At 64.8% G+C, this 55,619-nt stretch carries 57 protein-coding genes, 1 tRNA gene and 1 pseudogene (1 of these 59 running past the window's edge); 22 read left to right on the plus strand and 37 right to left on the minus strand.

Going from position 1 to position 55,619, the window contains the following annotated elements:
• Positions 1 to 181: 181 nt before the first annotated feature.
• The 4 genes from OEJ37_RS28065 (at position 182) to OEJ37_RS28080 (ending at position 3,990) form a co-directional block, all read left to right on the plus strand.
• A complete protein-coding gene (locus OEJ37_RS28065) occupies positions 182 to 1,399 on the plus strand; it encodes a DUF2863 family protein (protein ID WP_152856355.1) in 1,218 nt (405 codons plus the stop codon).
• A 212-nt stretch (positions 1,400 to 1,611) separates the two neighbouring features.
• The gene (locus OEJ37_RS28070; protein ID WP_263347687.1) at positions 1,612 to 2,448 is read left to right on the plus strand and encodes a response regulator transcription factor; all 837 of its coding nucleotides are present in this window, start codon (positions 1,612 to 1,614) and stop codon (positions 2,446 to 2,448) included.
• 74 nt (positions 2,449 to 2,522) lie between these two features.
• On the plus strand, positions 2,523 to 3,197 hold the full coding sequence (locus OEJ37_RS28075; RefSeq protein WP_152856357.1) for an energy-coupling factor ABC transporter permease: 675 nt from the start codon (positions 2,523 to 2,525) through the stop codon (positions 3,195 to 3,197).
• Positions 3,198 to 3,366: 169 nt separating this feature from the next.
• Positions 3,367 to 3,990: a BspC domain-containing protein gene (locus tag OEJ37_RS28080; protein WP_263347689.1), complete on the plus strand. Its 624-nt coding sequence runs from the start codon at positions 3,367 to 3,369 to the stop codon at positions 3,988 to 3,990.
• Positions 3,991 to 4,072: 82 nt separating this feature from the next.
• Here OEJ37_RS28080 and OEJ37_RS28085 read toward each other — a convergent pair whose 3' ends face one another.
• Both OEJ37_RS28085 and yaaA read right to left on the minus strand, forming a co-directional pair.
• Positions 4,073 to 5,227, minus strand: a complete 1,155-nt coding sequence (locus OEJ37_RS28085; RefSeq protein WP_175945006.1) for a carboxypeptidase family protein — start codon at positions 5,225 to 5,227, stop codon at positions 4,073 to 4,075.
• 235 nt (positions 5,228 to 5,462) lie between these two features.
• Positions 5,463 to 6,245 carry a peroxide stress protein YaaA gene (gene yaaA, locus OEJ37_RS28090; protein ID WP_175919333.1) on the minus strand — a complete coding sequence of 261 codons (783 nt, stop codon included), beginning with the start codon at positions 6,243 to 6,245 and terminating at the stop codon, positions 5,463 to 5,465.
• Positions 6,246 to 6,302: 57 nt separating this feature from the next.
• Here yaaA and OEJ37_RS28095 point away from each other — a divergent pair, with 57 nt between their 5' ends.
• Both OEJ37_RS28095 and OEJ37_RS28100 read left to right on the plus strand, forming a co-directional pair.
• Positions 6,303 to 6,800, plus strand: a complete 498-nt coding sequence (locus OEJ37_RS28095; RefSeq protein ID WP_175919332.1) for a putative toxin-antitoxin system toxin component, PIN family — start codon at positions 6,303 to 6,305, stop codon at positions 6,798 to 6,800.
• Positions 6,801 to 6,833: 33 nt separating this feature from the next.
• On the plus strand, positions 6,834 to 8,006 hold the full coding sequence (locus OEJ37_RS28100; RefSeq protein WP_174418243.1) for a pyridoxal phosphate-dependent aminotransferase: 1,173 nt from the start codon (positions 6,834 to 6,836) through the stop codon (positions 8,004 to 8,006).
• Positions 8,007 to 8,050: 44 nt separating this feature from the next.
• On the opposite strand, the gene OEJ37_RS28105 is transcribed toward OEJ37_RS28100, so the two are convergent.
• Complete coding sequence (locus OEJ37_RS28105; RefSeq protein WP_175919331.1) at positions 8,051 to 8,707, minus strand: glutathione S-transferase; 657 nt, start codon at positions 8,705 to 8,707, stop codon at positions 8,051 to 8,053.
• A 201-nt stretch (positions 8,708 to 8,908) separates the two neighbouring features.
• Here OEJ37_RS28105 and OEJ37_RS28110 point away from each other — a divergent pair, with 201 nt between their 5' ends.
• The 3 genes and pseudogenes from OEJ37_RS28110 (at position 8,909) to OEJ37_RS28120 (ending at position 10,868) form a co-directional block, all read left to right on the plus strand.
• On the plus strand, positions 8,909 to 9,700 hold the full coding sequence (locus tag OEJ37_RS28110) for an oxepin-CoA hydrolase, alternative type (RefSeq protein ID WP_263347695.1): 792 nt from the start codon (positions 8,909 to 8,911) through the stop codon (positions 9,698 to 9,700).
• Positions 9,701 to 9,733: 33 nt separating this feature from the next.
• Positions 9,734 to 9,964 (plus strand): annotated as a pseudogene (locus OEJ37_RS35165) (phosphotransferase family protein); the annotation flags it as partial.
• Positions 9,965 to 10,175: 211 nt separating this feature from the next.
• A complete protein-coding gene (locus OEJ37_RS28120; protein WP_174418240.1) occupies positions 10,176 to 10,868 on the plus strand; it encodes a glutathione binding-like protein in 693 nt (230 codons plus the stop codon).
• Positions 10,869 to 10,915: 47 nt separating this feature from the next.
• Here OEJ37_RS28120 and OEJ37_RS28125 read toward each other — a convergent pair whose 3' ends face one another.
• From OEJ37_RS28125 to OEJ37_RS28260, 28 genes are all read right to left on the minus strand, one after another.
• Complete coding sequence (locus OEJ37_RS28125; protein ID WP_152856366.1) at positions 10,916 to 11,392, minus strand: MaoC family dehydratase; 477 nt, start codon at positions 11,390 to 11,392, stop codon at positions 10,916 to 10,918.
• A complete protein-coding gene (locus OEJ37_RS28130) occupies positions 11,389 to 11,850 on the minus strand; it encodes a MaoC family dehydratase (RefSeq protein WP_174418239.1) in 462 nt (153 codons plus the stop codon). The genes OEJ37_RS28125 and OEJ37_RS28130 overlap by 4 nt, the downstream gene beginning before the upstream one ends.
• A gap of 38 nt (positions 11,851 to 11,888) precedes the next feature.
• Positions 11,889 to 13,022: an acyl-CoA dehydrogenase family protein gene (locus OEJ37_RS28135; protein WP_263347699.1), complete on the minus strand. Its 1,134-nt coding sequence runs from the start codon at positions 13,020 to 13,022 to the stop codon at positions 11,889 to 11,891.
• A gap of 25 nt (positions 13,023 to 13,047) precedes the next feature.
• Entirely contained in the window at positions 13,048 to 14,244 is a 1,197-nt protein-coding gene (locus OEJ37_RS28140; RefSeq protein WP_175919327.1) for an acyl-CoA dehydrogenase family protein, read from the minus strand.
• Between the two features lie 152 nt (positions 14,245 to 14,396).
• The gene (locus OEJ37_RS28145; protein ID WP_131947260.1) at positions 14,397 to 14,819 is read right to left on the minus strand and encodes a DUF1178 family protein; all 423 of its coding nucleotides are present in this window, start codon (positions 14,817 to 14,819) and stop codon (positions 14,397 to 14,399) included.
• Between the two features lie 136 nt (positions 14,820 to 14,955).
• Positions 14,956 to 15,546 (minus strand): NUDIX domain-containing protein, encoded by a 591-nt coding sequence (locus OEJ37_RS28150; protein WP_263347704.1) that lies wholly within the window; start codon positions 15,544 to 15,546, stop codon positions 14,956 to 14,958.
• Positions 15,547 to 15,582: 36 nt separating this feature from the next.
• Complete coding sequence (locus OEJ37_RS28155) at positions 15,583 to 15,879, minus strand: DUF2818 family protein (RefSeq protein ID WP_174418236.1); 297 nt, start codon at positions 15,877 to 15,879, stop codon at positions 15,583 to 15,585.
• On the minus strand, positions 15,879 to 17,333 hold the full coding sequence (gene nuoN / locus OEJ37_RS28160; RefSeq protein ID WP_174418254.1) for an NADH-quinone oxidoreductase subunit NuoN: 1,455 nt from the start codon (positions 17,331 to 17,333) through the stop codon (positions 15,879 to 15,881). Before nuoN ends, OEJ37_RS28155 begins: the two co-directional genes overlap by 1 nt.
• 39 nt (positions 17,334 to 17,372) lie before the next feature.
• Entirely contained in the window at positions 17,373 to 18,863 is a 1,491-nt protein-coding gene (locus OEJ37_RS28165; protein ID WP_175919326.1) for an NADH-quinone oxidoreductase subunit M, read from the minus strand.
• A gap of 18 nt (positions 18,864 to 18,881) precedes the next feature.
• The gene (nuoL, locus tag OEJ37_RS28170) at positions 18,882 to 20,936 is read right to left on the minus strand and encodes an NADH-quinone oxidoreductase subunit L (RefSeq protein ID WP_175919325.1); all 2,055 of its coding nucleotides are present in this window, start codon (positions 20,934 to 20,936) and stop codon (positions 18,882 to 18,884) included.
• 17 nt (positions 20,937 to 20,953) lie between these two features.
• Complete coding sequence (gene nuoK, locus OEJ37_RS28175) at positions 20,954 to 21,259, minus strand: NADH-quinone oxidoreductase subunit NuoK (RefSeq protein WP_004185739.1); 306 nt, start codon at positions 21,257 to 21,259, stop codon at positions 20,954 to 20,956.
• 17 nt (positions 21,260 to 21,276) lie between these two features.
• Positions 21,277 to 21,927 carry an NADH-quinone oxidoreductase subunit J gene (locus OEJ37_RS28180; protein WP_263347710.1) on the minus strand — a complete coding sequence of 217 codons (651 nt, stop codon included), beginning with the start codon at positions 21,925 to 21,927 and terminating at the stop codon, positions 21,277 to 21,279.
• A 103-nt stretch (positions 21,928 to 22,030) separates the two neighbouring features.
• On the minus strand, positions 22,031 to 22,519 hold the full coding sequence (nuoI, locus tag OEJ37_RS28185) for an NADH-quinone oxidoreductase subunit NuoI (protein WP_006478270.1): 489 nt from the start codon (positions 22,517 to 22,519) through the stop codon (positions 22,031 to 22,033).
• A gap of 12 nt (positions 22,520 to 22,531) precedes the next feature.
• Entirely contained in the window at positions 22,532 to 23,599 is a 1,068-nt protein-coding gene (nuoH, locus tag OEJ37_RS28190; protein WP_174418233.1) for an NADH-quinone oxidoreductase subunit NuoH, read from the minus strand.
• Complete coding sequence (gene nuoG, locus OEJ37_RS28195; protein WP_175919323.1) at positions 23,600 to 25,930, minus strand: NADH-quinone oxidoreductase subunit NuoG; 2,331 nt, start codon at positions 25,928 to 25,930, stop codon at positions 23,600 to 23,602.
• An 82-nt stretch (positions 25,931 to 26,012) separates the two neighbouring features.
• A complete protein-coding gene (nuoF, locus tag OEJ37_RS28200) occupies positions 26,013 to 27,323 on the minus strand; it encodes an NADH-quinone oxidoreductase subunit NuoF (protein ID WP_034184889.1) in 1,311 nt (436 codons plus the stop codon).
• Complete coding sequence (gene nuoE, locus OEJ37_RS28205; RefSeq protein WP_006756903.1) at positions 27,320 to 27,805, minus strand: NADH-quinone oxidoreductase subunit NuoE; 486 nt, start codon at positions 27,803 to 27,805, stop codon at positions 27,320 to 27,322. Before nuoE ends, nuoF begins: the two co-directional genes overlap by 4 nt.
• A gap of 172 nt (positions 27,806 to 27,977) precedes the next feature.
• Entirely contained in the window at positions 27,978 to 29,231 is a 1,254-nt protein-coding gene (locus OEJ37_RS28210) for an NADH-quinone oxidoreductase subunit D (RefSeq protein WP_175919322.1), read from the minus strand.
• Between the two features lie 9 nt (positions 29,232 to 29,240).
• Positions 29,241 to 29,843: an NADH-quinone oxidoreductase subunit C gene (locus OEJ37_RS28215; protein ID WP_263347712.1), complete on the minus strand. Its 603-nt coding sequence runs from the start codon at positions 29,841 to 29,843 to the stop codon at positions 29,241 to 29,243.
• 21 nt (positions 29,844 to 29,864) lie between these two features.
• Positions 29,865 to 30,344, minus strand: a complete 480-nt coding sequence (locus tag OEJ37_RS28220; protein WP_006398799.1) for a NuoB/complex I 20 kDa subunit family protein — start codon at positions 30,342 to 30,344, stop codon at positions 29,865 to 29,867.
• 62 nt (positions 30,345 to 30,406) lie between these two features.
• The gene (locus OEJ37_RS28225) at positions 30,407 to 30,766 is read right to left on the minus strand and encodes an NADH-quinone oxidoreductase subunit A (protein ID WP_006398798.1); all 360 of its coding nucleotides are present in this window, start codon (positions 30,764 to 30,766) and stop codon (positions 30,407 to 30,409) included.
• Positions 30,767 to 30,919: 153 nt separating this feature from the next.
• Positions 30,920 to 31,004: transfer RNA gene (locus tag OEJ37_RS28230), tRNA-Leu, on the minus strand.
• A gap of 111 nt (positions 31,005 to 31,115) precedes the next feature.
• Positions 31,116 to 31,493 carry a preprotein translocase subunit SecG gene (gene secG / locus OEJ37_RS28235; RefSeq protein WP_034184886.1) on the minus strand — a complete coding sequence of 126 codons (378 nt, stop codon included), beginning with the start codon at positions 31,491 to 31,493 and terminating at the stop codon, positions 31,116 to 31,118.
• A gap of 72 nt (positions 31,494 to 31,565) precedes the next feature.
• Positions 31,566 to 32,321, minus strand: coding sequence for a triose-phosphate isomerase (gene tpiA / locus OEJ37_RS28240; RefSeq protein WP_175944992.1), 756 nt, complete (start codon positions 32,319 to 32,321; stop codon positions 31,566 to 31,568).
• Between the two features lie 141 nt (positions 32,322 to 32,462).
• A complete protein-coding gene (locus OEJ37_RS28245; RefSeq protein ID WP_263347716.1) occupies positions 32,463 to 33,482 on the minus strand; it encodes an NAD(P)H-quinone oxidoreductase in 1,020 nt (339 codons plus the stop codon).
• 146 nt (positions 33,483 to 33,628) lie between these two features.
• Positions 33,629 to 35,776, minus strand: coding sequence for a polyribonucleotide nucleotidyltransferase (gene pnp, locus OEJ37_RS28250; RefSeq protein ID WP_263347719.1), 2,148 nt, complete (start codon positions 35,774 to 35,776; stop codon positions 33,629 to 33,631).
• Positions 35,777 to 36,067: 291 nt separating this feature from the next.
• Positions 36,068 to 36,337 (minus strand): 30S ribosomal protein S15, encoded by a 270-nt coding sequence (rpsO, locus tag OEJ37_RS28255; protein WP_006398792.1) that lies wholly within the window; start codon positions 36,335 to 36,337, stop codon positions 36,068 to 36,070.
• Between the two features lie 106 nt (positions 36,338 to 36,443).
• Positions 36,444 to 37,703: a branched-chain amino acid ABC transporter substrate-binding protein gene (locus tag OEJ37_RS28260; protein ID WP_263347720.1), complete on the minus strand. Its 1,260-nt coding sequence runs from the start codon at positions 37,701 to 37,703 to the stop codon at positions 36,444 to 36,446.
• Positions 37,704 to 37,872: 169 nt separating this feature from the next.
• Between OEJ37_RS28260 and OEJ37_RS28265 the strand changes: the two genes are divergently transcribed.
• From OEJ37_RS28265 to OEJ37_RS28275, 3 genes are all read left to right on the plus strand, one after another.
• Positions 37,873 to 38,385, plus strand: a complete 513-nt coding sequence (locus tag OEJ37_RS28265; protein ID WP_034184881.1) for a hypothetical protein — start codon at positions 37,873 to 37,875, stop codon at positions 38,383 to 38,385.
• Positions 38,386 to 38,765: 380 nt separating this feature from the next.
• Positions 38,766 to 39,407: a carbonic anhydrase gene (locus OEJ37_RS28270; protein WP_174418224.1), complete on the plus strand. Its 642-nt coding sequence runs from the start codon at positions 38,766 to 38,768 to the stop codon at positions 39,405 to 39,407.
• Between the two features lie 40 nt (positions 39,408 to 39,447).
• Positions 39,448 to 40,998, plus strand: a complete 1,551-nt coding sequence (locus OEJ37_RS28275) for a SulP family inorganic anion transporter (RefSeq protein ID WP_263347724.1) — start codon at positions 39,448 to 39,450, stop codon at positions 40,996 to 40,998.
• A 110-nt stretch (positions 40,999 to 41,108) separates the two neighbouring features.
• Here the strand turns inward: OEJ37_RS28275 and OEJ37_RS28280 are convergent, their stop codons facing one another.
• The 6 genes from OEJ37_RS28280 to OEJ37_RS28305 form a co-directional block, all read right to left on the minus strand.
• A complete protein-coding gene (locus OEJ37_RS28280; RefSeq protein ID WP_174418222.1) occupies positions 41,109 to 42,653 on the minus strand; it encodes a 2-isopropylmalate synthase in 1,545 nt (514 codons plus the stop codon).
• 313 nt (positions 42,654 to 42,966) lie between these two features.
• Positions 42,967 to 43,839: a CDP-diacylglycerol--serine O-phosphatidyltransferase gene (pssA, locus tag OEJ37_RS28285; protein WP_111016497.1), complete on the minus strand. Its 873-nt coding sequence runs from the start codon at positions 43,837 to 43,839 to the stop codon at positions 42,967 to 42,969.
• 16 nt (positions 43,840 to 43,855) lie between these two features.
• Positions 43,856 to 44,500 carry a phosphatidylserine decarboxylase gene (locus OEJ37_RS28290; protein ID WP_152856384.1) on the minus strand — a complete coding sequence of 215 codons (645 nt, stop codon included), beginning with the start codon at positions 44,498 to 44,500 and terminating at the stop codon, positions 43,856 to 43,858.
• A gap of 127 nt (positions 44,501 to 44,627) precedes the next feature.
• Positions 44,628 to 45,644 (minus strand): ketol-acid reductoisomerase, encoded by a 1,017-nt coding sequence (ilvC, locus tag OEJ37_RS28295; protein WP_047898620.1) that lies wholly within the window; start codon positions 45,642 to 45,644, stop codon positions 44,628 to 44,630.
• A 104-nt stretch (positions 45,645 to 45,748) separates the two neighbouring features.
• Positions 45,749 to 46,240: an acetolactate synthase small subunit gene (gene ilvN / locus OEJ37_RS28300; protein ID WP_006750445.1), complete on the minus strand. Its 492-nt coding sequence runs from the start codon at positions 46,238 to 46,240 to the stop codon at positions 45,749 to 45,751.
• 112 nt (positions 46,241 to 46,352) lie between these two features.
• Complete coding sequence (locus tag OEJ37_RS28305) at positions 46,353 to 48,116, minus strand: acetolactate synthase 3 catalytic subunit (RefSeq protein WP_105390977.1); 1,764 nt, start codon at positions 48,114 to 48,116, stop codon at positions 46,353 to 46,355.
• A gap of 355 nt (positions 48,117 to 48,471) precedes the next feature.
• Here OEJ37_RS28305 and OEJ37_RS28310 point away from each other — a divergent pair, with 355 nt between their 5' ends.
• The 10 genes from OEJ37_RS28310 to OEJ37_RS28355 form a co-directional block, all read left to right on the plus strand.
• Complete coding sequence (locus OEJ37_RS28310; RefSeq protein ID WP_174418221.1) at positions 48,472 to 49,035, plus strand: RNA polymerase sigma factor; 564 nt, start codon at positions 48,472 to 48,474, stop codon at positions 49,033 to 49,035.
• A complete protein-coding gene (locus tag OEJ37_RS28315; protein ID WP_174418220.1) occupies positions 49,032 to 49,457 on the plus strand; it encodes a DUF3619 family protein in 426 nt (141 codons plus the stop codon). The genes OEJ37_RS28310 and OEJ37_RS28315 overlap by 4 nt, the downstream gene beginning before the upstream one ends.
• 26 nt (positions 49,458 to 49,483) lie before the next feature.
• A complete protein-coding gene (locus tag OEJ37_RS28320) occupies positions 49,484 to 50,242 on the plus strand; it encodes a DUF3106 domain-containing protein (protein ID WP_174418219.1) in 759 nt (252 codons plus the stop codon).
• A gap of 6 nt (positions 50,243 to 50,248) precedes the next feature.
• On the plus strand, positions 50,249 to 50,755 hold the full coding sequence (locus tag OEJ37_RS28325; protein WP_174418218.1) for an RDD family protein: 507 nt from the start codon (positions 50,249 to 50,251) through the stop codon (positions 50,753 to 50,755).
• Between the two features lie 225 nt (positions 50,756 to 50,980).
• Complete coding sequence (locus tag OEJ37_RS28330) at positions 50,981 to 51,919, plus strand: UDP-2,3-diacylglucosamine diphosphatase (protein ID WP_174418217.1); 939 nt, start codon at positions 50,981 to 50,983, stop codon at positions 51,917 to 51,919.
• Between the two features lie 29 nt (positions 51,920 to 51,948).
• Positions 51,949 to 52,983 (plus strand): glycosyltransferase family 4 protein, encoded by a 1,035-nt coding sequence (locus tag OEJ37_RS28335; RefSeq protein ID WP_258281398.1) that lies wholly within the window; start codon positions 51,949 to 51,951, stop codon positions 52,981 to 52,983.
• The gene (locus tag OEJ37_RS28340; protein WP_174418215.1) at positions 52,980 to 53,516 is read left to right on the plus strand and encodes a diacylglycerol kinase; all 537 of its coding nucleotides are present in this window, start codon (positions 52,980 to 52,982) and stop codon (positions 53,514 to 53,516) included. The genes OEJ37_RS28335 and OEJ37_RS28340 overlap by 4 nt, the downstream gene beginning before the upstream one ends.
• A 206-nt stretch (positions 53,517 to 53,722) precedes the next feature.
• A complete protein-coding gene (locus OEJ37_RS28345) occupies positions 53,723 to 54,481 on the plus strand; it encodes a TetR/AcrR family transcriptional regulator (protein ID WP_152856389.1) in 759 nt (252 codons plus the stop codon).
• Positions 54,478 to 55,059 (plus strand): TIGR00730 family Rossman fold protein, encoded by a 582-nt coding sequence (locus tag OEJ37_RS28350; protein WP_152856390.1) that lies wholly within the window; start codon positions 54,478 to 54,480, stop codon positions 55,057 to 55,059. The genes OEJ37_RS28345 and OEJ37_RS28350 overlap by 4 nt, the downstream gene beginning before the upstream one ends.
• 22 nt (positions 55,060 to 55,081) lie before the next feature.
• Positions 55,082 to 55,619 carry the 5' portion of an SDR family oxidoreductase gene (locus tag OEJ37_RS28355; protein WP_174418214.1) on the plus strand. 224 nt of this gene lie beyond the right edge of the window, so only the first 538 of its 762 coding nucleotides appear in the window; it begins with the start codon at positions 55,082 to 55,084; the stop codon falls past the right edge of the window.

Raw genomic sequence — 55,619 nt, forward strand, 5'->3', positions numbered from 1 at the left:
GTTAGCGCGAAAGAGGCGTGATTCTATGCACCCCGCGTCGATCGCGCAAGGGGTTCGAAGAAACTTTTTTACAAATGCCGCAATTCGGCCGTCCGGCCATGCCAGGGCACAAGACCGCTTATGGTGCAAAGAACGGACTAGAATGTGAGGTTCTTCGCCCCTTTCTATATACGTCTTTAATATGCGCCAGCGAATCGCCAAACGCCTCCCCCCCGATGCCGACAAACTGGTCGGTCTGTCGCTTGCGCTCTTCGCCTCGGGCAGCCGCATCGAGGATCGCTTCTGGGAAGCGAAGCTCGACGCACTGCTCGCGAAGATTGTCCGCAACGGCAACCAGACCACGCTCGACGCAGCGCTCGACCATCTGCAGCAGAATCATCCCGACGCCTACGGCGCGCTCGCCGACATCGCCGAGACCCATAGCGAGTCGATGGTGATCGAGCACGACGGCCAGCCGTACGATGCGTTGCTGGTCGCCGTCCCGGTGCTCGCATGGACGCGCTACATGATTCCGTCGGGCCCGCTCAAGGGCGACGTGGCCGACGCGCTGCGAACGCACCTGCAGGCTCATGTCCTTGCGAACGGCACGCTCGTCGGGCTTGCCCCGTTCCTCTACAGCATCGACCAGTTGCCGCGGCATCACGTCGAGACCTACCGTCTTGCCCAGCAGCTCGCGCATGCGGCGATCGGCCAGCACACGCCCAAGCTCAGCTTCGGTGACCTGCCCGAAACCTCGCCGATCCTTGCCGACCCGCGCTTCCTGCTCGCCGTCGTCGCTGCACCCGCCGGCGCGCCGCTGTTCCGCTGGCAGGAAGAAGAAAGCGGCAGCCGGATCGAGCGCGGTCAGTGCCTCGAACAATGGACGGCCCAAGGCGGCCCGAATCTGTCGATCGCGCTGCCCGGATGCGAGTTCGAGTGCCTGCTTCCGGACGCGTACTACTCGGCCTGCCGAGATGCGGACGAACGCATTCGTCCGCACACGGTGCGAACCGCCATTCGTTATCTTTTCGACACACTTGGTACGGCACCGCAGGAGCTGCGCGCGGTGGTCGCCGGCTTCGGCGAACGTCGTATCGATGAATATCGTGTCGGCTTCACGCGGCGTGCGAGCAACGACGTGATCTACGGTGTCGTGTGGCCGCTCTACGGCCGTGAAAACGGCGATGTGTCGATCGACAGCGCGACGCTCGAAGGCGAGGCGCCAATCGAAGGACCGCTCGAGGAAATCGTGAGCCTGTTGAAGGAATGCGGCGTAACCGACGTCCGCCGGCACGCAGGCCGATTCGAACCCGAATACTGCGACGACTGCGGCGTGCCGCTTTACGCGGATCCGCTCGGCGAAATCGTCCACGCGGAAATGCCGGAAGACGCATCGCCCGCCCAGCCCCACTTCCACTAACCTCTCGCAGCAGGCCTGAACGGCCTGCCCACCCGAAGCCGCTCCCGGTTCCCGCCGGAGCGGCTTTTTTCTTGTCCGATATCCCGTCGCTCAAAATTTCAGACTTTTCCTAAGCCTTTCAGCCAAGCAGACATCGTGTAAGGTCTTTGTCATTATCAGGGCCAACGCATGCCCGACAGCAGATCAATGACTCACCCTTATGGAGGTTGAATATGCGATTCCTGGTGCTTAACTCAGACGCCGAACGGCGTGACGGACTGAAGGCCCTGTTGCGGCAGATCGACCGCCACGCCAGCATCAACGATGCACCCGACGGCTTCCAGGCGCGCCGGCTGCTGCGCACCCAGCGTTTCGACCTCGTCACGATCGACTGGCTGGACATCGGCCGGCTAAGCGAGCTTCAGGCACTCTGCAGCGCCTGCTCGCCGACGCCCGCGGCCGTGATGATCGACGAAGCATCGCCGGAAGCCATCCAGCGCTTCTTCAACTATGGCGTCGCCGGCGTGATCCCGCATTCCACACGGCCGCACCTGATCGTGCGCGCGCTCGAGATGGTGCTGCTGGGCGGGCACTACATCCCGCCGATCGCTCTCCGCCTGCTGCCCTCCGTGGCCGCGGCGCGCCACGAGGCCCATTTCCAGACACTCGCCGGATCGCTGCCTCGCCGCCCGCCCAGCGGCCTGTTGTCGCCGAGGCAAGCGCAGATCATGCGCTTCGTCCATATGGGCAGCACGAACAAGATGATTGCCCGCACGCTCGGCATCAGCGAAGGCACCGTGAAAATCCACCTTGCCAGCATCTTCCAGCAGCTTGGCGCCGTCAACCGCGCCGCCGCGGTCGCGATCTACAACGGCTGGCTGTCGCCGCACCTCGAAGTGCTGCTGGCGAACCGCAACCGCGCGCGCAAGCCTGCCATCGGCGAACACGGCCCGGTGCCGCTGCGCACGCAACGCAACGATCACCGATACCCGTTGCCGGCCACACATGCCGGCACGCAGGACCTGCCGCTCGCCGCCGAGCCGCGGGCACGGTTCCGGCGCGAGCCCTAACAAACAGTCTCGATATTGCGACGGTCGACATGTGCGGATTCCCACCTTTGATGCTCAACGAGTAATATGAACGCATGGGTTTTCTTTTCACACCGCTTCCGCTCTGGGTTGGCATCGGTGGCTGGATCGCCGCCGTGGCCCTGCTCACGCTCGCGATCTGGAATCGCCCCTTCGTGCGCCTCCAGGACGCCACGCTCCAGCACGTGTGGCTCGCGCTCGTCACCGCAATCGCGGTCCTCTGGGCCTCGAATGCGTGGCTCGAAGATGGCATCGTCATGCATCTGCTGGGCGCAACGCTGCTCGTCACGCTGTTCGACTGGACGCTCGCGCTGATAGCGATGGGCGCCGTCACCGCGGTTGCCGCAATCATCTTCGACGCGCCGTGGCAGGGCATTGGCCTGACCTATCTGATCTACGGCGCGCTGCCCGTCGCCGTGTCGGCGTTGCTGCAGCGCGCCGCGCTCGCATGGCTGCCGCACAACCTCGCGTCGTTCATCACCGGCCAGGGATTCCTGTCGCCGGCCATCGCGATCATCGCGGTCGCCGCAGCAGCAGCCGGCGTCCAGCTCGCCCTCGCGGATGGCGTGCCTGTCGTGATTCCTGCAGGCTATCTGTTGAACACTGCACTGCTCGCGCTCGGCGAAGCGTGGTTCACCGGCATGGCGACTGCGCTCATCGCCGTCTATCGCCCTGCGTGGGTCACGACCTTCGACGTCCGGCGCTATCGTCTCGGCGGCCCGCGCGCCTGAAACTCCTTCGGACCGGGGCACCGTCAGCACGTGCCGGCGGCATTTTCCGCAGCGCGGGAGAATAGGCCATCTACTGCCGCACAACTTTTTTACGCTAAGATTGAACTCCTGTTCTTGATCGGGCATCTATACGTGCCCGATGTCTCCTTAGCTCCTCACCAATAACCAGATGGACAGCTCACCTGCCTCGCTCCGGATTCTCCGGGCGCTCGGCAAGCTGGCAGCCTGTGTCGCGGGCCTGTCGCTTGCGCTTCCGACACCGGTATTCGCCGACCTGCTCGATCAGCGCTCCGAACTGATCAACAAATTCGTCAACGAAATGCATGCCGATCCGCTCGCGGCCGATTGTGCGGCGCACGGCAGCTTCATTGCGAGCACGTCGTCGGCCTTCGACCGCGTCGACTTCGCACCGAACGCATTCGACAGCGGCAACGCGACGATCACGCCGTGGAACGACTCGTTCGACCAGGGCAAGCAGCGCGTGAAGGTCGACAACATCGTCACGGTCGACGGACTCGGCGTCCACAGCGACGGCAGCGACCCGACGCCGCTGAAATTCCGTTGCGGCTACGTCGGCCAGCAAATGCTCGCGTTCAGCTGGAACGACCCCGTTCCGCCGCTGAAGCCGCGCGTCGAGCGCTCCACGTCTTCGACGAAGAAGTTCAAGGGCAAATCACACCGGGGTAATGCAAAGGCGAAGGCATCGGGCCGCACCGGCAAGAAGGCCGTCGCAACGAAGAAATCAGGCGGCCAGAAGAAAGCCGTGAAGAAGAAAACCGCGAAGAAGTCCTGATACGACGGAGCGGCAACGACAGAAGCAAAAAAGCCGGGGCATCTCAGGATGCCCCGGCTTTTTTCATGCGGCGACGATACGCTTACGCGAACGTGTCGACGTGCACCAGGATCGCGGCCAGCATCGCTGCGCCAAGCGCCGCGCTGCGCTCACCGTTCCAGCCGACACGCTCGTCGGGCAGGTTCGCGTTGTCCTTGAACGGCATCTCGAGCGTCAGCGACAGGCAGCCGAACTGATGGCCGATGTACTTCGACGCAAGCTTGAGCGCGTCCTCCTTGTACTTGCTCGCCGCATAACCATGCTCGGTCTGGAAGTCGGGGCTCGCGACCTTGAACGCGTCGATGAACGCGGTCTGCTCCTTCCCCTGCTGCTCGGTAAAGCTCGGCAGCATCTCCGACCCGGCAACGAACACGTACGGCAGATCCTCGTCGCCGTGAATGTCGAAGAACATGTCACAGCCAATCGCGTGGATCGCGTCGCGCACGGCAAGCACCTCGGGGCTGCGCTCGGCATCGGGCGTCATCCATTCGCGGTTCAGGTTCGCACCTGCCGCATTGGTGCGCAGGTTGCCATGCACGCTGCCGTCCGGGTTCATGTTCGGGACGATGTAGAACGTCGCGCGATCGTAGAGCTTGCGCGCGACCGGATCGCCGGCCCAGTCGCCCCATCCGGCCAGCCGCTTGACGAGGCCTTCGACGAACCACTCGGCCATCGTCTCGCCCGGATGCTGACGCGCGATGATCCACACCTTCTTCTTCGACGCGCCGTCGGTTTCCGGCGTGCCGAGCGTCAGCAGCGACATCGGGCGGCCTTCGACCGTGCGGCCGAGCTCGACGACGCTCGCCTGCGGCAACTGCTGGACCGCGCCGAGAAATGCCGCGTGACGCTCCTCCGAATACGGTTCGAAATACGCGTAATAGATGCTGTCGAACTCCGGCGTATGGTCGATGGTCATCGCCTTGCCGTCGAACGTCGTCGGCACGCGAAACCAGTCGACCCGGTCGTAGCTCGCCACCGCGCTGTAGTTGCGCCAGCCGGACGGATAGGCGCATTCGGCGGCATTCTCGAACGTCATCACGCACCGCTCGCCGCGCGCGCCCGTCAAGCGATAGTAAAACCATTGCGCGAATTCCGAGCGGCTGTCGCCGCGCACGCGCAGCCGAATCGCGTCGGGGCTGTCGCACGACACGACGTCGATTGCGCCCGCGTCGAAATTGCTGGTGATCGAAAGGGACATCTGTTTCTCCTGTGTCGACCTGAGTTAGTGCTTCAGCACTTACTCAGGTCCCATGCACCGCTGTCGACCTGAGTTAGTGCTTCAGCACTTACTCAGGTCCCATGCAACGCTGTCGACCCGAGTTAGTCCTTCAGCACTTACTCAGGTCCCATGCAACGCTGTCGGCCAGAACGGGCGATGTACCGCTTGCCCGGCCTCATGCATGCGCCGGCCATCTCGTGAACGGCCGGCATGGTCACTCGCCGACTCGCCGGCGATATACGTAAGTCGAATCGTTCGACGCTGCCGCGTCGAACGCATAGCCTTCCGTCGCGAACTCCTTCAGCGCCTTCGGCTCGGTAATACGGTTCTCGACGATAAAACGCGCCATCAGGCCGCGCGCGCGCTTCGCATGGAAGCTGATGATCTTGTAGCGGCCGCCCTTCCAGTCCTCGAATACCGGCGTGATGACGGGCGCGGCCAGCAGTTTCGGCTTGACCGACTTGAAGTATTCGGTGGACGCACAGTTGACCAGCACGCGGGCCGCGCCGCTGCGCGTCTCGAGCTGCTCGTTCAGCGCCCGCGTGATGCGGTCGCCCCAGAACGCGTACAGGTCCTTGCCGCGCGCGTTCGCGAAGCGCGTGCCCATCTCGAGCCGGTACGGCTGCAGCAGGTCGAGCGGGCGCAGCAGCCCGTACAGGCCCGACAGCACACGCACGTGCTGCTGCGCATAGTCGAGATCGGCGGACGACAGCGATTTCGCATCGAATCCTTCGTAGACGTCGCCGTTGAACGCCAGCACGGCCTGCTTCGCATTGGCCGGCGTAAAGGTCGGCGACCAGTCCGCGTAGCGCTGGAAGTTCAGGCGAGCGAGGGGATCGGAGATATCCATCAGCGTTGCGATGTCCTGCGGCGAAAGCTTGCGCAGGCCGTCGATCAGCTCGGACGCGTCGTCGACGAATGCAGGCTTCGTGTAAGACTGGACGTGCGCGGGCGTATCGTATTCGAGGGATTTGGCGGGAGAGAGAACGATTATCATAGAGGCTCGCTGGCACGCCGTGCCTTGCGGTCAGACGAAAACCACCGATTGTAACGAATGACCAGCTCCCTCGCCCCGCACGTCGCGCACCGCGTCGTGCTCGACTCGAACGTCTGGATCGACATCCTCGTATTCGACGACCCCGCTACGCGCCCGATCCGGGCCGCGCTCGAACGCGGCGCGCTTGCCGCCGTGATCGACGGCCGCTGCCTGACCGAACTCGAGTACGTGCTCGATTATCCGCAGTTCCAGGCGCGTGCGATCGACAAGGCCGCCGCGCTCGCGACCGTCGCCCGCCTCGCGAGCCTCGTCGAGCCGCCGCCCGTCGACGCCGACGCGCCTCCGCTGCCGAAGTGCAAGGACCGCGACGATCAGAAGTTTCTCGAACTCGCCCGTGCCGCGCAGGCCGATTGGCTCGTCTCGAAAGACCGTGCGCTACTGAAGCTCGCGAAGCGCACCGCACGCGACTTCGGTTTCCGGATCGCGCAACCCGCGCCGTTTGCCGAAGCCTGCGCGCTCGACGCCGCACCGACCACCGCTGCCACGCCGACCTAATGCACGCGGCGGCACCCGATTTCGACCGTATCGATGAACGCTCCTTCAGACATGCCAACGACTCCCGTTTTCCCCTCGCGCCTGCCGAACGTCGGCACGACGATCTTCACGGTCATGAGTGCGCTTGCCGCCGAAAAAGGCGCCGTGAACCTCGGCCAGGGCTTCCCGGATTTCGATTGCGATCCGCGCATCGTCGATGCGGTCGCGACCGCGATGCGCAACGGGCACAACCAGTATCCGCCGATGGCCGGCGTCGCACCGCTGCGTGACGCGATCGCCGACAAGATCGCGCACGTCTACGGCCGACGCTACGATCCGGCCACCGAGATCACGGTGACGGCCGGCGCGACGCAGGCGCTGCTGACGGCAATCCTGTGCGCGGTGCATCCGGGCGACGAAGTGATCGTCGTCGAACCGACCTATGACAGCTACCTGCCGTCGATCGAACTCGCAGGAGGCAAGCCGGTATTCGTCACGCTGGAGGCGCCCGACTACGCGATCCCGTTCGACCGTCTCGCAGCCGCGATCACGCCGAAAACGCGCATGGTCCTGATCAACACGCCGCATAACCCGACGGGCACCGTGTGGCGCGACGCGGACATGCGCAGGCTCGAGGACATCGTGCGCGGCACCAACGTGCTGATCCTGTCGGACGAGGTCTACGAGCACATGGTCTACGACGGCGCGCGCCACGAGAGCGTCGCGCGCTATCCGGAACTCGCCGCACGCAGCTTCATCGTGTCGAGCTTCGGCAAGACCTATCACGTGACGGGCTGGAAGGTCGGCTATGTCGCGGCGCCTGCCGCGCTGACCGCGGAATTCCGCAAGGTCCACCAGTTCAACGTATTCACGGTGAATACGCCGATGCAGATCGGGCTCGCCGATTACCTGCGCGACCCGGCACCGTACCTGACACTCGCCGGCTTCTACCAGAAGAAGCGTGACTTCTTCCGCGCAGGCCTCGAGCGCACGCGCTTCAAGCTGCTGCCGTGCACGGGCACGTACTTCCAGTGTGTCGATTACTCGGCGATCAGCGACCTGCCCGAAGCGGAATTCTCGAAATGGCTCACGTCGGAGATCGGCGTGGCCGCCATTCCGGTGTCGGCGTTCTATCACGAGCCGCACGAATCGGGGGTCGTACGTTTCTGCTTCGCGAAGCAGGAAAGCACGCTCGCATCCGCACTCGAACGGCTCGCCCGACTGTAAGTCCCGCGCGGGCGGCCGCGCGCCGCCCCGCCGAAGAATCACGCTTACGAACGCGCGCCGCTCGTCGCGTCGATATATGCCTTGCGTTCGGCCGCCACGCGCTGCGCGGCGGCACGCTCACCGACCTTCTTCGCGTGAGCCTTCCAGTCGATGCCTGCATCGAGCAGGAAGTCGCGTCCGAACACGGCCTTCGTCGCCATCCCGATGACCGGCAGATGGATCGATGCGGCGATGTCCGCGAGGCTGAACGACTCGCCGAGCACGTACGGCGAAAACTGCGCCATCTGCTTGAACGCATCGATCGCGCGCGGCAGGCGCTTCTCGACGTGCGCCTTCATCCCGTCGCTGACCTTGCCGCCGAAGAACGCTTCCGTATAGACCTCGCGCGCCATCCATTCGAGATACAGCTCGAGCGTCTCGACCAGCTCGCGCACCTTCGCCGCCGCGAACGGCCCCGCCGGGAAAATGGCTTTCTCGGGATAGCGCGCCGCCAGGTATTCGATGATCACCTGCGACTCGAACAGCGCGCCCTCTTCAGTCTTCAGGAACGGAATCTTGCCAAGCGGCGAATCGGCGAGCTGGGCCGGATCGCTGATCGGCAAACCGCACACCGACTCTTCGAACGGAATGTCGTGCTCGAGCAGGACGAACTTCACCTTGTTGTAATAGTTGGACAACGGAATACCGCACAGCTGTAGCATCGGAGTCTCCTTCCTTGCGAGAGCGCGGCCGCAACGATACCGGCCGCACCGGGATTCATCGCGCTGAAAAGCACGTTCGTGCTAGTCTAAAACAGTTTCACGTCCGTCACGACAACATTACATTCGCTGCGGCAGCAGCGCTGCCGGTCCGCGCGACGCGCGCGGTGCCGCAGCCTCGCCATCCGATGGAGACACGCTCGCATGAGTGCTGAACTGCTGGCCTCGCGGCCGCCCGAGAGCGATTCGACGCTCGTCCTCACGCTGTCCAATCCCGGCGCGCGCAACGCGCTGCATCCCGACATGTACGCGGCCGGCGTCGAAGCGCTCGCCACGGCCGAACGCGATCCCGGGATTCGCGCGGTCGTGCTGACCGGTGCCGACCGCTTCTTCTGCGCAGGCGGCAACCTGAACCGGCTGCTCGACAACCGCTCGAAGGATCCGTCCTACCAGGCCGACAGCATCGATCAGCTCGGCGCATGGGTGACGGCGATTCGAGAATCGACAAAGCCTGTGATCGCGGCGGTCGAAGGCGCGGCGGCCGGCGCGGGCTTCTCGCTCGCGCTTGCGTGCGACCTGATCGTCGCCGCGAACGATGCGAAATTCGTGATGTCGTACGCGCGCGTGGGCCTGACGCCCGACGGCGGCGGCTCGTGGTTCCTCGCGCGCGCGCTGCCGCGTGCGATCGCGGCCGAGATCCTGTTCGAGGGCAAGCCGGTCGCGGCCGAACGCCTGCATGCGCTCGGCGTGGTCAACCGGCTCGCCGTGTCCGGCGCAGCCCTGAACGACGCGCTTGCATGGGCCGATGCACTCGCCGGCATCTCGCCGAACGCACTCACGCGCATCAAGTCGCTGCTCGACGATGCAACGACGCAGCCGCTCGAACCGCATCTCGGCACCGAGCGCGATCATTTCGTCGCATCGCTGCATCATGCGGACGGGCTCGAAGGCATCACCGCCTTTCTCGAGAAACGCCAGCCCCGCTACAAGCCCTGAGCCGCGTCGGCCGATGACGGCGACAACGGCCGTCCGGCGACGATCGTGCACGGCGACTACCGGCTCGACAATCTGATCTTCCATCCGCACGAACCGCGCGTGCTCGCCGGGCTCGACTGAAAACTGTCGACGCTCGGCGATCCGTTCGCGGATTTCGTGTGCCACCGCATGACGCGGCACGTCGATCCGCAACAGTTCCGCGACATCACCTGGCTCGACTGGCGCACATTCGCCATCCCCGACGAGGTGCAGTACGTCGCGCGCCCGATGGTGGACCCGGCGTGGCAGTACGCGCAGAAGATATGCGCCAGGAAAAGCCTCGCGCAACGTCGGCGACGATCTCCCGTTCGCCCGCGCGTACGCATCTGCAGACACGTTTCCGTCGCCGGCAGCCCGCGTCGATCCATGCTCTAATGACCGCCTGTCGCGGCGCACTGCCGGCGCCGTTTTCGCGCATGCAACCAAGGAGTTGACGATGATCGACGTCTATAGCTGGGCGACCCCGAACGGCCACAAGGTGCACATCATGCTCGAGGAAACGGGCCTCGCCTATCGTGCACATCCGGTCGATATCGGTGCGGGCGACCAGTTCGAGCCCGAGTTCCTGAAGATCAGTCCGAACAACAAGATCCCTGCGATCGTCGATCCGGACGGCCCCGGCGGCAAGCCGATCTCGCTGTTCGAATCGGGCGCGATCCTGATCTACCTCGCGGAGAAAACCGGCAAGTTCCTGCCGGCCGATCCGGCCGCCCGCTATGCAACGCTCGAGTGGCTGATGTTCCAGATGGGCGGTGTCGGCCCGATGCTCGGGCAGGCACACCACTTCCGCCTGTACGCGCCGGAAAGGATCGAGTACGCGGTCAACCGCTATACGAACGAAGCGAAGCGCCTGTACAACGTGATGGAAAAGCGCCTCGGCGAATCCGAATATCTCGCGGGCGACGCGTACACGATCGCGGACATTGCGACGTTCCCGTGGACGCGCTCGTGGCAAAACCAGGGCATCCTGCTCGACGAGTTGCCGAACGTGAAGCGCTGGCACGAGGCAATCGCCGCACGACCGGCCGTACAGCGCGGCGTCGAAGTACTCGCGTCGATGCGCAAGCCGCTGCAGGACGACAAGGCGCGCGAGGTGCTGTTCGGCGCCACGCAATACGCGAAGCACTGACATGCACGTGACGGGCGGAGCGGCATCCGTACATGCCGCTCCGCGCCTCAGAAGTAATGCAGCGTGATGAATTCCGCCGCGCAAACGAGCAACGGCGCGTCGGGACGCTCGGCCTGGATCGACACCGACCAGGTCGCCTGCACGCCGCCCCGCGCGACCTCGGCGGTTTCCTTCACCGCGAACAGCGCGCGCACGCGCGCACCGACCGGCACCGGCTTCAGGAACCGCACGCGATTCAGTCCGTAGTTCACGCCCATCTTCTGCTCGAAGCGCATCGCGTCGGTCATCAGCGCGGGAATCAGAGACAGCGTCAGGAACCCATGCGCGATCGGCCCGCCGAACGGCGACTCGCGCCGCGCGCGTTCGGGATCGACATGAATCCATTGATGATCGCCGGTCGCGTCGGCGAAGCCGTCGACGCGATGCTGGTCGATCGTGATCCAGCCGCTCGCGAGCGGCTCCTCGCCGACACGCGCCTGCAACGCCTGCGCCGACGCGATCAACGGCAATGTCACGTCGGTCATGCGTTCGTGCCTCGCGGATCGCGCAACCCGAAAATCACCTTGCTATGCACGGTGATCACCGTCTCGCCGCTACCGTTGATGCCGATCCACTCCGTCGACACGATGCCGCGATCGGGCTTGCTCTCCGAGACGCGCTTGTCGTGAATTTTCTGGTGCATCGTGATCGTGTCGCCGGCGCGCACCGGCTTGAGCCAGCGGATCGAGTCGATGCCGGGCGAGCCCATGCTGGTCGAGTCCGGCCCGAGCTTCTTGATGAGCAGGCTCATGAACACCGAGCACGTGTGCCAGCCGCTCGCGACCAGTCCGCCGAACGGCGACGCCTTCGCGGCCTCCTCGTCGAGGTGGAACGGCTGCGGGTCGTAGCGCTGCGCGAACGCCTTGATATCGTCGGGCTCGAACGTGTAGCTGCCCACTTCGGTGGTGCTGCCGACAACCAGATCTTCGTAACTGATACCCACTTGTGTGTCCCCTTGTCTGACGCGCTCGCGCGCCGCCGTCATGCCGCGTCGGCCTGCGTGAAATCGGGCAGCGCCGCGATGCGGGCAAGATGATGATCGGTGTCGCCGAGCGTCGTCTCGATGATCGACAACCGCTTGAACAGGTGCGCGGCGGCCACCTCGTTGGTCACGCCCATGCCGCCGTGCAACTGGACAGCCTGCTGGCCGACGAAGCGCGCGGCCGCGCCGACGCGCGCCTTCGCGGCCGACACGGCCTTGCGTCGCGCATCGGCGTCGCCGCCCGCATAGCGCACCGCGGCCAGGTAGGTCAGCGAACGCGCCTGCTCGGCATGAATCAGCATGTCGACCATCCGGTGCTGCAGCGCCTGGAAACGCGCAATCGGCACGCCGAACTGCTCGCGCGTTTTCGTGTATTCGACCGTCGCGCGATTCAGTTCGTCGAGCGCGCCGACCGCTTCCGCGCACAGCAGGAACGTCGCGTAATCGGCAATCTGCTCGAGCGCCGCAGCGTCGCGCGCGCCGCCTGTCAGCATTCGGGCCGGCGTTTCGTCGAACGCGATCGTCGCGGCACGCTGGCCGTCGATGGTCCGGTAGTCGACCACCTTCGCGTTCGCCGCATCGCGTTCGACGACAAAGAGGCCGATGCCGCCGTCGTCGACACGCGCAGGCACGATCCACGCGTGCGCCTGTGCGCCGTGTTGAACGACCGACTTGGTGCCGGTCAGCCGATGCGTGCCGCCCTGCTCGCGTGCGTGCGTCTCGAGCTCGAACAGGTCATAACGCGCATGCGGTTCGTGGAATGCGACCGCCAAGCGCTTCTGCCCCTGCGCGACTGCCTCCAGTAATGCGGCGTCCTCGCCTGCGCCGGACCCGGCGATGCGCAAAGCCTCGACGCCGACCGCCGTTGCCCAATACGGCTCGATCACGAGCGCGCGGCCGAGTTCCTGCATCGCAACCAGCATGTCGACCGGGCTGCCGCCGAAACCGCCCTGCGCATCCGGCACGGGCAGCGCGGTCAGCCCCAGCTCGGCGAACGCGCTCCATTGCGTGTCCGACACGCCCGTGTCGCTGCGCACGATTGCCTGGCGCGCATCGAAGCCGTATTGCTCGCCGAGATAACGGCGCAGCGCGTCGGCGAACTGCTGCTGCTCATCGGTAAAGCTGAAATCCATGGTTGTCTCCGCTCCCGTTTCCCGATCACAGACCCAGAATCATCTGCGCGATGATGTTCTTCTGGATCTCGTTCGAACCGCCGTAGATCGACGTCTTCCGGTAATTGAAGTAGTACGCGGCGAGCGGCGCCGCATCGTCGTCGCCCGCGATGCTGTGCTCGCGTTCGCCATTGAGGAACGGTACGTCGAACGGCGCGGCGAGCGGGCCGATCGCGTCGAACATCAGCTCGGTGAGCGCCTGCTGCACTTCCGTGCCCTTGATCTTCAGCATCGACGCCTCGGGGCCCGGCCCCTTGCCGCTCGTCTCGCGGCTGACGACGCGCAGCACCGTCACCTCGAGCGCCATCAGCTCGACTTCGAGCGCCGCGACCTTGGCGGCGAACACGGGATCGGCGAGCAGCGGCTTGCCGTTCTTGCGCTGGTTCGACGCCACGCGCTTCAGGAACACGAGCTCGCGCTTCGACGCGCCGACTCGTGCGATGCCGGCGCGCTCATGGCCAAGTAGGTATTTCGCGTAGGTCCAGCCGCGGTTCTCGTCGCCAACGAGATTCTCGACCGGCACCTTCACGTCCTCGAAGAACACCTCGTTGACCTCGTGATCCTCGTCGAGCGTGATGATCGGCCGCACCGTGATGCCGGGCGTCTTCATGTCGATCAGCAGGAACGAGATGCCCTCCTGCTTCTTCGCGGCCGGATCGGTGCGCACGAGGCAGAACATCATGTCCGCGTACTGGCCGAGCGTCGTCCAGGTCTTCTGGCCATTGACGACGTAGTGGTCGCCCTGGCGTTCGGCGCGCGTGCGCAACGACGCGAGGTCGGACCCGGAACCCGGCTCCGAGTAACCCTGGCACCACCAGTCGGAGCCGTCGAGAATGCGCGGCAGATAGTGGCGTTTCTGCGCTTCGCTGCCGTATTTCATCAGCACCGGCGCGACCATCGACACGCCGAACGGCAGCACGGTCGGCGCGCCGATCCGCGCGCACTCCTCATCCCAGATGTGCCGCTGCGTCGCGTTCCAGCCCGGGCCGCCGTATTCGGTCGGCCACGCAGGCGCGGACCAGCCGCGCTGACCGAGAATCCGGTGCCAGCTCGCGAAATCCTCGCGGTCGAGTCGTTTGTGATCGAGTACTTTGGCGCGCAGTGCGTGAGGCAGGTTGGCCTCGAGCCAGGCGCGGACGTCGACGCGGAACGCGTCGTCGGCGGGGGAATAATCCAGATCCATGCGCAGTGTCTCCTGTCGACCAGAGTTAGCGCTTCAGCGCTTGCTCTGGTCCCATGCTTCGCGGTCGACCGGAGTTGGCGCTTCAGCGCCTGCTCAGGTCCCATGCAAGGCTCGCCGCGACCTTCCGGCCCGGCAAGGACCCACTGCGTACGTCATTGCAGTGGTTCTTTCAGCGCGGCAGGAATCGGCAGCGGCATCACGTCGATGCCTTCTTCGACCAAGGATTGCGCATCTTCCGGTGTCGTGACGCCACGGATGCTGCGTGCCGGCGCCTCGTTGTAATGGATGCGCCGCGCTTCCTCGGCGAAGCGCTCGCCCACGTTCTCGGTCTTCTCCAGCACCTCGCGCAGCGCGCGCAGCACCTGCGCCTGCAGCGCACGCGGATCGGCCGGCTGCGCCTGCGTCGCGCCCGACAGGTTCAGGCGCGGCGCCGACGGCAGACGGTTGACCTCGGTCGTCCCGCACACCGGACATTCGACCAGCTTGCGGGACAACTGCGCTTCGAATTCATCGGCGGAAGCGAACCAGCCTTCGAACCGATGACCGTGCGGGCACTGTAAATCGAGGACCTTCATGCTGAATCAGGGCGTGTGACGAGTGTAGCGCAAAAAGCGGTTTTGTGAACGATCGTGCTAAATCCCGATCGCGCGACGCGAAAACGCCGCGTCATTGGATTGTAACGCGGCGCCCCACCCGCCGCCGACGCCGCGCTCAGGGCGTCAGGACCGGCCCGAGCGACCAGGTGCCGGACAACACCTTGTCGAGCCACATCGTGCCGATGATCGTCTTCACGTCGGTGATCTGCCCGGTGCGCACCCATTCCTGCAGGTCGGCTTGCGTGGCAGTGAACGTTTCGAGGAATTCGCCTTCGTCGAGCTTGCGCTCGCCGGCCGTCAGCCCGCGCGCGAGATACAGGTCGATGAATTCGGTCGAATAGGAAATGATCGGGTGAATGCGGGCCAGGAACACGTATTCGCGCGCCGTGTACCCCGTTTCCTCGCGCAGTTCGCGCACCGCGCACGAAAGCGCGCCTTCGTCCGGATCGAGCTTGCCGGCCGGGAATTCGGCCATCACCTTGCCGATCGGGTAGCGATACTGGCTTTCCATCAGCACGCGGCCGTCGTCGAACAGCGGGATCACCATCACCGCGCCCGGGTGCTGGACGTATTCGCGCGTGGCCTTCTTGCCGTCCGGCAAACGGACGGTATCGCGCTTGAGCTTGAGGAACGAGCCGTCGAAAATCGCCTCGCTTTCGAGGCAGGTTTCGGTCAGTGCGGCATCGTGATTGGGTAGTTCGGCCATCGGCGGCTCCAAGATTGAGCGCGACGGCCGCAGCCGTCAGCGTCGTTTGACGAGATACTGGAACGTGAAGCCGGGAAACGCGAACACGATGAAAAGACTGAACGTGATCGCGTAAAACTGCCAGCCCTGTTCGAAGCGGTTGCCGGCGCGCGACTCAAGCCAGAAGCCGAGCGCGCCGACCACGAAATACAGCACGATCAGCTCGCCGATCCGCACCCACGCACTCTTCTTCGCCGTGCCGAACGGCACGACGGCGAAGAGGCGTTGGTTCAGGAACGGCAGGTTGGCGCACACGAGCGCCAACAGCACGATAAACCAGCCGGCTGCCGACATTACAGCGGCAGCGTGTGACGAATCGCCTGCAGGCAGGCCGTCAGCAGCGGGCTCGGGATCAGGCCGAGCACGACGACCGCGAGGCCGTTCAGCACGAGAATCGTGCGCTTGCAGAAATCGCCCGAGATCGGCGTCGAATCCTGCGGTGCATCGAAGTACATCAGCTTCACGATGCGCAGGTAGTAGAACGCGCCGAACAGCGACGTGATCACGGCCAGCACGGCCAGCCACGTGAGGCCCGCGTTGACGGTTGCCTCGAGCACGGCGAGCTTCGCGTAGAAGCCGACGGTCGGCGGGATGCCTGCCAGCGAGAACATCATGACCATCATCACGAACGCGAACACCGGGCTGCGCTTGTTGAGACCCTTGAAGTCGTCGATCGTTTCGGCTTCGAAATCGCGGCGCGCGAGCAGCATCACCACGCCGAACGAGCCGAGCGTCGTGATCAGGTAGACGATCGCGTAGAACATCGCCGAGCTGTATGCGTTCGCCGGTGCCGCCGCGTCGCCCTTCACGATGCCCGCGAGCAGGCCGAGCAGCACGAAGCCCATGTTCGAGATCGCCGAGTAGGCGAGCATCCGCTTGATGTTGCGCTGGACGATACCCGTGATGTTGCCGACGATCAGCGACAGCGCGGCGAGGATCACGAGCGCGGTCTGCCAGTTCTGTGCGAGCGGCAGCAGGCCCATCACCAGGAAACGCAGGCCCCACGCGAACGCGGCAACCTTCGGGCCGCCGCCGACGAACAGCGTCATCGCGGTCGGTGCGCCCTGGTAGACGTCCGGCACCCACATGTGGAACGGCACGGCGCCGAGCTTGAACGCGATACCGGCAACGATGAAGACCACGCCGAACATCAGCACGGCCGCGTCGGTGTTGCCGCCGACCGCCTTGTACACCTCGCCCAGCTCGAGCGAGCCGGTCGCACCGTAGAGCATCGAGATGCCGTACAGCACGAAGCCCGACGCAAGCGCGCCCAGCACGTAGTACTTCATCGCGGCTTCGCTCGACTGCGGGGCGTCGCGACGCAGCGCGATGACCGCGTACAGCGACAGCGACATCAGTTCGAGACCGAGGTACAGCGTCAGGAAGTTGTTGCCCGACACCATGACCAGCTGGCCGAGCAGCGAGAACATGCCGAGCAGGAACACGTCGCCGCGGAACATGTCGCGATCTTCGAGATACTTGCGCGAATAGACGAGCGAGACCGCGAAACCGAACGACACGACAGCCTTCATCATGCTCGCGAACGAGTCGACGACGACCATCTTCGAAAAGAAGTAGTACTGCTGCGGGTCGAGTGCCTGCACCGCGAACCACACGCCGGCGACGACCGACGATACGACCGCGATCAGATAGGTCAGCCGGCGGCCGGAAGCGCCGGTAAAGGTGTCGTTCAGCCATGCGACGACGATGGCGGCCATCACCAGCGCGTCAGGCAACAGGACATTCATAGGAGCGTTTTGCATGATCTTGAGTTCCTCCGCTCGCGATTACTGGGCCAGCGGCAGCTTGGACTGCGCGACATGGGAGAGGAGGTTTTCGACGGAAACGTGCATCACGTCGGTAAAGGGCTTCGGATACAGGCCCATCAGCATCGTGAACGCGGCAAGCACGGCCAGCATCAGGAATTCGCGACGGCCGATGTCCTTCAGCTTGGCGACGTGATCGTTCGCGACCGCGCCGAAGTACACGCGCTTGTACATCCACAGCGTGTATGCAGCGCCGAGGATCAGCGTGAATGCCGCGCCGAATGCGATCCAGAAGTTGTACTGGACGGCCGCGAGAATCACCATGAACTCGCCGACGAAACCCGACGTACCCGGCAGGCCGCAGTTGGCCATCGAGAACAGCATCGCGAATGCCGCGAACTTCGGCATCACGTTGACGACACCGCCGTAATCGGCGATCTGGCGCGAATGCACGCGGTCGTACAGCACGCCGATGCAGAGGAACATCGCGCCCGACACGAAGCCGTGCGAGATCATCTGGACGATCGCGCCTTCGACGCCGAGCTGGTTGAAGATGAAGAAGCCGAGCGTGACGAAGCCCATGTGCGCGATCGACGAATACGCGACCAGCTTCTTCATGTCGGCCTGCACCATCGCGACGAGGCCGATGTAGATCACCGCGATCAGCGACAGCGTGATCACGACGGGTGCCAGGAAGTGGCTCGCGTCAGGCGTGATCGGCAACGAGAAACGCAGGAAACCGTATGCGCCAAGCTTCAGCATGATCGCGGCCAGCACGACCGAACCGCCCGTCGGCGCTTCCACGTGCGCGTCCGGCAGCCAGGTGTGCACCGGCCACATCGGCACCTTCACCGCGAACGCAAGGAAGAATGCGATGAACAGCAGGATTTGAGGCGTCATCGCGATCTTCGCGTTCTGCCACGTCGCGAGGTCGAACGAGTGCGTTTCCGTGTACAGGTAGATCAGCGCGACCAGCATCAGCAGCGAGCCGGCCAGCGTGTACAGGAAGAACTTGAACGCCGCATACACGCGGTTCGGGCCGCCCCACACGCCGATGATGATGTACATCGGGATCAGGGTCGCCTCGAAGAACACGTAGAACAGCAGGCCATCGGCCGCCGAGAACACGCCGATCATGATCCCGGACAGGATCAGGAAGGCCGCGAGGTACTGCGCGACGTTCTCGGTGATCACTTCCCACGCGGCGATCACGACGATCACCGTGATCAGCGCGGTCAGCACGACGAACCACATCGAGATGCCGTCGACGCCGAGGTGATACGCGATGTCGAAGCGTTCGATCCAGGTCGACTTCTCGACGAACTGCAGCGCAGCCGTGCTCGAGTCGAAGCCCGTGATCAGCGGAATCGTGACCGCGAGGCCGAGCAGCGAGCCGATCAGCGCGACCCAGCGGGCCGTCCCCGGATTTTTGTCGTTACCCACCGCGAGCACGAGGAGGCCGAAAACGATCGGCAGCCAGATCGCGGTACTGAGAATCGGAAAAGCGTGCATTGTTCTTGTCCCCTCGCCTTATTTGCCGCCGAGCGTTACAAACAGGGTCAGGAGCCCCAGCATGCCGATGATCATGGCGAACGCGTAGTGATAGATGTAACCGGATTGGAGGAAGCGGATCACGCCGGCGAACCAGCCGATGAACCGGGCGCTGCCGTTGACGAGGCCGTCGATCACCACGACATCGCCCTCTTTCCACAGGCCGCGGCCGATCGCGACCGAGCCCTTGGCAAACACCACCTCGTTGATCTTGTCCATGTAGTACTTGTTGTCGAGCAGCGTGTAGATCGGGCCGAACGCGCGGCGGATCACGGCAGGCAGCTCAGGACGCTTCAGGTACAGGAACCACGCGACCACGACGCCGGCGATCGCGAGCCACAACGGCAGCGTCGTCAGCGAGTGCAGGCCCATCGCGGCCCAGCCGTGGAATTCCTTGCCCAGCTCTTCGAGGCCCGGGTGGTTTTCGCCGATGAAGATCACCTTGTCGAATGCCACGCCATGTTCGAAGAAGCTGCCGTACAGCATCGGGCCGATCGCGATCGCACCGACGATCACCGACGGAATCGCGAGCAGCACGAGCGGCAGCCACACGACCCACGGGGTCTCGTGCGGTTCGTGCGCGTGGTCGTCGTGACCATGGCCGTGGCCGTGATCGTCGTGACCGTGCGCGGCCGCCATGCCCATCGGCGATTCAGGATGCTTCGGGTTGCGGAAGCGCTCTTCGCCGTGGAACACGAGGAAGTACATGCGGAACGAGTACAGCGCCGTCACGAACACGCTCGCGACCACCGCGAAGTACGCGAAGCCCGAACCCGCGAGATGCGATTCCTTCACGGCCTCGATGATCGAATCCTTCGAGTAGAAGCCCGAGAAGAACGGCGTGCCGATCAGCGCCAGCGAGCCGATCAGCGACGTGATCCACGTGATCGGCATGTACTTGCGCAGGCCGCCCATGTTGCGGATGTCCTGGTCGTGATGCATGCCGATGATCACCGAGCCCGCGCCGAGGAACAGCAGCGCCTTGAAGAACGCGTGCGTCATCAGGTGGAACAACGCGACCGGGTACGCGGACACGCCGAGCGCGACCGTCATGTAGCCGAGCTGCGACAGCGTCGAATACGCGACCACGCGCTTGATGTCGTTCTGGATGATGCCGAGGAAGCCCATGAACAGCGCCGTGATCGCACCGATCACCGTGACGAACGACAGCGCGGTGTCCGACAGCTCGAACAGCGGCGACATGCGCGACACCATGAAGATGCCGGCCGTCACCATCGTCGCCGCGTGAATCAGCGCCGAGATCGGGGTCGGGCCTTCCATCGAGTCAGGCAGCCACACGTGCAGCGGGAACTGCGCCGACTTGCCCATCGCGCCGATGAACAGGCAGATGCAGGCAACGGTCAGCAGGCCCCAGTCGGTGCCCGGGAAGTGCAGGCTCGCGAGCTCCGCGCGCTTCGCGAACACTTCGCCGTAGTTCATCGAGCCGGCGAATGCGAGCAGCAGGCCGATGCCGAGCAGGAAGCCGAAGTCGCCCACGCGGTTCACGAGGAACGCCTTCATGTTCGCGTAGATCGCGCTCTCACGCGTGAAATAGAAGCCGATCAGCAGGTACGACACCAGACCCACCGCTTCCCAGCCGAAGAACAGCTGCAGGAAGTTGTTGCTCATCACGAGCATCAGCATCGAGAACGTGAACAGCGAGATGTACGAGAAGAAGCGCTGGTAGCCGTCCTCTTCCGCCATGTAGCCGATCGTGTAGATGTGCACCATCAGCGACACGAAGGTCACGACGACCATCATCATCGCGGTCATCGAATCGACCAGGAAGCCGACTTCGAGCTTCAGCGAGCCGACCCGCATCCATTCGTAGATGGTCGCGTTGAAGCTCGCGCCGCCCATCACGTCGGCGAAGACTTTCGCCGACAGGAGGAACGCGATCATCACGCCGAGGATCGTGATCCGGTGTGCGCCCTTGCGCCCGACTGCGTTCCCGAACAGCCCCGCAATCAGCGAGCCGGCCAGCGGAGCGAGCGGAATCGCCAGCAGCAGGTTTTCATTGAGTGTCGTTGACATAACAGCGTTGCCTGAAATTAACCTTTGAGCTGATCGAGATCCTCGACATTGATCGTGTCGAGCTTACGGAACAGGGTCACCAGAATCGCGAGACCGATCGCGGCTTCCGCTGCGGCGACCGTCAGCACGAAGAACACGAAGATCTGGCCGTGCACATCGCCGAGGTAATGCGAGAACGCGACGAAGTTGGTGTTCACCGCCAGCAGCATCAGTTCGATCGCCATCAGGATGATGATGATGTTGCGGCGGTTCAGGAAAATCCCGACGATCGCGATCGCAAAGAGGATCGCGCCGAGCACGAGGTAGTGAGCAAGAGTCAACATGGTTTCCTTTCCTCCGCTTAGCCGTTGGTGCTCGTACCGGCTTCGCTCTGCGCCGTTTCCGGCTGCGGCTTTTCCGCTTCCATCTTCACGAGGCGCACGCGGTCGTTGCGGCGCACCTTGACCTGATCCGACACGCGCTGGCGCTTGCTGTCCTTGCCCTTGCGCTCGGTCAGCCCGATCGCGGCAATGATCGCGACCAGCAGCACGAGGCCGGCGATTTCAAACGCGAAGATGTAGTCGGTATAGATCACCTTGCCGATCAGTCGCGTGTTCGACCAGTTGGCCATCTCGCCCGTCGCCATCGCGTGCACCGTGTGCGTGTCGCCGTAGCCGCGCCACAGGATCAGCGCGGTCTCGATCACGATGATCGCGCCGACCACGGTCGCCATCGGTACGAAGCGCTTGAAGTCGCGGCGCAGGTAGTCGATGTTGATGTCCAGCATCATCACGACGAACAGGAACAGCACCATCACGGCGCCCACGTAGACCAGCACCAGCAGGATCGCGAGGAACTCCGCTTCCAGCAGCATCCAGATCGCGGCGGCGTTGAAGAACGCCAGCACAAGGAAAAGCGCAGACGCCACCGGGTTGCGCGAAGTGATCGCCTTCAGCCCTGAAACCACCAGGAGCAGCGCGAAGATGTAGAACAGTACGGTCGTGAATTCCATGATTACCGGTTCATCGTTAGGCCATAGTCAGGCGCGGCTTGCGGGACGCCCGCACCCGTCGCGGCGGCTCGGCCCGTGCTTCGGGCCGGCACTGCAAACACAATCAACGATACGGCGCGTCGGCAGCCTTCGCCGCGGCGATGTCCTTCTCGTAGCGATCGCCCACCGCGAGCAGCATTTCCTTCGTGAAATACAGGTCGCCGCGCTTTTCGCCGTGGTACTCGAGAATCTGCGTCTCGACGATCGAATCGACCGGGCAGCTCTCTTCGCAGAAACCGCAGAAGATGCACTTCGTCAGGTCGATGTCGTAGCGCGTCGTGCGGCGCGTGTTGTCCGCGCGCGTTTCCGATTCGATCGTGATCGCCAAGGCGGGGCACACGGCCTCGCACAGCTTGCACGCGATGCAGCGCTCTTCGCCGTTCTCGTAGCGGCGCAGTGCGTGCAGCCCGCGAAAACGCGGCGAGATCGGGGTCTTCTCTTCCGGGAACTGCACGGTGAACTTGCGCTTGAACGTGTAACGCCCCGTCAGCGCGAGCCCTTTCAGCAGCTCGGTCAGGAAGAAGGTCTTAAAGAAGTGTTGGATTGCCGTCATGATTTCGTCCGATTACTTCACCCAGATGTTGAGCGGCGACATCATCCAGAAGCCGACCACGACCACCCAGATCACCGTGACGGGCAGGAACACCTTCCAGCCCAGACGCATGATCTGGTCGTAACGGTAGCGCGGGAACGTCGCGCGAACCCAGATGAACACCGACAGCAGTGCGAAGACCTTCAGCACCAGCCAGAAGATGCCCGGAATGAACGACAGGAACTCGAACGGTGCATCCCAGCCGCCGAGGAACAGCGTCGCAGCCAGCGCCGAGATCACGATCATGTTGATGTACTCGGCGAGGAAGAACAGCGCGAACGCCATGCCCGAGTAATCGATCATGTGACCGGCAACGATTTCCGACTCCCCTTCCACCACGTCGAATGGGTGACGGTTCGTTTCGGCGATGCCCGAGATGAAGTAGACGACGAACGCCGGCAGGAGCGGCAGCCAGTTCCACGACAGGAAGTTCACGCCGTGGCCCGCGAAGAAGCCGTGCTGCTGCGAGTTGACGATTTCCGACATGTTCAGGCTGCCGGCCGTCATCAGCACGAGCACCAGCGCGAAGCCCATCGAGATTTCGTACGACACCATCTGCGCCGCGGCGCGCATCGCGCCGAGGAACGCGTACTTCGAGTTCGACGCCCAACCCGCGAGGATCACTGCGTACACGCCGATCGACGAGATCGCCATCGCGTACAGCAGGCCCGCGTTGATGTTCGCGAGCACGGCCTGGGCCTGGAACGGGATCACGGCCCACACGGCGAACGCCGGCACGACGGTCATGACCGGCGCGATCAGGTACAGCCAGCGGCTGGCGGCGCTCGGCTGAATGACTTCCTTCAGCAGCAGCTTCAGCACGTCGGCGATCGGCTGCAGCAGGCCGCCGGGGCCGACGCGGTTCGGGCCGAGACGCACGTGCATCCAGCCGATCAGCTTGCGTTCCCACAGAATCAGGTACGCGACGCACAGCAGGATGACGACGGAGACGACGAGGATGCGCACGACTGCCCATACCGTCGGCCACGCGAAGCCGAGAAGCTGGGCTCCGCCCGCGTTGATCGTATCGAACAAGCTCATTTACGCCTTCTCCACCACCAGTTCACCGGACAGGCTGCCGAGCGCTGCGCCGGCAGGCGTCGCCGCCGACACGCGAACGACCGTCTCCGCAAGATTCGCGTCGCGCACGGCCGGCAACTGCACCGCACGCTCGCCCTGGCGCACGCGCACGGCGTCGCCTTCCTTCAAGCCCAGCTTGTCGAACAGCGCGGCCGGCAGGGCTGCGGCATTCGCCGCCTTCGCGGCGGCCGTCAGGTGCAGCGCACCTGCGCGGCGCACGAGCGCGTCGGCGTGATAGATCGGCACATCGGCCAGGCGCTCGAATCCGCCGTTCGCGGCATTCGCCGCGACGCGCGCCGGCGCGACCGACGTCTGGTTCGACAGGCGGCCCGCGACGCCTTCATCGCCGAGCGCCGCGAGACGCACTTCTTCCGCCGTCTCGTATTCGAAGTTCGGCAGGCCGAGCAGGCTGCCCAGCACGCGCAGCACCTTCCAGGCCGGACGCGTGTCGCCGAGCGGACGCACGACACCGTTGAAGCTCTGCACGGTGCCTTCCGCGTTGACGAACGTGCCGGCCGTTTCCGTGAACGGCGCAACCGGCAGCAGCACGTCGGCATAGTCGAGGCCGTGCTTGAACGGCGACATCACGACGACCATCTCCGCCTGGTTCAGCGCGGCAAGCGCCTGCGCCGGGTCAGCGGTGTCGAATTCCGGTTCGACGTTCAGCAGCACGTAGCCCTTGCGCGGCTGCGCGAACGCTTCGCGTGCGTTCAGGCCACCTTCGCCCGGCAGCGCGCCGACGACGTGCGCGCCGACCGTGTTCGCCGCTTCCGTCAGAAAGCCGAACGTGGCGCCGGTGTTGTCGGCGATCCACTGGGCGACCGCGTGCAGCTTCGCGAATTCCGGATGGCGGACCGCGACGTTGCCGAGCAGCACCGCGCGGCGCTCGCCGTTCGCGAGCGACTGCGCGACCGCCTGGGCGGCCGGCGATGCGGTGACGCCGGCGAGCGTGTCGGGCAGCGCGACGCCGCGCAGTTGCGCGACGGCCGCGGCGATGCCTGCCAGCTCGTCGAGCCATGCCGACGGCGCGGCGACGATGCGCTGCGCGGTCGGGATCAGTGCGTCGTCACCGGTCGCGTGCAGGAAGTGCAGCTTCGCGCCGTTCTTCGCGGCCTGGCGCAGGCGGGCGGCGAACAGCGGGTGGTCGCGGCGCAGGAACGAACCGACGACGAACGCGGCGTCCACGTTCGACAGGTCGGCGATCGGCATGCCGAGCCACGGCGCGCCCTGGACCGGCGCCGAGAAATCCTGCTGACGCAGACGGAAATCGACGTTCGGCGTCTTCAGTTCGTGTGCGAGCTGCTTCACGAGGAACAGCTCTTCAGCGGTGCTGTGCGCGCTCGCGAGCATCGCCAGCGCGTTCGCGCCGTGATCCGCGGCGATGCCCTTCAGGCCCTTCGCAACATATTCGAGCGCGGTCTGCCAGTCGGTTTCGATCCACTGGCCGCCCTGCTTCAGCATCGGCTTCGTCAGGCGCTCTTCGCTATTGAGGCCTTCGTACGAGAAGCGGTCCTTGTCCGAGATCCAGCATTCGTTGATCGCTTCGTTCTCGAACGGCAGCACGCGCATCACGCGGTTGTTCTTCACCTGCACGACGAGGTTCGCGCCGACGGAATCGTGCGGGCTCACCGACTTGCGGCGCGACAGTTCCCACGTACGGGCGCTGTAGCGGAACGGCTTGCTGGTCAGCGCGCCGACCGGGCACAGGTCGATCATGTTGCCCGACATCTCGGAGTCGACCGTCTTGCCGACGAACGTCGTGATTTCCGAGTGCTCGCCGCGGCCCAGCATGCCGAACTCCATCACGCCGGCGATTTCCTGGCCGAAGCGGACGCAGCGCGTGCAGTGGATGCAGCGCGACATTTCTTCCATCGAAATCAGCGGGCCCACGTTCTTGTGGAACACCACGCGCTTTTCTTCCGAGTAGCGCGACGACGACTTGCCGTAGCCGACCGCCAGATCCTGCAGCTGGCATTCGCCGCCCTGATCGCAGATCGGGCAATCGAGCGGGTGATTGATGAGGAGGAATTCCATCACCGACTGCTGCGCCTTCACAGCCTTGTCGGACTGCGTGCGGACGATCATGCCGGCCGACACGGGGGTCGCGCAGGCAGGCACGGCCTTCGGCATCTTCTCGACTTCGACGAGACACATCCGGCAGTTGGCCGCAACCGACAGCTTCTTGTGATAGCAGAAGTGAGGAATGTACGTATCCGCCTTGTGCGCAGCCTGGATCACCATGCTGCCTTCGGGCACCTCGACCTTCTTGCCGTCTATTTCAAGTTCAACCATGATGGTGAATGGTCCTTAACCTATTTCCGCCCGTTCGCGCCTTCGCCCGACCGTGCGCTCAAATTCCGCAACCGGGTTCGCTTCAGGCCGCAGCCGCGTGCGCGTGGCCGCCGACCATGCAGTGCTTGTGCTCGACGTGGTACGCGAATTCGTCCCAGTAGTGCTTGAGCATCCCGCGTACCGGCATCGCCGCCGCATCGCCGAGCGCACAGATCGTGCGGCCCATGATGTTCTCGGCAACCGAGTTCAGCAGGTCCAGATCTTCCTGGCGGCCTTCGCCGTGCTCGATACGGTTCACGACGCGATACAGCCAGCCGGTGCCTTCACGGCACGGCGTGCACTGGCCGCACGATTCCTCGTAGTAGAAGTACGACAGACGCAGCAGCGAGCGCACCATGCAGCGCGTCTCGTCCATCACGATCACCGCGCCGGAACCGAGCATCGAGCCCGCCTTCGCGATCGAATCGTAGTCGAGATCGGTCTGCATCATGATGTCGCCCGGGATCACCGGTGCCGACGAACCGCCCGGAATCACGGCCTTGATCTTCTTGCCGCCGCGCATCCCGCCGGCGAGCTCCATCAGCGTCGCGAACGGCGTGCCGAGCGGCACTTCGTAGTTGCCCGGACGCTCGACGTCGCCCGACACCGAGAAAATCTTCGTGCCGCCGTTGTTCGGCTTGCCGATCTCGAGATAATTCTGCGGCCCGATGGACAGCAGGAACGGCACCGCGGCGAACGTCTCGGTGTTGTTGATCGTGGTCGGCTTGCCGTACACGCCGAAGCTCGCCGGGAACGGCGGCTTGAAGCGCGGCTGGCCCTTCTTGCCTTCGAGCGACTCGAGCAGCGCCGTTTCCTCGCCGCAGATGTACGCGCCGTAACCGTGGTGCGCGTGCAGCTGGAACGAGAATTCGGAGCCCATGATGTGGTCGCCGAGGAAGCCTGCGGCGCGCGCTTCATCGAGCGCGGCCTCGAAGCGTCGATACACTTCGAAGATTTCGCCGTGGATGTAGTTGTAGCCGACGGTAATGCCCATCGCGTATGCGCCGATGGCCATGCCTTCGATCAGCGCGTGCGGATTCCAGCGCAGGATGTCGCGATCCTTGAACGTGCCCGGCTCGCCTTCGTCCGAGTTGCAGACGAGGTACTTCTGCCCCGGGAACTGGCGCGGCATGAAGCTCCACTTCAGGCCGGTCGGAAAGCCCGCACCGCCACGGCCGCGCAGGCCCGACGCCTTGACGTCGGCAATCACCTGCTCGGGCGGAATCTTTTCTTCGAGAATGCGGCGCAGTTGCTTGTAGCCGCCGCGCGCGACGTAGTCTTCGAGATGCCAGTTCTCGCCGTTCAGACCAGCGAGGATCAGCGGTTTGATGTGACGGTCGTGGAGGGACGTCATTTCGAGAGCTCCTCAAGCAGCTGGTCGATCTTCTCGCGGCTCATGAAGCTGCACATTCTGTGATTGTTCACCAGCAGCACCGGCGCATCGCCGCACGAGCCCATGCATTCGCCTTCCTTCAGCGTGAACTTGCCGTCGGGCGTGGTTTCGCCGAAGCCGATGCCCAGCTTCTGTTTCAGGTAGTCGGCAGTCGCTTCCGCGCCGCCGTGCGGGCCAAGCTGGCACGGCAGGTTCGTGCAAAGCGTGATCTTGTGCTTGCCGACCGGGTTGAGCTCGTACATCGTGTAGAACGTCGCGACTTCCTGCACGGCGACGGCAGGCATGCCGAGATAGTCCGCAACGAACTGCATCAGTTCGGGCGACAGCCAGCCGTGCTCTTCCTGAGCAACGGCCAACGCCGACATCACGGCGGACTGTTTCTGATCGGCGGGATACTTCGTCAACGCTCGATCGATTTCCTTCAGGCCTTCAGCTGAGATCATTTTCAGACACGACTCTTTCAATTCCTACCGAACGGACAACCTGCCGCACACTGGGGTGCATGGACGACAGACCTGGCGCTCACTCTGTTGACAGCTTGCGAAGCCGCGCCGGTTCAGCGCACATCGCATGTGACTTACTGCTCGCCACCCGCTCTCGCGGGCGGCGCAACCATTAGCGGTCGATTTCGCCGAACACGATGTCCTGCGTACCGATGATCGTGACGGCGTCGGCGATCATGTGACCGCGCGCCATTTCGTCGAGCGACGCCAGGTGCGCGAAGCCCGGTGCGCGAATCTTGAGGCGATACGGCTTGTTGGCACCGTCCGACACGAGGTAGATGCCGAACTCGCCCTTCGGATGCTCGACCGCCGCGTACGCTTCGCCTTCCGGCACATGGAAACCTTCGGTGAAGAGCTTGAAGTGGTGAATCAAGTCTTCCATGTTGGTCTTCATGCCGACGCGCGACGGCGGTGCAACCTTGTGATTGTCCGTCATCACCGGGCCCGTATTCTTGCGGAGCCACTCAATACACTGTTTCGCGATACGGATCGACTGGCGCATTTCTTCGACGCGCACCAGATAGCGGTCGTAGCAATCGCCGTTCACGCCGACCGGCACGTCGAAATCCATGCGATCGTACACTTCGTACGGCTGCTTCTTGCGCAGGTCCCACGCGATGCCCGAGCCGCGCAGCATCGGGCCCGTCAGGCCCATCTGCAGCGCACGTTCGGGGCTGACCACACCGATCCCGACCAGACGCTGCTTCCAGATCCGGTTGTCGGTGAGCAGCGTTTCGTATTCGTCGACGCACTTCGGGAAGCGCGTGAAGAAATCGTCGATGAAGTCGAGCACCGAGCCGCTGCGCGCTTCGTTCATCCTCGCGAGCGCCTTCTCGTTGCGAATCTTCGACGCCTTGTATTGCGGCATCGCGTCAGGCAGATCGCGGTAGACGCCGCCCGGACGATAGTACGCCGCGTGCATCCGCGCGCCGGACACCGCCTCGTACACGTCCATCAGATCTTCGCGTTCGCGGAATGCGTACAGGAACACGGCCATCGCACCGACGTCGAGTGCGTGCGCGCCGATCCACATCAGGTGGTTCAGCACGCGCGTGATCTCGTCGAACAGCACGCGGATGTACTGCGCGCGCTCCGGCACTTCGATGCCGAGCAGCTTTTCGATCGCGAGCACGTAGCCGTGCTCGTTGACCATCATCGACACGTAGTCGAGACGATCCATGTACGGCACGGACTGGATGAAGGTCTTGGATTCCGCGAGCTTTTCGGTCGCGCGGTGCAGCAGGCCGATGTGCGGATCGGCACGCTGGATGACTTCGCCGTCGAGCTCGAGCACGAGGCGCAGCACGCCGTGCGCTGCCGGGTGCTGCGGGCCGAAGTTGAGCGTGTAGTTCTTGATTTCTGCCATGACGCCCCCTTAATGTTTCAGACCGCCATAGCGATCCTCGCGGATCACGCGCGGCGTGATTTCGCGCGGCTCGATCGTCACCGGCTGGTACACGACCCGCTTCTCTTCCGGGTCGTAACGCATTTCGACATAACCCGACACCGGGAAGTCCTTGCGGAACGGGTGGCCGATGAAGCCGTAGTCGGTGAGGATGCGGCGCAGGTCGGGGTGGCCTTCGAACACGATGCCGTACAGGTCGAACGCTTCGCGCTCGTACCAGTTCGCGGACGTCCAGATGTCGACCAGCGATGCCACGATCGGCAGGTCGTCGTCCGGCGCGAACGCACGCAGGCGCAGGCGCCAGTTGTTCGTGACCGACAGCAGGTGCGACACGGCCGCGAAACGCGGGCCGTCGTAGGCGCCGTCGCCGAAGGTCTGGTAGTCGACGCCGCAGAGGTCGATCAGTTGCTCGAAACGCAGCTTCGGATCGTCGCGCAGCGTCTTTGCGACTTCGAGGTAATCGCTCGCCTTCACGACGAGCGTCAGTTCACCGATCGCTTCGGTGAGGCTCACCACGCTCGCGCCGAGCGCGGCTTCGAGGTTTGCCTTGAGGATCTCGATTTTGCTTGCCATATTGAGGGGACGCTCGGGGCTTTATTGACGGGCGATGGTATTGGTGCGGCGGATCTTCGCCTGAAGCTGGATCACGCCGTAGACCAGCGCCTCGGCCGTGGGCGGGCAGCCCGGCACGTAGACGTCGACCGGCACGATCCGGTCGCAGCCGCGGACCACCGAGTACGAGTAGTGGTAGTAACCACCGCCGTTCGCGCACGACCCCATCGAGATCACCCAGCGCGGCTCGGCCATCTGGTCGTACACGCGGCGCAGCGCGGGCGCCATCTTGTTGCAGAGCGTGCCGGCGACGATCATCACGTCAGACTGACGCGGGCTCGGACGAAACACGACGCCGAACCGGTCCAGATCGTAACGGGCCGCGCCCGCATGCATCATCTCGACGGCACAACACGCGAGCCCGAACGTCATCGGCCACAGCGAGCCGGTACGCGTCCAGTTGATCAGCTTGTCAGCCGTCGTGGTGACAAACCCTTCCTTCAAGACCCCTTCGATACTCATTTGCTTTCCACTCCAGACGAGCGACCGAGCGTGGCCGCCCATGCAAACCGGCGATTAACCCATCACTCCCAGTCGAGCCCGCCTTTCTTCCAGATATAGGCAAAGCCCAGTAGGAATTCGAGCAGGAAAATCATCATTGCGATGAAACCCGGCCAGCCGATGTCCCGGAGCGCGACGCCCCACGGAAACAGGAATGCGGTTTCGAGATCGAAGATGATGAACAGGATGGCGACGAGGTAATACCGGACGTCGAATTTCATCCGGGCGTCTTCAAAGGCTTCGAAGCCGCACTCGTATGGTGCGTTCTTCTCGACGTCCGGCTTGTTGGGACCAAGGAGCTTGCCGATGCTGACCAGCGCTATACCTAAACCAGTGCCCACGAGGAGGAACAACAAGACGGGGTAATAGGCTGCGAGGTTCAAGGCAATCCTCTATCGGTTGGTTCTGAGCGTCCGGAGAATACCACTTCCGGCGGAAGGAATCATTTCGGAGTACAGGCGATCGCAAGACAATCGCAAGCACACCCCACAAATGAAAAATGCCAGCCACTGGAAGCGGCTGGCATTGAGTAACTTTGGTGCCGACGGCGAGACTCGAACTCGCACAGCTTTCGCCACTACCCCCTCAAGATAGCGTGTCTACCAATTTCACCACGTCGGCACTGCATGCAACTCGGGTTGTGCTGCTTGTTTCCCGCGAATCGCTTCAAGAATTAAATTCTAACCCGACTTCCGGAATTGTTCAACGCACAAACGCAAAAAATTTGACCTTTTATTTCGGGACATCCTGGCCCGGCGCGCTTGCCGCCGAACCCGCGGCAGCGGATGCCGCAACAGCCGGCGCCGACGCTGCAGGCGCCGATGCCGGTGCGGTCGCTGCCGCGCCGAGCACGCCTGCCGACGGCGTCGACTTGTACGAACCGAGGTACGTCAGCGCGAGCGTCGCGATAAAAAAGATCGTCGCGAGAATGCCCGTCGTGCGCGACAGGAAGTTCGCCGAGCCCGTCGCACCGAACAGGCTGCCCGACGCGCCGCTGCCGAATGCGGCGCCCATGTCGGCACCCTTGCCGTGCTGCAGCAGCACGAGACCAATCACACCGAGTGCAGACAGTACCTGCACCACAATAATCAGCGTCTTGAATAACAGCATCACACCCACCCGATTGGATCGGGCGACCGGATCGACCGGCCGCCTTCATGGTTCAATTCGATCGCGGACCGCTCAACGCGCGGCCCGGCAGATCGCCAGGAAATCTTCCGCCTTCAGCGACGCGCCGCCGATCAGGCCACCGTCGATGTCCGGCTGCGCAAACAGCTCTTCCGCGTTGTCCGGCTTCACGCTGCCGCCGTACAGAACGGACACGTCAGCCGCGCCCTTTGCCGCGAGACGCGCACGCAGGAACGCGTGCACGTCCTGTGCCTGCGCCGACGTCGCGCTCCTGCCCGTGCCGATCGCCCAGACCGGCTCGTACGCGACGACGATACGTGCAGCCTCGTCGGCCGTCAGCACGGCCAGCACCGCGTCGAGCTGCGCACCGACGACCTGCTCGGTCGCACCCGACTCGCGCTCGTCGAGCGTCTCGCCGACGCACACGACCGGCGTGAGGCCGGCCGCGAGCGCGCGCTGCGCTTTCGCCGCAACCGTCTCGTTGCGCTCGCCGTGATACGCGCGACGCTCCGAGTGGCCGACGATCGCATAGCGTGCGCCGAATTCCGCAACCATCGCGGCCGCCACTTCGCCGGTGAACGCGCCCTGTTCGTGCGCGGACACATCCTGCGCGCCCCAGGCGACACGGCCGCCGTCGAGCTGCGCCTGAACCTGCGCGAGATACGGGAACGGCACGCACACGCCGACCGACGTTTCGGCCGCCACCGCGCCCGCGCCCTGCACCACTTCGTTCAGCAACGCCTGGTTGCCGGCCAGCCGGCCGTGCATCTTCCAGTTGCCGATCACCCGCTTAGTTCTCTGTTTCGACATCGTGTCTGTCTCGTCACCGCTGTGTCATTGACGCGCCGGAAACCGGCCGTCAGGTTTGATCTGGCGAAGCAAACCCGCGATTTTACTGCGCACGGCTTGAACCGGTCAAACCGCGCATGTCAAGCCCGGCCGCATGGGCCGTCAGGCGTTCGTACCCCAATCGAGCACGATCTTGCCGGTGTGCTCGCTGCTTTCCATCAGCGCATGCGCCTGCGCGGCTTCCGCGGCCGGCAGCACGCGATAGATCACCGGCTTGATGCGGCCGTCTGCGATCAGCGGCCACACGCGCGCCTTCAGTTGCGCGGCGATGCGCGCCTTGAACTCGACCGGGCGCGGCCGCAGCGTGGAACCCGTGACCGTCAGCCGGCGCCGCAGGATCTCGCTCAGGTTGACATCGGCCTTCGCACCGCCGAGCAGCGCGATCAGCACGAGACGACCGCCGTCCGCGAGCGCGGACAGCTCGCGCGGCACGTACGAGCCCGCCACCATGTCGAGGATCACGTCGACGCCGCGATCGTGGGTCAGCGACTTCACGACCTCGACGAAGTCTTCGGTCTTGTAGTTGATTGCGCGCTCCGCGCCGAGCGCCTCGCACGCCCGACACTTGTCAGTGGTACCGGCCGTCGCGAACACGCGAAAACCGAGCGCATGCGCGATCTGGATCGCCGTCACGCCGATGCCGCTCGAGCCACCCTGCACGAGCAGCGTTTCCTGCTCGCCACCCTCGCCCGCGCCGAGCTGCGCGCGATCGAACACGTTGCTCCATACGGTGAAGAACGTTTCGGGAAGCGATGCGGCCTCGATATCGGTGAGCCCGTCGGGCACCGGCAGGCATTGCGGCAGCGGCGCGACCGCGTACTCGGCATAACCGCCGCCCGCGAGCAGCGCACACACGCGATCGCCGAGCTTCAGGCCGAACGGGTTCAGCGCGGCATCGGACAGGTCGCCGCCGACGATCTGGCCCGCAACCTCCAGGCCCGGCAGATCCGACGCGCCCGGCGGCGGCGCATAGGCGCCCTTGCGCTGGAATACGTCGGGCCGATTCACGCCGGAAGCCGCCACCTTGATCAGCACCTCGCCGCGCTTCGGTTCGGGGCGCGGACGCTCCGCAAGCTTCAGCACGTCGGGGGCGCCGAATTCGGTGATTTCGATGGCTTTCATGGTGACGGTGGCTCCAGGATCGGAATCGGATGGCGCCCGTGCGCGCGGCACGGGCGCCTCGCCGGCGCTGCTGCGCCGCACAACGATGCTACAGAAAAAACGGCCGGCGCGCTTTCGCACTGCCGGCCGCTGGTCCGCCTGCCCGCTTACTGCTGCGGCGGCGCGTCCGACTGCGACGCCGCCGCTGCTTCATTCAGCAGCGCCTTTGCCGACAGACGCACACGACCCTTCTCGTCCGTCTGGATCACCTTGACCTTGACCTGCTGGCCTTCCTTCAGGTAGTCGTTGATGTCCTTCACGCGCTCGTTGACGATTTCCGAGATGTGCAGCAGGCCGTCCTTGCCCGGCAGCAGGTTCACGATCGCACCGAAATCGAGCAGCTTCAGCACCGTGCCTTCGTACACCTGGCCGACTTCGATCTCGGCCGTGATGTTCTCGATGCGCTTCTTCGCTTCGGCCATGCCGTCGCTGTTCGTGCTCGCGATCGTCACGACGCCGTCGTCCGAGATGTCGATGGTCGTGCCCGTTTCTTCCGTCAGCGCGCGGATCACCGAACCGCCCTTGCCGATCACGTCGCGGATCTTTTCCGGGTTGATCTTGATCGTGATCATGCGCGGCGCGAATTCCGACAGTTGCGTGTTCGCACCCGAGACAGCCGACGTCATCTTGCCCAGGATGTGCATGCGGCCTTCCTTCGCCTGCGCGAGCGCGACCTGCATGATTTCCTTCGTGATGCCCTGGATCTTGATGTCCATCTGCAGCGCCGTCACGCCTTGCTCCGTGCCGGCCACCTTGAAGTCCATGTCGCCGAGGTGATCTTCGTCGCCGAGGATGTCGGTCAGCACCGCGAATTTGTTGCCTTCGAGGATCAGGCCCATCGCGATACCCGCGACGTGCGCCTTCATCGGCACGCCGGCGTCCATCAGCGCGAGGCAACCGCCGCACACCGATGCCATCGACGACGAACCGTTCGACTCGGTGATTTCCGACACGACGCGGATCGAGTAGCCGAATTCGTCGGCGCTCGGCAGGCACTTGACCAGCGCGCGCTTCGCGAGGCGGCCGTGGCCGATTTCGCGGCGCTTCGGCGAGCCGACGCGGCCCGTTTCGCCGGTCGCGAACGGGGGCATGTTGTAGTGGAGCATGAAGCGCTCGCGGTATTCGCCTTCGAGCGCGTCGATGATCTGCTCGTCACCCTTCGTGCCGAGCGTCGCGACGACCAGCGCCTGCGTCTCGCCGCGCGTGAACAGCGCCGAGCCGTGGGTGCGCGGCAGCACGCCGGTGCGGATCTCGATCGGGCGCACGGTGCGCGTGTCGCGGCCGTCGATGCGCGGCTCGCCGTTCAGGATCTGCGAACGGACGATCCTTGCCTCGATGTCGAACAGCACGTTGCCGACGGTGGCCTTGTCGGCAGCAACCGTGCCGGCCGCCAGTGCGTCTTCCTCGAGCTTCGCCGAAGTCGCCGAATAGACTTCCTTCAGCTTCGTCGAGCGAGCCTGCTTGTCGCGGAGCTGGTAAGCGGCGAGCAGGTCGTTCTGCGCCAGCTCGGTCACGCGCGCGATCAGCGCCTCGTTCTTCGGCGCCGGCTGCCAGTCCCACTCGGGCTTGCCGCCTTCGCGCACCAGTTCGTGGATCGCGTCGATCGCCACTTGCATCTGCTCGTGGCCGAACACCACGGCGCCCAGCATCACGTCTTCCGACAGTTGGTCGGCTTCCGACTCGACCATCAGCACCGCGCGTTCCGTACCCGCGACGACGAGGTCGAGGCTCGATGCCTTGATCTGGTCACGCGTCGGGTTCAGCACGTAGGCGTTGTCGATGTACGCGACGCGCGCGGCACCGACCGGGCCGTTGAACGGCAGGCCCGACACGGCGAGCGCAGCCGATGCGCCGATCAGCGCGGGGATGTCCGCCGGGACTTCCGGGTTCACGGACAGCACGTGGATCACGACCTGGACTTCGTTGTAGAAGCCTTCCGGGAACAGCGGGCGCAGCGGACGGTCGATCAGGCGCGACGTCAGCGTTTCGTGCTCCGACGGACGGCCTTCGCGGCGGAAGAAGCCGCCCGGGATCTTGCCTGCCGAGTAGGTCTTTTCGAGGTAGTCGACGGTCAGCGGGAAGAAATCCTGACCCGGCTTCGCCGACTTCGCGCCGACGACGGTTGCCAGCACGACGGTGTCTTCGACGTCGACGATCACGGCGCCGCTTGCCTGGCGAGCGACTTCACCGGTTTCGAGGCGCACCTTGTGCTGGCCCCACTGGAATTCCTTCACGACCTTGTTGAACATGGACATGGTTGCTCCTTTGAATTCATGCATTTCATTCGCCGCACAGGCCATCCCGCGCGGCGGCGTCCCGACCGAATCACCCGGAGCAAGGTGTGTTTTTTATGCCATTCCAGCGCGGCGCTCGGGCAGCGACGCGCTGGAATGACACAAATCCCGACCCCGGTATCAGCCGTTGCGGCAGCCCGGCACGAACGTGCCTGACAGCCTGCGGTGCGTGTGACGCTACGCACCGCGCAAAAACAAAATGCCTGTATCAGCGGACTGACACAGGCATCTTGCTGGCGGCAATCGCCTCGATTACTTACGCAGACCCAGCTTCTCGATCAGTGCGCGGTAACGGTCGGCATCCTTGCCCTTGAGGTAGTCGAGCAGCTTGCGGCGGCGGCTAACCATGCGCAGCAGGCCGCGGCGGCTGTGGTGATCCTTCGCGTGGGTCTTGAAGTGACCCGTCAGTTCGACGATACGTGCGGTCAGCAGTGCGACCTGGACTTCGGGCGACCCCGTGTCGTTGGTACCGCGGGCGAACTGAGCAACGACTTCCGACTTCTTGATATCTGCAACAGACATGTGATTTCCTTTCTAACTGAACAGGCGGACACGGAAGAATGGCCGTGCCGTGACTTACAACCGGCGGGCATTGTAACACAACTCCACACCGTTCCTACCGCCCCTGTCACGGGCGCGTCATCGAACAGGTCGACGGCATTTCCGTGCGCTGCGCCGGTGCCGCCAGCACCGTCCGGAAGCCGTAGCCCGAACCCTCGTTATCGAAGCGCACCCCCGGCTTGCCGACCTTGTCCATCTCCATCACGTAAAGGGGCTGGATCAACTGATGATCCTGTGCGCGCATCCGCGACGCATGGAAGCCGTCGTCGAACGACAAGCCCTCGAGCGCACGCGCGACCGCGACGGGGTCGGCCGACCCGGCACGGTTCATCGCGGCGGCCAGCATTTCGATCATCAGGCTCATCCGCCGCACCGGATAGTCGTCCTGCGCGGCCGGGAAACGGGTCCGGAACGCGCGGTAGAACGCGTCGGATTTCGCGCCGCCCGCGTTCGGGTGCCAGTCCGCCACGGCGACGACCCGCCCGACGCCCGCATCGCCGAGCGCGGCCGGCGCGCCGAGGCTGTTGCCGTAGAACGTATAGAACTTCGCGTTCAGCCCCTGCTCGCGCGCCGCCTTCACGAGCAGCGTGAGGTCGTTGCCCCAGTTGCCGGTCACGACGGCGTCCGCGCCGCTCGCGCGGATCTTCGCGATATACGGCGAGAAATCCTTGATCCGGCCGATCGGGTGGAATTCGTCACCGGCGATCGTCACGTCCGGGCGCCGCGCGGCCAGCGCCTGCCGCGCGAGCGTGCTGACGTCGCGGCCGAAACTGTAGTCCTGGTTCAGCAGATAGACCTTGCGCAGCGCGCGGTCGCGCGCCATCACGTCCGCGAGCGCGGCCATCCGCATTCCCGCGTGCGCGTCGAAGCGGAAATGCCAGAAACTGCAGCGCGCGCCGGTCAGCGCCGGGTCGTCGGCCGAATAGTTGAGGAACAGCATCCGGTTGTCCGGATCGCGTGCGTTCAGCTTGTCGAGCGCCGCGACGAGCGCGGCCGCGACGGCCGAACTGTTGCCCTGCGCGACGAAACCGATATGCCGGCCCGCGGCCGCTCGCAACTGCACGAGCGCCTCCTCCGGGCTACCCTTGCTGTCGAGCACGACGAGCTCGAGCGGATGCGCGCCGTCGCGCAGCTTCACGCCGCCCGCCGCGTTGACCTGCTCGATGCCGAAGCGCAGGTTGCGCTCGACCGCCGCGCCCGCGTTCGCGAACGGGCCCGACATCCCTTCGATCAGCGCGATCCGCACCGGCTCGCCGCCGGCAAACGCGGACGACACCAGCATCCACCCCGCGCTCAACGCGAGCGCGCACCGCCTCCACCCCTGCATCGGCTACCTGCCCTTCAATCTGCCCGAGAAGCGCGGATCATAGGCCGGCGTCCCTGCCGGCCGCAAGCGCGGCAGCGTCGGCGATCCGTACCGATTTTTTCGGCGCGAGGTGCCGTCCCACGCCGTCCGTGATACAACGGAGTGTGTTTCCGTGTTCTGGAGAATCCCCATGCGCATACGCATTCCCGCGCGCCTGCCGGTGCTGCTCGCCTGTGCCGCCGCGCTGCTGGCCGGTTGTGCGCAACCGTGGCAGCAATACCAGGCCGGCCAGGACGAGTCGGCAATCGTCGCGCGCATGGGTCCGCCGCGCGAGATCTACGACCTGCCCGGCGGCGGCAAGCGCCTGATGTGGCCGACTCAGCCGATGGGCGAGGTCACGGTCGCGGCCGACGTCGACGCGGCCCACAAGATCGTCAACGTACGCCAGGTGCTGCAGCCGAGCGAGTTCTATCGTGCGGAGATCGGCAAGTGGACGAAGACCGATGTCCTCGTCAATTTCGGACGCCCCGTCGAGACGTCCTACTTCCCGCTGATGAAGCGCGAGGTGTGGACGTACCGGTATCTCGAGGACAACGTCTGGTACATGATGTACAGCTTCTACTTCGATCCGCAGGGCATCCTGCGTATCACGCAGAAAACGCCGGACCCGCTGCACGATCCCGATCGCCGCAACCTGTTCTGACCAATTACGCATTTACGCGCAATTTTCACAATGGCCATTCACGAATTATTGCGTGAATGGCCGCTCCTTTTTTCCGCCACCCGATTAATTCAGGAAATACGGCGGAAATCTTTTCCGATCGATGACAGTTCGATGGCGGCACGCTGAAATCCCCGCCATACGGGCCTGTGCGTGGAAACAGGCATGTGCAATGCATGTCATGCGTTGGGTTGGTGCATGCGATGCACTACACCAAACCAATTTGAAACAATTTGTTTCAATGCCCCGCAGTGCTAGGGCATACCCCTAATATCGGTCGAAATTCAACCTTTCAAATTAGAAAGAATTCCATTGCGCCATTTCGGTCGATATTTATTTGCCTTTGTCATAAAGGAGTCCTCATGAACCGCCCCAAGAGCATGCTGGTCGCCAACATCGCGTGGGCCCGCGAAACGCGCGAACACACGCCCGGCTTTTTCGACGCGCTCGCGCGCGGCCAGAATCCGCGCGTGCTGTGGATCGGCTGCTCGGACAGCCGCGTGCCCGCCGAAACCATCACGCACTGCGCGCCCGGCGAGCTGTTCGTCCATCGCAACATCGCGAACCTGTTCCATCCCGACGACGACAATTCCGCCAGCGTGCTCGAGTACGCGGTGCGTGTACTGCAGGTCGACCACGTGATCGTGTGCGGACACTACGGGTGCGGCGGCGTGCGCGCGTCGCTGCTGCCGCCGCCGTCCGAGCTGCCGCACGTCGCGCGCCGCATCGCACCGCTCTGCGCGCTCGCGCGGCGCCATCGCGACACGCTCGACGGACTCGACGACACGGCCGCCGCGGACCGCCTCGCCGAGCTGAACGTGCTCGAACAGGTGCGGCTGCTGCGCGCGTCGCCGATCGTGCGCGGCCGGGAACGGCCGCCGCTCGTGCACGGCTGGATCTTTTCGCTCGCCGACGGCCGCCTGCAGGAACTCGATTCCGGCTACGCCACATTGCCCGCCGACGTCGAGCCCGTGCAAGCCGCAACGACCGCCGCGCTCGGCTGACTCATCCCCCGTCCCCTACGCCAATGAAATCGCCCCAACCATGAAACTGAACGAGCGCCTGTCCACCCTGCCGCGCGACATCGTCGCCGGCATCGTCGTTTTCCTCGTCGCGCTGCCGCTCTGTCTCGGTATCGCGAATGCGTCCGGCGTCGAGCCGTTCGCCGGGCTCGTGTCCGGTATCGTCGGCGGTATCGTCGTCGCGCTGCTGAGCGGCTCGTCGCTGTCCGTCAGCGGGCCGGCCGCCGGCCTCGTCGTGATCGTCGTCGAAGGGATCGCGCAACTCGGCAGCTTCTCCGCATTCCTGCTCGCGGTGCTGCTGTCCGGCGTGCTGCAGTTCGGGTTCGGCATGCTGCGCGCCGGCCGTTTCGCCGCCTACGTGCCGTCGCCCGTCATCAAGGGCATGCTCGCCGCGATCGGCCTGCTGCTGATCGTGAAGCAGATTCCGTTCGCGTTCGGCATCGGCGGCTCGGGCGCGCAATCGTTTGCGAACTGGCCGGGCCTGCCCGTCGCGTGGGCCGCCACGGCCATCGCGCTCGCATCGCTCGCGCTGCTGATCGCGTGGGACACGCCCGCGCTGCGCCGCTTCGCGCTGGTGCGTTCGGTGCCCGCGCCGCTCGCGGTCGTCGTGCTGGGCATCGGCGCGACGCTCGTGCTGGGCTTCGTCGCGCCGTCGATCGCGCCGGGCGCCGCCCATCGCGTGACGCTGCCCGAACTCGGATCGTTCGCGGCCTTCGCGGCATCGCTCAAGCACGCGGAGCTCGGCCCGAATTTCGCACAACTCGTCAATCCTGACGTGTGGCGTGTCGCGATCACGCTCGCGGTCGTCGCGAGCCTCGAGACGCTGCTGAGCCTCGAAGCGGTCGAGCAGATCGACCCGAAGCGCCGGCCCACCCAGCCCGACCGTGAACTGAAGGCCCAAGGCGTCGGCAATCTCGTCGCGGGCGCGTTCGGCGGCCTGCCGATCACGTCGGTGATCGTGCGCAGCTCGGTCAACGTCAATGCGGGCGCGCAAAGCCGGATGTCGGCGATCGTCCACGGGATGCTGCTGCTCGCGAGCGTGTTCGCGCTCACCGGCCTGATCAACCTGATCCCGCTCGCGAGCCTCGCCGCGATCCTGATCCACACCGGCTTCAAGCTCGCGAAACCGGCGCTGTTCCGCTCGGTGATGAAGCAGGGGCCGGCCGCGTTCGTGCCGTTCGCCGCAACGATCGCCGGCGTACTCGCGGTCGACCTGCTGTTCGGCATCGCGCTTGGCCTCGCATGCAGCGTGCTGGCGGTCGCCGTCGCGAACCTGAAGAGCCCCGTCACGCTCGCTCAGCACGACGATCACTTCCTGCTGTCGTTCCGCAAGGACGTGTCGTTTCTCGGCAAGGTGCAGGTCAAGCACCACCTGCGGCACATTCCGGACCGGGCGGCGGTCATCATCGACGCGACGCGCGCCGACTACATCGATCACGACGTGCTCGAACTGCTCGACGCGTTCGTCGCCGATGCACCGCGGCGCGGGATCGCGGTCGAGTTCCGCCGACGCAACCCGGCGCCCCGCCCGGCTGCGCGCCGCTGGCTGTTCCGCACACCGGCCGCCGAATGAGCGGTAGATGAAAAAACACCCCAAAGGTCGGATCAAATTCCAACTTTTGGGGTGCAGTTCAGCGGCGCAGGGCCGCACGGGGCGTTTCGGTGATGCGCTGCGCGCGGCGCTTACGAGCGCTGCGGGTTGACCTTGTCGTCCTTCGAATGCAGCTTGTTCAGCGCGGAGATGTACGCCTTGGCGGACGCGGCGACGATGTCCGGATCGGTGCCGACGCCGTTGACGATCCGCCCGCTCTTCGACAGCCGGACGGTCACTTCGCCCTGCGCCTGCGTGCCGGTCGTGATTGCGTTCACCGAGTACAGCAGCAGTTCGGACCCGCTGCCGACTTCGCCCTCGATCGCGTTGAACGTCGCGTCGACCGGACCGTTGCCGCGCGCCTCGCCGGTCACTTCCTTGCCTTCGACCGCGAACACGATTTTCGCCTGCGGCTGCTCGCCCGTTTCCGAACGCTGCGACAGCGACACGAACTTGAAGTGTTCCTGCTCGTGCGCGAATGCCGATTCCTCGGACACGATCGCGATGATGTCCTCGTCGAAGATCTCGGCCTTGCGGTCGGCCAGATCCTTGAAGCGCATGAACGCGGCGTTCAGTTCCGCTTCGCTGTCGAGCGATACGCCAAGCTCCTGCAGGCGCTGCTTGAACGCGTTGCGGCCCGACAGCTTGCCGAGCACGATCTTGTTCGCGGACCAGCCCACGTCTTCCGCTCGCATGATCTCGTAGGTGTCGCGCGCCTTCAGCACGCCGTCCTGGTGGATGCCCGACGCGTGCGCGAACGCGTTCGCACCGACCACCGCCTTGTTCGGCTGCACGACGAAACCGGTGATCTGCGACACGAGCTTCGACGTCGGCACGATCTGCGTGGTGTCGATGCCGACGTCGAGGCCGAAGTAATCCTTGCGCGTCTTCACGGCCATCACGATTTCTTCGAGCGACGTATTGCCCGCGCGTTCGCCGAGACCGTTGATCGTGCACTCGACCTGACGCGCACCGCCGATCTTCACGCCCGCGAGCGAGTTCGCGACGGCCATCCCGAGGTCGTTATGGCAGTGCACCGAGAAGATCGCCTTGTCCGAGTTCGGAATGCGCTCGCGCAACGTCTTCACGAGGTTGCCGTAGAGTTCCGGCACGCCGTAGCCGACGGTGTCGGCGATGTTGATCGTCGTCGCGCCTTCGGCGATCACGGCTTCCAGCACGCGGCACAGGAAATCCATGTCGGAGCGGCTGCCGTCTTCCGGCGAGAATTCGACGTTGTCGGTGAACTTGCGCGCGAAACGCACCGCGAGGCGCGCCTGCTCGAACACCTGGTCGGGCGTCATCCGCAGCTTCTTCTCCATGTGCAGCGGCGACGTCGCGATGAACGTGTGGATCCGGAAGCTGTTGGCCGGCTTCAGCGCGTCGGCCGCGCGCTGGATGTCCTTGTCGTTGGCCCGCGCCAGCGAACAGATCGTGCTGTCCTTCACGAGACCGGCGATCGCGTGGATCGCGTCGAAATCGCCGTTCGAGCTGGCCGCGAAACCGGCCTCGATCACGTCGACCTTCATCCGCTCGAGGTTTTTCGCGATGCGGATTTTCTCTTCCTTCGTCATCGACGCACCGGGCGATTGCTCGCCGTCACGTAACGTCGTATCGAAAATGATCAGCTTGTCTGTCATGGGGGGGCTCCAGGGCTCTTTATACGGAAGTCAAACGTAACGAGATCGCGCCACCGCTGGCGACGCTCAACAACAGACGAGGCTTGACGGAGGGCGAGAACGGTCAGCGCGGCAGGCGCGCCAAAGCTAGCGCGCGTAGCGGCGCACCGGCTAGAAGGAGGGGGAGGCGGGGAAATGCAGTCATGCCGAAGACTATAGCGGCATTCCGTTGGGTGCGCAATCGGACGGCACCCGGGAGTCCGGTGGCCCGGCTTGAAAAAGGGGCAAATGAAAACGGCGGCCCCGAGGCCGCCGTTTCCGGGCAGATCGCGTGTCAGTGATCGCGCTGCGACGAGCGCGCCGGATTCGCGCGCCCGCGGATCGCCATGTAGGCCCAGAACACGTAGCCGGACAACCCGTACAGCACGAACAGGCAGAACAGCATCAGCGGCGGGTCGGACGACACGAGCACGAACGCGACGACAACCAGCAGGATCGCCGCGAACGGCACGCGGTGCCGCACGTCGAGCGCCTTGCCGCTGTAGAACGGCGCGTTCGACACCATCGTCACGCCCGCGTAGATCGTCAGCACGAACGCAACCCACGGCAGCCAGCCGAGCTTCATCGGCACGCGGTTGTCGGTCGCGAGCCACACGAAACCCGCGATCAGCGCGGCGGCGGCCGGGCTCGGCAACCCCTGGAAGAAGCGTTTGTCGACGACGCCGATGTTCGTATTGAAGCGCGCGAGGCGCAGCGCGGCGCCCGAGCAGTAGACGAACGCGGCGAGCCAGCCCCAACGGCCGAGATCCTTCAGCACCCACTCGTACATCACGAGCGCGGGCGCAACGCCGAACGACACCATGTCCGACAGGCTGTCGAACTGCTCGCCGAACGCGCTCTGCGTGTGCGTCATGCGCGCGACGCGCCCGTCCATCCCGTCGAGCACCATCGCGACGAAAATCGCGATCGCGGCGATCTCGAAACGCACGTTCATCGCCTGCACGACCGCGAAAAAACCGCAGAACAGCGCGGCGGTCGTGAACGCGTTCGGCAGCAGGTAGATGCCGCGCGTCTTCAGGAACCGCTGGCGCGAAGCGCGGCGGCTCTCGATGGGCACCGGATCGGGTGCCATCCCCTTGTTGCGGCGGAACGGGCGTGGCGTCTGGCTGGAGCCGTTGCGCGACCGGCGCGGTTTGAATGCGGCCATCGTGGCGTCCCGCCGCTTACTGTTCGAGCTCGGCGAGGATCGTCGACGACGCGTAGACCTTCTCGCCGATCGACACCTTCGCGCGGCTGCCGATCGGCAGGTACACGTCGACGCGCGAACCGAAGCGGATGAAACCGTAGCGCTGGCCGCGCGACAGCGGCTCGCCGGCGCGCACGTAGCAGAGAATCCGACGGGCGACGAGGCCCGCGATCTGCACGGCGGTGACGGTCTTGCCGCTCGCCGTCTGGATCACGACCGCGTTGCGCTCGTTCTCGGTCGACGCCTTGTCGATCGCCGCGTTCAGGAACGCGCCCGGGAAGTACTCGACCTTGGTGATCGCGCCATCGACCGGCGAACGCTGCGAATGGACGTTGAAGACATTCATGAACACGCTGATCTTCAGCGCTTCGCGGTTCGCGTACGGGTCCTGCGCGGTCTCGACCGCGACGATGCGGCCGTCCGCCGGGCACAGCACCGCGTTCGGCTGCGCCGGGATCGGGCGCTGCGGATCGCGGAAGAACTGGACGACGAAGGCGAGCAGCAGCCAGAACGGCCACGCGAAGCCGAAGCCCCCGACGGCATGGATCAACAGCGCGATGACGGCAGCAATCGCGATGAACGGCCAGCCTTCGCGCGCGATGATCGGATGAGGATAGTTCATGGATTCGTTCTGTGTTCGGTGAATTGCAAAGCCCGTAGCATAACAAAAGCCGCCCGGGGCACTGCTGCCTTCGGACGGCTTTTTGATGCCGACCCTCCACTCGAAGGGCCGGAACAGCACGCGGTGCTTAGTTCTTCGTCTGGTCGACGAGCTTGTTCTTCGCGATCCACGGCATCATCGCGCGCAGCTTCGCGCCGACCTGCTCGATCTGGTGCTCGGCCGTCAGGCGGCGGCGCGACTGCAGCGTCGGAGCGCCTGCCTTGTTCTCGAGAATGAAGCTCTTTGCGTACTCGCCCGTCTGGATGTCGGTCAGGCACTGCTTCATCGCCTTCTTCGTCTCTTCCGTGACAACGCGCGGGCCCGTCACGTACTCGCCGTACTCGGCGTTGTTCGAGATCGAGTAGTTCATGTTCGCGATGCCGCCTTCGTAGATCAGGTCGACGATCAGCTTCAGTTCGTGCAGGCACTCGAAGTACGCCATTTCCGGCGCGTAGCCTGCTTCGACCAGCGTCTCGAAGCCTGCCTTGATCAGCTCGACGGTACCGCCGCACAGCACGGCCTGCTCGCCGAACAGGTCGGTTTCGGTTTCTTCACGGAAGTTCGTCTCGATGATGCCGGCACGGCCGCCGCCGTTCGCTGCCGCGTACGACAGCGCGATGTCGCGTGCCGCGCCCGACTTGTTCTGCGCAACCGCGATCAGGTGCGGCACGCCGCCGCCTTGCGAGTACGTGCCGCGCACGGTGTGGCCCGGTGCCTTCGGCGCGATCATGATCACGTCGAGGTCGGCGCGCGGGATCACCTGGCCGTAGTGGACGTTGAAGCCGTGTGCGAACGCGAGCGCCGCGCCCTGCTTGATGTTCGCGTGCACTTCCTTCGCGTACACGTCGGCGATCTGCTCGTCCGGCAGCAGCATCATCACGACGTCCGCGCCCTTCACCGCTTCCGCGACTTCCTTGACCGACAGGCCGGCGTTTTCGGCCTTGCTCCACGACGCGCCGCCCTTGCGCAGGCCGACCGTCACGTTCACGCCGCTTTCCTTCAGGTTCAGCGCGTGTGCATGGCCTTGCGAGCCGTAGCCGATGATCGTGACTTGCTTGCCCTTGATGAGGGAGAGGTCAGCGTCTTTGTCGTAGAAAACGTTCATGATGGTTCCTTCGCTAATTCAAAAAATTCAACAATTCGTTCGGATGGAGTACTGCGGGCCGGGACATGACGGCGCACCCGGCGTGCCTCTTTGGCATTTCGGCATCACACCTTCAGGATGCGCTCGCCGCGTCCGATGCCGGAGCTGCCGGTACGCACGGTCTCGAGGATCGCGCTCGCGTCCAGCCCCTGGATGAATGCGTCGAGCTTGTCGCTCGCGCCCGTCAATTCGATCGTGTAGGTCTTTTCGGTCACGTCGATGATGCGGCCGCGGAAAATGTCCGACATCCGCTTCATTTCTTCGCGCTCCTTGCCCACTGCACGTACCTTGATCAGCATCAGCTCGCGTTCGATGTGTGCACCGTCGGTCAGGTCCACCACTTTCACCACCTCGATCAGGCGGTTCAGATGCTTCGTGATCTGTTCGATCACGTCGTCGGAGCCAATGGAAACGATGGTGAGCCGCGACAGCGATTGGTCTTCGGTCGGCGCCACCGTCAAGGTTTCGATGTTGTAGCCGCGTGCGGAAAACAGACCGACCACGCGCGACAGCGCGCCCGGTTCGTTCTCCAGCAGGACGGAAATGATGTGTCTCATGTTCGCTTCTTCCAGAATGTGTCCGTGTCGATTCGCTCGCGCCGCGCGCCGCCGCGTGCCGCACCACCCTTCGTGAAGGTGGCCGCATCGGGCTCAAGCGCGCGTCGCGCCGTTACAGATCTTCCGATCCGAGCAGCATCTCGGTGATGCCCTTGCCGGCCTGTACCATCGGCCAGACGTTTTCGGTCGGATCGGTCTGGAAGTCGAGAAACACGGTGCGATCCTTCAGGCGCAGCGCTTCCTTCAGCGCCGGCTCCACATCCGAGGTCTTTTCGATCCGCATGCCGACATGGCCATACGCTTCGGCGAGCTTCACGAAATCGGGCAGCGCATCCATGTACGAATGCGAATAGCGCTTGCTGTATTCGATCTGCTGCCATTGGCGGACCATGCCGAGGTAGCGGTTGTTCAGCGAAATGATCTTCACGGGCGTGTCGTACTGCAGGCAGGTCGACAGTTCCTGGATGCACATCTGGATCGAGCCTTCGCCCGTGATGCACAGCACGTCGTCGTCCGGGTGCGCCATCTTGACGCCCATCGCTGCCGGCAGGCCGAAGCCCATCGTGCCGAGGCCGCCGGAGTTGATCCAGCGACGCGGCTTGTTGAAGCGGTAGAACTGCGCGGCCCACATCTGGTGCTGGCCGACGTCCGAGCACACGAACGCATTGCCGTCCGTCAGCTCCCACGCCTTCTCGACCACGTACTGCGGCTTGATGATCTCGCTTTCGCGGTCGAACTTCAGGCAGTCCTTCGAGCGCCAGCCCTCGATGTCTTTCCACCATTGCGCGAGCGCCTCGGTGTCGGGGCCGTGCTCGGCCGTCTGCAGCTGCTCGATCAGTTCCTTCAGCACTTCCTTCACGTCGCCGACGATCGGGATATCGACCTTCACGCGCTTCGAGATCGACGACGGGTCGATGTCGATGTGGATGATCTTGCGCGGACGCGACGCGAAGTGCGCCGGGTCGCCGATCACGCGGTCGTCGAAGCGGGCACCGATCGCGATCAGCACGTCGCAGTGCTGCATCGCCATGTTCGCTTCGTAGGTGCCGTGCATGCCGAGCATGCCGAGGAATTTCTTGTCCGACGCGCGATAGCCGCCGAGGCCCATCAGCGTGTTCGTGACCGGGTAGCCGAGCAGGTCCGCGAACTGGTTCAGTTCGCGCGACGCGTCGGCGAGAATGATGCCGCCGCCCGTATAGATGTAGGGACGCTTCGCCGTCAGCAGCAGCGACACGGCCTTTCGGATCTGGCCCGAATGGCCTTTCGTGACGGGATTGTACGAACGCAGCGACACGCTCTTGACCGGCTCGTACTGGCACGGCGTCTTCGAGATGTCCTTCGGGATGTCGATCAGCACCGGGCCCGGACGGCCGGTGCGGGCGATATAGAACGCCTTCTTGACGGTTTCCGCGAGGTCGCGCACGTCCTTCACGAGGAAGTTGTGCTTCACGCACGGACGCGTGATGCCGACCGTGTCGCATTCCTGGAATGCATCCTGGCCGATCGCGGCAGTCGGCACCTGGCCGCTGATCACGACCATCGGGATCGAATCCATGTATGCCGTCGCGATGCCGGTCACCGCGTTGGTGACGCCGGGGCCCGACGTCACGAGGCAGACGCCGACATTACCGGTGGAACGCGCATAGGCATCGGCTGCGTGTACGGCCGCCTGTTCGTGGCGCACCAGCACGTGCTGAATCTTGTCCTGCTTGTACAGCTCGTCGTAGATATAGAGAACCGAGCCGCCGGGGTAGCCCCAGATGAATTCGACGTTCTCGTCGGCCAGTGCCTTCATGAGCACGGTGGCGCCGATGGAGTCGCTATCGGGAGGGGAAAGGGGTTCCGACGTGGAGAATTCCGCGCTGGGCATGTTCATTTCGACCTTTCGAATTTTCGGCAAAAAATTGATCGGGTGCTCTCTGCCGGGCTTGTGGCTCGGGTTCAAGCGGCGCGTCCAGTTTGAAGGGCGGGCTTCTTGGGCCAGCCTCAAATGAGACCATCACTTCATGTTGCGAATCGTTGACGATAGCGGGTCGTGATTGGGTCGTCAAGTAAAATATCCCGCAGCGCATCATGCGAGCCGCCCGGCACCCCGCCGCCGCGGCTCGCGCGCAACGCGCGGCGCCCAATCCGGTGCCAAGCGGCGCGAAAATTTGTTAGCATCCGCGGGTTTTACGAAATTTTTCGACCTTTTACACCACGCAGCGGCCCGCAGCGCATACCTTCACGGAATGGCATCAGACAAGGAACTCGCCGACTTTCTGGCGGGCGTCGAAAGGCGCGCGTTCAAGCAGGCTGCGTACGCGGTGCGTGACGACGATGCGTCGCTCGACATCGTGCAGGACGCGATGATCAAGCTGGCCGAGAAATACGGCGACCGGCCGGCGGCCGAGCTGCCGCTGCTTTTTCAGCGGATCCTGCAGAACACGATCCACGACTGGTTCCGCCGGCAGAAAGTCCGCAATACATGGGTCACGCTCTTCTCGTCGCTGAACAACACCGACGACGAAGACTTCGACCCGCTCGAAACGCTCGAATCCGCGGACAATAACGCGGGCGTCGAGAGCAGCGAGCACCGCCTCGAGAGAGAGCAGGTTCTGGCCCTGATCGACGAAGAAATCCAGAAACTTCCAGCGCGTCAACGGGAAGCGTTCCTGATGCGTTATTGGGAAGATATGGATGTCGCCGAGACTGCCGCCGCAATGGGGTGCTCCGAAGGCAGTGTCAAGACGCACTGCTCACGAGCCACCCATACCCTGGCGCAAGCGCTCAAGGCCAAAGGAATCACGCTATGAGCTCCGCTCCCGCAAACCGAGAACACGAATTCGCGCTGAAGGTGCGCCGCGCGCTGGACGAGCGCGCGACCGCACTGCCTGCCGCGACCACCGATCGGCTGGCCGTCGCCCGCCGGGCTGCGCTCGCGCGCAAGAAGCCCGAGGCCGCGACCGCGCCGGTGTTCGTGCCGGCCTTCGCCGGCGCGGCCGGCGCCTACGGCCCGGCGCCCACGAGCCGCCCGCAAGCGTCGTTCGCGCGCCGCCTGCTGCGTGCGTGGCCGCTCGCGCTGCTGCTCGCGGGGCTCATCGGCATCGCGTACTGGGAAGACATGCAGCGCACCGCCGAGCTCGCCGACATCGACGCGGCGATGCTCAGCGACGACCTGCCGCTCAACGCGTATCTCGATCACGGGTTCAACGCGTATCTTTCGCGCGCTCACTAACAGACAATAACGAGGGGATCGCACGGGTGAGTCAGAAGCGCGGCCTGGCCGTATTTTTCGGATGCGTGATCGCGATCGCCGTTTCCTACGTCGCCACGTATTCGCGATTCCACCCGCCCCCCGCGACGACCGCCGCCGCGGCCAGCAGCCCTGCCGCGCCCGCATCGGCCACGACCGGGCTGACCACCGACCTCCCGCCGCTGCCTCTGCCGCTGCCGGCCGCCACCGGCCCGCTGTCGTGGGCGCGCCTCACGCCGGCGCAACACGCGGCACTCGCGCCGTTCGCCGACCAGTGGGACGGCTTCAGCGACGCTCGCAAGCGCAAATGGCTGAAAATCGCATCGCGTTTCGCGAAGTTGACACCCGATGATCAAAAGCGCCTGCAGGACCGGATGTCCGAATGGGCGCGGATGACGCCCGAGCAGCGCCGCGTCGCGCGCGAGAACTACCAGAGCGCGAAGGAGCTTTCCGCGCAGGCGCGCGAGCGCGCGTGGAAGGCCTACCAGCAACTCCCGGAGGAGCAGAAGGAACGTCTCGCCGCGGCCGAGCGCCGCCGCCGGCCAAGCGTCGTCAGCGCGCCTCCGACCGTCGCCGACCGTGACGTCCGCCGTCTCGTCAATTCGCACGAGCACCCGGCAAGCGGTACGGCCGCCGCACCGGCGCCCGCCTCGACCGGCGCCGCCGCGCCGGTGCCCGCGTCGTCGACGGCCGGCGCCGCGTCGGTGCCCGCTGCGGTGGCACCGGTGTCGCCCGCCGACGCGCCTTCGCTGTTCAAGGGCTCCTGAGCGGCCGTGGCGAACGCTCGCGCGCCCGAGACTCCGGCCGCCGCGCCGTCCGTGCGGCGACGTCTCGCCGCGCTGCTCTACGAAGGCGTGCTGCTGTTCGGCGTCGTGTTCTTCGCGGGGCTCGCGTTCAGCCTCGCGACACAACAGCGCAACGGCCTCGTCCATCACAACCTGCTCGCCGCGTGGATCGCGCTCGTCGTCGGCGCGTACTTCGTCTGGTTCTGGACCCACGGCGGCCAGACGCTGCCGATGAAGACCTGGCGACTGCGGCTCGAATCGTCGAGCGGCCGGCCGCTGAGCGCCGGCCACGCGCTCGTGCGCTATGCGCTCGGCTGGCTGTGGTTCCTGCCACCGCTCGCACTGCATCCGCTTCTCGGTCTGTCGGTGCCCATCACGCTGGCGCTCACCGCCGCCTGGATCGTCGCGTGGGCCGGCGCCGCCCGGCTGCATGCCGGCCGCCAGTTTCCGCACGACCGGATCGCGCGCACGCGCGTCGTTGCCATGCCGCGTTGACGCGCCGCATTCGCCAGACGAAATCAGCTCATCCAAGCCTTTCCCGCCTCGCCTGACACGCGTGCCAGACAATCGCCGACCGTTCGGTACGGCAGATTACGCAATGCCCGTTCATTCACTGCTAAACACGCTGCATAGGTCGTAATAAGAACGTCTCGTGACTGTCATGGCACAGTCACGCCCGCATGGCGGAATGCCGGTAATGTCAACCGGCGCGAGTCATGCATGGGCCAGAAAACGTCCGCGACCTCACTGTTCCGTCACCCGCTCGGCGCTCGCGCCGCCACCGCTTTCCTGTCCGGCGCGGCCGCAACCGATGGCCTGGCGTCGCAAGAACCGCCTGCCGCGCACACCACGCGGCACGACGACCCCGACCCGTCCGCGCATCGCTACCGCACCATCTGGCTGTCCGACATCCACCTCGGCTCGAGCGGATGCCAGGCACCGTACCTGCTCGACTTCCTGCGTCACAACGATTCGGAATACCTGTACCTCGTCGGCGACATCATCGACGGCTGGCAGTTGAAGAAAGGCTGGTACTGGCCGCAGGCGCACAACGACGTCGTGCAGAAGATCCTGCGCAAGGCGCGCAAGGGCACGCAGGTCGTCTACATCCCAGGCAACCACGACGAAGGCGCGCGGCAGTTCTGCGACCTCGCGTTCGGCGACATCCAGGTGCGCGGCGAGGCGTTCCACACGACGCTCGCGGGCAAACGTTTGTGGATCGTGCACGGCGACCTGTTCGACGGCGTGATCCAGCACGCGAAATGGCTCGCGTACCTCGGCGACACGCTCTACACGCTGATCCTCGTGCTGAACCGCTGGTTCAACCGGATCCGCAGCCGGCTCGGCTTCCAATACTGGTCGCTGTCGCAGTACCTGAAGCATCAGGTGAAGAACGCGGTCAACTTCATCTCGCAGTTCGAGACCGTGATGACCGACGAGGCGCGCCGCCGCGGCTGCGACGGCGTCGTGTGCGGCCACATCCACAAGGCCGAGATCCGCGATATCGACGGCGTGCTGTACTGCAACGACGGCGACTGGGTCGAAAGCCTGTCCGCGCTCGTCGAAACGATGGAAGGCGAACTGAAGATCGTCTACTGGACGGTGATGCGCACCGCGCCGTCGGAGACCACGTCGCGCAAGGCCAGAGCCACTGCCTGACACAACCATACTTACAGGACAATGCCGCGATGAAGATCATGATCGTCACCGACGCGTGGGAACCGCAGGTCAACGGCGTCGTGCGCACGCTGAAGAGCACGTCGCGCGAACTGACGGCGCTCGGCCACCGCGTCGAACTGCTGACGCCGCTGGAATTCCGCACGGTGCCCTGCCCGACCTACCCCGAGATCCGCCTGTCGATCCTGCCGTACCGCAAGCTGCGCGCGCGGATCGACGCGTTCGCACCCGACGCGCTGCACATCGCGACCGAAGGCCCGCTCGGCCTCGCCGCGCGCCGCTATGCGCGCACCCACAAGCTGCCGTTCACGACCGCGTATCACACGCGCTTTCCGGAATACGTGCAGGCGCGCTTCGGCATCCCGCTGGCCGCCACCTACCGCTTCCTGCACTGGTTCCATCGCCCGTCGCTCGCGGTGATGGCGCCGACGCCGGTCGTCAAGGAAGACCTCGAGAAGTTCGGCTTCACGAACGTCGTGCTGTGGACGCGCGGCGTCGACCTCGACATCTTCCGCCCGATGGAGTCGAAAGTGCTCAACACCGCGCGGCCGATCTTCCTGTACGTGGGCCGCGTCGCGATCGAAAAGAACGTCGAGGCGTTCCTGCGCCTCGACCTGCCCGGCTCGAAATGGGTCGCGGGCGAAGGCCCCGCGCTCGCGGAGCTGAAGTCGCGCTACCCGGAGGCGAACTATCTCGGCGTGCTGTCACAGGCCGAGCTCGCGAAGGTGTATGCTGCGGCCGACGTGTTCGTGTTCCCGAGTCGCACCGACACGTTCGGCCTCGTGCTGCTCGAGGCGCTCGCCTGCGGCACGCCGGTCGCAGCGTATCCCGTCACGGGCCCGATCGACGTGCTCAGCGGCGGCGACGCCGGCGCGATGCACGAGGACCTGCAGGAAGCCTGCCTCGAAGCGCTGAAGATCGAACGCACGACCGCGCGCGCATGGGCGGAACGCTTCTCGTGGCGCGCGGCATCCGAGCAGTTCGCGTCGCATCTGAAGCCGCTGCCGAAGACCGCGTACTCGCCAGCCGAAGGTGCCGCCGTTTGAAACGAGACCTGAACGAGAAAACCCCGCCCCCCGCCGCGACGCAGCAACGGCACCGCCCGTTCGACGAGGAAGAGCCGCATGGCGACACGGACGCGCACGCGTCCGAGCCGCTCGGCCCCGACGATCAACTGACGCCGCTGCCGCCGAACCCGTACAAGCGCCACCGCGGCATCACGCGCGCATGGTACGCACTCAAGCATTCGTTGAACGGCTTTCGTGTCGCAATCCGCGAGGAGAGCGCGTTTCGCCAGGAGTTGACGCTCGCCGCGCTGATGCTCCCGATCGGCGCGTTCGCGCCGGTGCCGGCGGCGTCGCGCGCACTGCTGATCGGCTCGGTGCTGCTGGTGCTGATCGTCGAGCTGCTGAACTCGAGTGTCGAGGCCGCGATCGACCGCATCTCGCTCGAGCGTCACGAACTCTCCAAACGCGCGAAGGACCTCGGCAGCGCGGCCGTGACGGTCGCGCTGTTCGCTTGCGTGACGACCTGGGGTTTCGTGCTCGGCCCGGTCGTCGCACACTGGCTAGGCTTCTAGCCTGCTGCCCGTCGCGCGCGTTGCACGCCGCCCGCGTGCGGCGCCGCACCATCCGTCGCGCGGGTCCGCGATCACGAAATGCGCCCGATCTGGCGAAACCCCGGTTTATAATCGTCCGCCAGACATAGAACAGCAACCCGCGCCGGACGAATCACGCAGCATCGATTGCAGCGCCCGCCAGTCCGGCACACACAGGGCCGGACGACATGGAAGCGAAACCTCCCCGCCGCACCCGCGAACGGATTCTCGAGTTGTCGTTGAAACTCTTCAACGAGATCGGCGAGCCGAACGTCACGACCACGACGATCGCCGAGGAAATGGAAATCAGTCCAGGCAACCTGTACTACCATTTCCGCAACAAGGACGACATCATCAACAGCATCTTCGCGCAGTTCGAGCAGCAGATCGAACGGCGGCTGCGCTTTCCCGAAGATCATCGTCCGACGATCGACGAAACCTGGTCGTACCTGCAGTACATGGCCGATTTCATGTGGACCTACCGGTTCCTGTATCGCGACCTCAACGACCTGCTCGCCCGCAACCGCACGCTCGAGACGCACTTCAAGCAGATCATCAGCCACAAGGTGCGCTTCGCGCGCGAGATGTGCGAGCTGCTCGTGTCCGACGCCGAAATGGTCGCGACGCCCGCCGAGATCGAAGTCATCGCCACCAACATGGCCGTCATTTCGACGTACTGGCTGTCGTATCAGTACGTGATGCATCCGCGCAAGTACAACGACCAGGACGCGATCCGCGAGGAACTGCACCAGGTCAGCATGCACGTGATCTCCGTGATGGCGCCGTACCTGCGCGGCCGTTCGCGCCAGCTGTTCGACGATCTGGTCTCCGGCAAGCTGCCGAAGCGCCAGTTCACCGACTACCTGCCGCCGCGCGACGGTTCGCCGCGCCCCGCCGGCGGGCCGGTCACCGTTGGGCAGGCCCCCGCCAAGGATTCCAAGCAATGAAGGCAGTCTGCGTTTACTGCGGCTCGTCGTCCGGCGTGCGGCCCGTCTATGCCGACGCCGCGCGCGCATTCGGCCGCGCGCTCGTCGATGCGGGCCTCACGCTCGTATACGGCGGCGGCCGTGTCGGCCTGATGGGCGTGATCGCCGACGAAGTGATGGCGGCCGGCGGCCGTGCGGTCGGCGTGATCCCCGAATTGCTCGTCGACAAGGAAGTCGGCCATACGGGGCTGTCGGAACTGCATGTCGTACCCGACATGCACCACCGCAAGAAAATGATGGCCGACCTCTCGGACGCGTTCGTCGCGATGCCCGGCGGCGCCGGCACGCTCGAGGAGCTCTTCGAGGTCTACACGTGGGCGCAGCTCGGCTATCACCGCAAACCCGTCGCGCTCTACAACATCGATTCGTTCTACGATCCGCTGATCACGCTGCTGCGCCATACGGTCGACGAGGGTTTCATGCGTCCGGCCTATTTCGACGCGCTGTGCGTCGATTCGGAACCGGTCGAACTGATCGAGCGGCTGCGCCGCTATCAACCGCCTGCCCGCGACAAGTGGGCGCCCGACGCAGCGAAGTAACCCTCCCAGGGAACCGCACGCGATGACCGCACCGTCCGGCCGCAAGGCCGTCCTCATCACCGGCGCGAGCCGCGGCATCGGCCGTGCGACCGCCGTGCTCGCGGCCGAACGCGGCTGGGACGTCGGCATCAACTACGCACGCGACGCGGCGGCAGCCGAACTCACGGCACAAGCCGTCCGCGACGCGGGCGGCCGTGCATGCGTCGTCGCGGGCGACGTCGCGAACGAAGCCGACGTCGTCGCGATGTTCGACACCGTCGCGGCCGCGTTCGGACGCCTCGACGCACTCGTCAACAACGCGGGCATCGTCGCACCGTCGATGCCGCTCGCCGACATGCCGGCCGACCGGCTGCGGCGGATGTTCGACACCAACGTGCTCGGCGCGTACCTTTGCGCGCGCGAAGCCGCGCGCCGGCTGTCCACCGACCGCGGCGGCCGGGGCGGCGCGATCGTCAACGTCTCGTCGATCGCATCGCGACTCGGCTCGCCGAACGAATACGTCGACTACGCGGGCTCGAAAGGCGCGGTCGACTCGCTGACGATCGGTCTTGCGAAGGAAC

It is taken from the genome of Burkholderia sp. BKH01, assembly GCF_025685725.1.
Taxonomy (GTDB): Bacteria; Pseudomonadota; Gammaproteobacteria; order Burkholderiales; family Burkholderiaceae; genus Burkholderia; species Burkholderia pyrrocinia_C.

What these genes read in the sequence shown, in the direction of transcription:
- OEJ37_RS28065 (WP_152856355.1), top strand. Translation starts at nt 182, where the DNA reads ATGCGCCAGCGAATCGCCAAACGCCTCCCCCCCGATGCCGACAAACTG.
- OEJ37_RS28070 (WP_263347687.1), top strand. Translation starts at nt 1,612, where the DNA reads ATGCGATTCCTGGTGCTTAACTCAGACGCCGAACGGCGTGACGGACTG.
- OEJ37_RS28075 (WP_152856357.1), top strand. Translation starts at nt 2,523, where the DNA reads ATGGGTTTTCTTTTCACACCGCTTCCGCTCTGGGTTGGCATCGGTGGC.
- OEJ37_RS28080 (WP_263347689.1), top strand. Translation starts at nt 3,367, where the DNA reads ATGGACAGCTCACCTGCCTCGCTCCGGATTCTCCGGGCGCTCGGCAAG.
- OEJ37_RS28085 (WP_175945006.1), bottom strand. Translation starts at nt 5,227, where the DNA reads ATGTCCCTTTCGATCACCAGCAATTTCGACGCGGGCGCAATCGACGTC.
- yaaA (WP_175919333.1), bottom strand. Translation starts at nt 6,245, where the DNA reads ATGATAATCGTTCTCTCTCCCGCCAAATCCCTCGAATACGATACGCCC.
- OEJ37_RS28095 (WP_175919332.1), top strand. Translation starts at nt 6,303, where the DNA reads ATGACCAGCTCCCTCGCCCCGCACGTCGCGCACCGCGTCGTGCTCGAC.
- OEJ37_RS28100 (WP_174418243.1), top strand. Translation starts at nt 6,834, where the DNA reads ATGAACGCTCCTTCAGACATGCCAACGACTCCCGTTTTCCCCTCGCGC.
- OEJ37_RS28105 (WP_175919331.1), bottom strand. Translation starts at nt 8,707, where the DNA reads ATGCTACAGCTGTGCGGTATTCCGTTGTCCAACTATTACAACAAGGTG.
- OEJ37_RS28110 (WP_263347695.1), top strand. Translation starts at nt 8,909, where the DNA reads ATGAGTGCTGAACTGCTGGCCTCGCGGCCGCCCGAGAGCGATTCGACG.
- OEJ37_RS28120 (WP_174418240.1), top strand. Translation starts at nt 10,176, where the DNA reads ATGATCGACGTCTATAGCTGGGCGACCCCGAACGGCCACAAGGTGCAC.
- OEJ37_RS28125 (WP_152856366.1), bottom strand. Translation starts at nt 11,392, where the DNA reads ATGACCGACGTGACATTGCCGTTGATCGCGTCGGCGCAGGCGTTGCAG.
- OEJ37_RS28135 (WP_263347699.1), bottom strand. Translation starts at nt 13,022, where the DNA reads ATGGATTTCAGCTTTACCGATGAGCAGCAGCAGTTCGCCGACGCGCTG.
- OEJ37_RS28140 (WP_175919327.1), bottom strand. Translation starts at nt 14,244, where the DNA reads ATGGATCTGGATTATTCCCCCGCCGACGACGCGTTCCGCGTCGACGTC.
- OEJ37_RS28145 (WP_131947260.1), bottom strand. Translation starts at nt 14,819, where the DNA reads ATGAAGGTCCTCGATTTACAGTGCCCGCACGGTCATCGGTTCGAAGGC.
- OEJ37_RS28150 (WP_263347704.1), bottom strand. Translation starts at nt 15,546, where the DNA reads ATGGCCGAACTACCCAATCACGATGCCGCACTGACCGAAACCTGCCTC.
- OEJ37_RS28155 (WP_174418236.1), bottom strand. Translation starts at nt 15,879, where the DNA reads ATGTCGGCAGCCGGCTGGTTTATCGTGCTGTTGGCGCTCGTGTGCGCC.
- nuoN (WP_174418254.1), bottom strand. Translation starts at nt 17,333, where the DNA reads ATGAATGTCCTGTTGCCTGACGCGCTGGTGATGGCCGCCATCGTCGTC.
- OEJ37_RS28165 (WP_175919326.1), bottom strand. Translation starts at nt 18,863, where the DNA reads ATGCACGCTTTTCCGATTCTCAGTACCGCGATCTGGCTGCCGATCGTT.
- nuoL (WP_175919325.1), bottom strand. Translation starts at nt 20,936, where the DNA reads ATGTCAACGACACTCAATGAAAACCTGCTGCTGGCGATTCCGCTCGCT.
- nuoK (WP_004185739.1), bottom strand. Translation starts at nt 21,259, where the DNA reads ATGTTGACTCTTGCTCACTACCTCGTGCTCGGCGCGATCCTCTTTGCG.
- OEJ37_RS28180 (WP_263347710.1), bottom strand. Translation starts at nt 21,927, where the DNA reads ATGGAATTCACGACCGTACTGTTCTACATCTTCGCGCTGCTCCTGGTG.
- nuoI (WP_006478270.1), bottom strand. Translation starts at nt 22,519, where the DNA reads ATGACGGCAATCCAACACTTCTTTAAGACCTTCTTCCTGACCGAGCTG.
- nuoH (WP_174418233.1), bottom strand. Translation starts at nt 23,599, where the DNA reads ATGAGCTTGTTCGATACGATCAACGCGGGCGGAGCCCAGCTTCTCGGC.
- nuoG (WP_175919323.1), bottom strand. Translation starts at nt 25,930, where the DNA reads ATGGTTGAACTTGAAATAGACGGCAAGAAGGTCGAGGTGCCCGAAGGC.
- nuoF (WP_034184889.1), bottom strand. Translation starts at nt 27,323, where the DNA reads ATGACGTCCCTCCACGACCGTCACATCAAACCGCTGATCCTCGCTGGT.
- nuoE (WP_006756903.1), bottom strand. Translation starts at nt 27,805, where the DNA reads ATGATCTCAGCTGAAGGCCTGAAGGAAATCGATCGAGCGTTGACGAAG.
- OEJ37_RS28210 (WP_175919322.1), bottom strand. Translation starts at nt 29,231, where the DNA reads ATGGCAGAAATCAAGAACTACACGCTCAACTTCGGCCCGCAGCACCCG.
- OEJ37_RS28215 (WP_263347712.1), bottom strand. Translation starts at nt 29,843, where the DNA reads ATGGCAAGCAAAATCGAGATCCTCAAGGCAAACCTCGAAGCCGCGCTC.
- OEJ37_RS28220 (WP_006398799.1), bottom strand. Translation starts at nt 30,344, where the DNA reads ATGAGTATCGAAGGGGTCTTGAAGGAAGGGTTTGTCACCACGACGGCT.
- secG (WP_034184886.1), bottom strand. Translation starts at nt 31,493, where the DNA reads ATGCTGTTATTCAAGACGCTGATTATTGTGGTGCAGGTACTGTCTGCA.
- tpiA (WP_175944992.1), bottom strand. Translation starts at nt 32,321, where the DNA reads ATGTCGAAACAGAGAACTAAGCGGGTGATCGGCAACTGGAAGATGCAC.
- OEJ37_RS28245 (WP_263347716.1), bottom strand. Translation starts at nt 33,482, where the DNA reads ATGAAAGCCATCGAAATCACCGAATTCGGCGCCCCCGACGTGCTGAAG.
- pnp (WP_263347719.1), bottom strand. Translation starts at nt 35,776, where the DNA reads ATGTCCATGTTCAACAAGGTCGTGAAGGAATTCCAGTGGGGCCAGCAC.
- rpsO (WP_006398792.1), bottom strand. Translation starts at nt 36,337, where the DNA reads ATGTCTGTTGCAGATATCAAGAAGTCGGAAGTCGTTGCTCAGTTCGCC.
- OEJ37_RS28260 (WP_263347720.1), bottom strand. Translation starts at nt 37,703, where the DNA reads ATGCAGGGGTGGAGGCGGTGCGCGCTCGCGTTGAGCGCGGGGTGGATG.
- OEJ37_RS28265 (WP_034184881.1), top strand. Translation starts at nt 37,873, where the DNA reads ATGCGCATACGCATTCCCGCGCGCCTGCCGGTGCTGCTCGCCTGTGCC.
- OEJ37_RS28270 (WP_174418224.1), top strand. Translation starts at nt 38,766, where the DNA reads ATGAACCGCCCCAAGAGCATGCTGGTCGCCAACATCGCGTGGGCCCGC.
- OEJ37_RS28275 (WP_263347724.1), top strand. Translation starts at nt 39,448, where the DNA reads ATGAAACTGAACGAGCGCCTGTCCACCCTGCCGCGCGACATCGTCGCC.
- OEJ37_RS28280 (WP_174418222.1), bottom strand. Translation starts at nt 42,653, where the DNA reads ATGACAGACAAGCTGATCATTTTCGATACGACGTTACGTGACGGCGAG.
- pssA (WP_111016497.1), bottom strand. Translation starts at nt 43,839, where the DNA reads ATGGCCGCATTCAAACCGCGCCGGTCGCGCAACGGCTCCAGCCAGACG.
- OEJ37_RS28290 (WP_152856384.1), bottom strand. Translation starts at nt 44,500, where the DNA reads ATGAACTATCCTCATCCGATCATCGCGCGCGAAGGCTGGCCGTTCATC.
- ilvC (WP_047898620.1), bottom strand. Translation starts at nt 45,644, where the DNA reads ATGAACGTTTTCTACGACAAAGACGCTGACCTCTCCCTCATCAAGGGC.
- ilvN (WP_006750445.1), bottom strand. Translation starts at nt 46,240, where the DNA reads ATGAGACACATCATTTCCGTCCTGCTGGAGAACGAACCGGGCGCGCTG.
- OEJ37_RS28305 (WP_105390977.1), bottom strand. Translation starts at nt 48,116, where the DNA reads ATGAACATGCCCAGCGCGGAATTCTCCACGTCGGAACCCCTTTCCCCT.
- OEJ37_RS28310 (WP_174418221.1), top strand. Translation starts at nt 48,472, where the DNA reads ATGGCATCAGACAAGGAACTCGCCGACTTTCTGGCGGGCGTCGAAAGG.
- OEJ37_RS28315 (WP_174418220.1), top strand. Translation starts at nt 49,032, where the DNA reads ATGAGCTCCGCTCCCGCAAACCGAGAACACGAATTCGCGCTGAAGGTG.
- OEJ37_RS28330 (WP_174418217.1), top strand. Translation starts at nt 50,981, where the DNA reads ATGGGCCAGAAAACGTCCGCGACCTCACTGTTCCGTCACCCGCTCGGC.
- OEJ37_RS28335 (WP_258281398.1), top strand. Translation starts at nt 51,949, where the DNA reads ATGAAGATCATGATCGTCACCGACGCGTGGGAACCGCAGGTCAACGGC.
- OEJ37_RS28345 (WP_152856389.1), top strand. Translation starts at nt 53,723, where the DNA reads ATGGAAGCGAAACCTCCCCGCCGCACCCGCGAACGGATTCTCGAGTTG.
- OEJ37_RS28350 (WP_152856390.1), top strand. Translation starts at nt 54,478, where the DNA reads ATGAAGGCAGTCTGCGTTTACTGCGGCTCGTCGTCCGGCGTGCGGCCC.